The 55,444-nt window shown below is 73.4% G+C and carries 59 protein-coding genes (1 of these 59 cut by a window edge); 47 read left to right on the forward strand and 12 right to left on the reverse strand.

All coding sequences use genetic code 11. The features are described 5' to 3' along the window. Positions 1-494 (forward strand): C40 family peptidase (locus tag GGG17_RS14665; RefSeq protein WP_195849249.1); only part of this gene is annotated, 494 nt, incomplete at its 5' end. Positions 495-625: 131 nt separating this feature from the next. On the opposite strand, the gene GGG17_RS14670 is transcribed toward GGG17_RS14665, so the two are convergent. Beyond that, complete coding sequence (locus tag GGG17_RS14670) at positions 626-1,150, reverse strand: inorganic diphosphatase (protein ID WP_311966725.1); 525 nt, start codon at positions 1,148-1,150, stop codon at positions 626-628. A 116-nt stretch (positions 1,151-1,266) separates the two neighbouring features. Here GGG17_RS14670 and dacB point away from each other — a divergent pair, with 116 nt between their 5' ends. The 9 genes from dacB to GGG17_RS14715 all read left to right on the forward strand — a co-directional run bounded on the left by dacB (position 1,267) and on the right by GGG17_RS14715 (position 10,777). Continuing rightward, on the forward strand, positions 1,267-2,694 hold the full coding sequence (gene dacB / locus GGG17_RS14675; RefSeq protein ID WP_154594453.1) for a D-alanyl-D-alanine carboxypeptidase/D-alanyl-D-alanine endopeptidase: 1,428 nt from the start codon (positions 1,267-1,269) through the stop codon (positions 2,692-2,694). Between the two features lie 197 nt (positions 2,695-2,891). Further along, positions 2,892-3,974, forward strand: a complete 1,083-nt coding sequence (locus GGG17_RS14680; protein WP_154594454.1) for an Rv3626c family coenzyme F420 biosynthesis-associated protein — start codon at positions 2,892-2,894, stop codon at positions 3,972-3,974. 23 nt (positions 3,975-3,997) lie between these two features. Beyond that, the gene (gene tilS, locus GGG17_RS14685; protein ID WP_154594455.1) at positions 3,998-4,993 is read left to right on the forward strand and encodes a tRNA lysidine(34) synthetase TilS; all 996 of its coding nucleotides are present in this window, start codon (positions 3,998-4,000) and stop codon (positions 4,991-4,993) included. 64 nt (positions 4,994-5,057) lie between these two features. Beyond that, positions 5,058-5,609, forward strand: a complete 552-nt coding sequence (hpt, locus tag GGG17_RS14690) for a hypoxanthine phosphoribosyltransferase (RefSeq protein ID WP_311966726.1) — start codon at positions 5,058-5,060, stop codon at positions 5,607-5,609. Between the two features lie 187 nt (positions 5,610-5,796). Continuing rightward, a complete protein-coding gene (gene ftsH, locus GGG17_RS14695) occupies positions 5,797-7,869 on the forward strand; it encodes an ATP-dependent zinc metalloprotease FtsH (RefSeq protein WP_154594456.1) in 2,073 nt (690 codons plus the stop codon). Position 7,870: 1 nt separating this feature from the next. After that, a complete protein-coding gene (gene folE, locus GGG17_RS14700) occupies positions 7,871-8,443 on the forward strand; it encodes a GTP cyclohydrolase I FolE (protein WP_311966727.1) in 573 nt (190 codons plus the stop codon). Beyond that, complete coding sequence (gene folP, locus GGG17_RS14705) at positions 8,440-9,405, forward strand: dihydropteroate synthase (RefSeq protein ID WP_311966728.1); 966 nt, start codon at positions 8,440-8,442, stop codon at positions 9,403-9,405. Before folE ends, folP begins: the two co-directional genes overlap by 4 nt. Further along, positions 9,402-10,307 (forward strand): 2-amino-4-hydroxy-6-hydroxymethyldihydropteridine diphosphokinase, encoded by a 906-nt coding sequence (gene folK, locus GGG17_RS14710; RefSeq protein WP_154594457.1) that lies wholly within the window; start codon positions 9,402-9,404, stop codon positions 10,305-10,307. Before folP ends, folK begins: the two co-directional genes overlap by 4 nt. Further along, the gene (locus GGG17_RS14715) at positions 10,301-10,777 is read left to right on the forward strand and encodes a DUF3180 domain-containing protein (RefSeq protein ID WP_154594458.1); all 477 of its coding nucleotides are present in this window, start codon (positions 10,301-10,303) and stop codon (positions 10,775-10,777) included. Before folK ends, GGG17_RS14715 begins: the two co-directional genes overlap by 7 nt. Positions 10,778-10,846: 69 nt before the next feature. Here the strand turns inward: GGG17_RS14715 and GGG17_RS14720 are convergent, their stop codons facing one another. Next, positions 10,847-11,449: a hypothetical protein gene (locus GGG17_RS14720; protein ID WP_154594459.1), complete on the reverse strand. Its 603-nt coding sequence runs from the start codon at positions 11,447-11,449 to the stop codon at positions 10,847-10,849. Positions 11,450-11,557: 108 nt separating this feature from the next. Between GGG17_RS14720 and lysS the strand changes: the two genes are divergently transcribed. The 7 genes from lysS to GGG17_RS14755 all read left to right on the forward strand — a co-directional run bounded on the left by lysS (position 11,558) and on the right by GGG17_RS14755 (position 18,377). After that, on the forward strand, positions 11,558-13,102 hold the full coding sequence (gene lysS, locus GGG17_RS14725) for a lysine--tRNA ligase (protein ID WP_154594460.1): 1,545 nt from the start codon (positions 11,558-11,560) through the stop codon (positions 13,100-13,102). A 38-nt stretch (positions 13,103-13,140) separates the two neighbouring features. Beyond that, on the forward strand, positions 13,141-13,326 hold the full coding sequence (locus GGG17_RS14730; RefSeq protein ID WP_154594461.1) for a hypothetical protein: 186 nt from the start codon (positions 13,141-13,143) through the stop codon (positions 13,324-13,326). Positions 13,327-13,417: 91 nt separating this feature from the next. Continuing rightward, positions 13,418-13,741, forward strand: coding sequence for a histone-like nucleoid-structuring protein Lsr2 (locus tag GGG17_RS14735; RefSeq protein WP_154594462.1), 324 nt, complete (start codon positions 13,418-13,420; stop codon positions 13,739-13,741). Between the two features lie 37 nt (positions 13,742-13,778). After that, a complete protein-coding gene (locus GGG17_RS17280; RefSeq protein WP_311966729.1) occupies positions 13,779-14,516 on the forward strand; it encodes a (2Fe-2S)-binding protein in 738 nt (245 codons plus the stop codon). 8 nt (positions 14,517-14,524) lie between these two features. Further along, a complete protein-coding gene (locus GGG17_RS14745) occupies positions 14,525-14,911 on the forward strand; it encodes a nuclear transport factor 2 family protein (protein ID WP_154594463.1) in 387 nt (128 codons plus the stop codon). A gap of 242 nt (positions 14,912-15,153) precedes the next feature. Continuing rightward, on the forward strand, positions 15,154-17,706 hold the full coding sequence (locus GGG17_RS14750; protein ID WP_154594464.1) for an ATP-dependent Clp protease ATP-binding subunit: 2,553 nt from the start codon (positions 15,154-15,156) through the stop codon (positions 17,704-17,706). A gap of 146 nt (positions 17,707-17,852) precedes the next feature. After that, the gene (locus tag GGG17_RS14755) at positions 17,853-18,377 is read left to right on the forward strand and encodes an amino-acid N-acetyltransferase (RefSeq protein ID WP_154594465.1); all 525 of its coding nucleotides are present in this window, start codon (positions 17,853-17,855) and stop codon (positions 18,375-18,377) included. Positions 18,378-18,977: 600 nt separating this feature from the next. Here GGG17_RS14755 and GGG17_RS14760 read toward each other — a convergent pair. The 4 genes from GGG17_RS14760 to radA all read right to left on the reverse strand — a co-directional run bounded on the left by GGG17_RS14760 (position 18,978) and on the right by radA (position 23,369). Then, positions 18,978-19,775, reverse strand: a complete 798-nt coding sequence (locus tag GGG17_RS14760; RefSeq protein WP_154594466.1) for an SGNH/GDSL hydrolase family protein — start codon at positions 19,773-19,775, stop codon at positions 18,978-18,980. A gap of 76 nt (positions 19,776-19,851) precedes the next feature. Beyond that, complete coding sequence (locus tag GGG17_RS14765; RefSeq protein WP_154594467.1) at positions 19,852-20,721, reverse strand: iron-sulfur binding domain-containing protein; 870 nt, start codon at positions 20,719-20,721, stop codon at positions 19,852-19,854. 58 nt (positions 20,722-20,779) lie between these two features. Then, complete coding sequence (gene disA, locus GGG17_RS14770) at positions 20,780-21,838, reverse strand: DNA integrity scanning diadenylate cyclase DisA (protein ID WP_154594503.1); 1,059 nt, start codon at positions 21,836-21,838, stop codon at positions 20,780-20,782. Positions 21,839-21,980: 142 nt separating this feature from the next. Then, the gene (gene radA / locus GGG17_RS14775; protein WP_154594468.1) at positions 21,981-23,369 is read right to left on the reverse strand and encodes a DNA repair protein RadA; all 1,389 of its coding nucleotides are present in this window, start codon (positions 23,367-23,369) and stop codon (positions 21,981-21,983) included. Between the two features lie 70 nt (positions 23,370-23,439). On the opposite strand from radA, the gene GGG17_RS14780 reads away from it, so the two are divergent. Continuing rightward, positions 23,440-23,877, forward strand: coding sequence for an NUDIX domain-containing protein (locus GGG17_RS14780; RefSeq protein WP_154594469.1), 438 nt, complete (start codon positions 23,440-23,442; stop codon positions 23,875-23,877). Positions 23,878-23,949: 72 nt separating this feature from the next. On the opposite strand, the gene GGG17_RS14785 is transcribed toward GGG17_RS14780, so the two are convergent. Both GGG17_RS14785 and GGG17_RS14790 read right to left on the reverse strand, forming a co-directional pair. Continuing rightward, a complete protein-coding gene (locus GGG17_RS14785; protein WP_230083059.1) occupies positions 23,950-24,714 on the reverse strand; it encodes a class I SAM-dependent methyltransferase in 765 nt (254 codons plus the stop codon). Positions 24,715-24,720: 6 nt separating this feature from the next. Continuing rightward, the gene (locus tag GGG17_RS14790; protein WP_154594470.1) at positions 24,721-25,569 is read right to left on the reverse strand and encodes a DUF3109 family protein; all 849 of its coding nucleotides are present in this window, start codon (positions 25,567-25,569) and stop codon (positions 24,721-24,723) included. Between the two features lie 43 nt (positions 25,570-25,612). Between GGG17_RS14790 and GGG17_RS14795 the strand changes: the two genes are divergently transcribed. The 13 genes from GGG17_RS14795 (at position 25,613) to GGG17_RS14855 (ending at position 36,359) form a co-directional block, all read left to right on the forward strand. Further along, positions 25,613-26,545: a Ppx/GppA family phosphatase gene (locus tag GGG17_RS14795; protein WP_154594471.1), complete on the forward strand. Its 933-nt coding sequence runs from the start codon at positions 25,613-25,615 to the stop codon at positions 26,543-26,545. 25 nt (positions 26,546-26,570) lie between these two features. Next, positions 26,571-27,404 carry a sugar phosphate isomerase/epimerase family protein gene (locus GGG17_RS14800; RefSeq protein WP_239262175.1) on the forward strand — a complete coding sequence of 278 codons (834 nt, stop codon included), beginning with the start codon at positions 26,571-26,573 and terminating at the stop codon, positions 27,402-27,404. Then, complete coding sequence (locus tag GGG17_RS14805) at positions 27,401-27,988, forward strand: TetR/AcrR family transcriptional regulator (protein ID WP_154594472.1); 588 nt, start codon at positions 27,401-27,403, stop codon at positions 27,986-27,988. The genes GGG17_RS14800 and GGG17_RS14805 overlap by 4 nt, the downstream gene beginning before the upstream one ends. A gap of 97 nt (positions 27,989-28,085) precedes the next feature. After that, positions 28,086-28,970 carry an ABC transporter ATP-binding protein gene (locus GGG17_RS14810; RefSeq protein WP_154594473.1) on the forward strand — a complete coding sequence of 295 codons (885 nt, stop codon included), beginning with the start codon at positions 28,086-28,088 and terminating at the stop codon, positions 28,968-28,970. Further along, complete coding sequence (locus tag GGG17_RS14815) at positions 28,967-29,701, forward strand: ABC transporter permease (protein WP_154594474.1); 735 nt, start codon at positions 28,967-28,969, stop codon at positions 29,699-29,701. Before GGG17_RS14810 ends, GGG17_RS14815 begins: the two co-directional genes overlap by 4 nt. A 47-nt stretch (positions 29,702-29,748) precedes the next feature. Next, the gene (locus tag GGG17_RS14820; protein ID WP_154594475.1) at positions 29,749-30,705 is read left to right on the forward strand and encodes a proline dehydrogenase family protein; all 957 of its coding nucleotides are present in this window, start codon (positions 29,749-29,751) and stop codon (positions 30,703-30,705) included. Between the two features lie 105 nt (positions 30,706-30,810). Beyond that, positions 30,811-31,632: a pyrroline-5-carboxylate reductase gene (gene proC / locus GGG17_RS14825; RefSeq protein WP_154594476.1), complete on the forward strand. Its 822-nt coding sequence runs from the start codon at positions 30,811-30,813 to the stop codon at positions 31,630-31,632. A 109-nt stretch (positions 31,633-31,741) separates the two neighbouring features. Continuing rightward, the gene (locus GGG17_RS14830; protein WP_154594477.1) at positions 31,742-32,293 is read left to right on the forward strand and encodes a GNAT family N-acetyltransferase; all 552 of its coding nucleotides are present in this window, start codon (positions 31,742-31,744) and stop codon (positions 32,291-32,293) included. 55 nt (positions 32,294-32,348) lie between these two features. Continuing rightward, the gene (locus GGG17_RS14835) at positions 32,349-33,545 is read left to right on the forward strand and encodes an acetoin utilization protein AcuC (protein ID WP_154594478.1); all 1,197 of its coding nucleotides are present in this window, start codon (positions 32,349-32,351) and stop codon (positions 33,543-33,545) included. Positions 33,546-33,725: 180 nt separating this feature from the next. After that, on the forward strand, positions 33,726-33,926 hold the full coding sequence (locus GGG17_RS14840; RefSeq protein WP_154594479.1) for a helix-turn-helix domain-containing protein: 201 nt from the start codon (positions 33,726-33,728) through the stop codon (positions 33,924-33,926). A 171-nt stretch (positions 33,927-34,097) separates the two neighbouring features. Further along, a complete protein-coding gene (locus GGG17_RS14845) occupies positions 34,098-34,196 on the forward strand; it encodes a 30S ribosomal protein bS22 (RefSeq protein ID WP_003792170.1) in 99 nt (32 codons plus the stop codon). 124 nt (positions 34,197-34,320) lie between these two features. Continuing rightward, positions 34,321-35,388 (forward strand): NAD-dependent epimerase/dehydratase family protein, encoded by a 1,068-nt coding sequence (locus tag GGG17_RS14850; RefSeq protein ID WP_311966730.1) that lies wholly within the window; start codon positions 34,321-34,323, stop codon positions 35,386-35,388. A gap of 44 nt (positions 35,389-35,432) precedes the next feature. After that, entirely contained in the window at positions 35,433-36,359 is a 927-nt protein-coding gene (locus GGG17_RS14855; RefSeq protein WP_311966731.1) for a lysophospholipid acyltransferase family protein, read from the forward strand. A gap of 230 nt (positions 36,360-36,589) precedes the next feature. On the opposite strand, the gene GGG17_RS14860 is transcribed toward GGG17_RS14855, so the two are convergent. Next, positions 36,590-37,996: a hypothetical protein gene (locus GGG17_RS14860; protein ID WP_154594481.1), complete on the reverse strand. Its 1,407-nt coding sequence runs from the start codon at positions 37,994-37,996 to the stop codon at positions 36,590-36,592. A 108-nt stretch (positions 37,997-38,104) separates the two neighbouring features. Continuing rightward, positions 38,105-38,812, reverse strand: a complete 708-nt coding sequence (locus tag GGG17_RS14865; RefSeq protein ID WP_311966732.1) for a sigma-70 family RNA polymerase sigma factor — start codon at positions 38,810-38,812, stop codon at positions 38,105-38,107. A gap of 178 nt (positions 38,813-38,990) precedes the next feature. Between GGG17_RS14865 and GGG17_RS16710 the strand changes: the two genes are divergently transcribed. The 15 genes from GGG17_RS16710 (at position 38,991) to GGG17_RS14940 (ending at position 53,676) form a co-directional block, all read left to right on the forward strand. After that, positions 38,991-39,242 (forward strand): glutaredoxin family protein, encoded by a 252-nt coding sequence (locus GGG17_RS16710; protein WP_288797574.1) that lies wholly within the window; start codon positions 38,991-38,993, stop codon positions 39,240-39,242. A 100-nt stretch (positions 39,243-39,342) separates the two neighbouring features. After that, the gene (locus GGG17_RS14875) at positions 39,343-40,017 is read left to right on the forward strand and encodes a redox-sensing transcriptional repressor Rex (RefSeq protein WP_311966733.1); all 675 of its coding nucleotides are present in this window, start codon (positions 39,343-39,345) and stop codon (positions 40,015-40,017) included. Then, positions 40,014-41,342, forward strand: coding sequence for a glutamyl-tRNA reductase (locus GGG17_RS14880; protein WP_311966734.1), 1,329 nt, complete (start codon positions 40,014-40,016; stop codon positions 41,340-41,342). The genes GGG17_RS14875 and GGG17_RS14880 overlap by 4 nt, the downstream gene beginning before the upstream one ends. After that, the gene (hemC, locus tag GGG17_RS14885; RefSeq protein WP_154594483.1) at positions 41,335-42,321 is read left to right on the forward strand and encodes a hydroxymethylbilane synthase; all 987 of its coding nucleotides are present in this window, start codon (positions 41,335-41,337) and stop codon (positions 42,319-42,321) included. The genes GGG17_RS14880 and hemC overlap by 8 nt, the downstream gene beginning before the upstream one ends. A gap of 12 nt (positions 42,322-42,333) precedes the next feature. Continuing rightward, complete coding sequence (locus tag GGG17_RS14890) at positions 42,334-44,031, forward strand: bifunctional uroporphyrinogen-III C-methyltransferase/uroporphyrinogen-III synthase (RefSeq protein WP_154594484.1); 1,698 nt, start codon at positions 42,334-42,336, stop codon at positions 44,029-44,031. A gap of 77 nt (positions 44,032-44,108) precedes the next feature. After that, positions 44,109-45,083: a porphobilinogen synthase gene (hemB, locus tag GGG17_RS14895; RefSeq protein WP_154594485.1), complete on the forward strand. Its 975-nt coding sequence runs from the start codon at positions 44,109-44,111 to the stop codon at positions 45,081-45,083. A 60-nt stretch (positions 45,084-45,143) separates the two neighbouring features. Next, positions 45,144-45,641 carry a MarR family winged helix-turn-helix transcriptional regulator gene (locus tag GGG17_RS14900; protein WP_288799315.1) on the forward strand — a complete coding sequence of 166 codons (498 nt, stop codon included), beginning with the start codon at positions 45,144-45,146 and terminating at the stop codon, positions 45,639-45,641. Positions 45,642-45,720: 79 nt separating this feature from the next. Continuing rightward, positions 45,721-47,067 carry a glutamate-1-semialdehyde 2,1-aminomutase gene (hemL, locus tag GGG17_RS14905; protein ID WP_154594487.1) on the forward strand — a complete coding sequence of 449 codons (1,347 nt, stop codon included), beginning with the start codon at positions 45,721-45,723 and terminating at the stop codon, positions 47,065-47,067. After that, complete coding sequence (locus GGG17_RS14910) at positions 47,064-47,723, forward strand: histidine phosphatase family protein (protein ID WP_446471670.1); 660 nt, start codon at positions 47,064-47,066, stop codon at positions 47,721-47,723. The genes hemL and GGG17_RS14910 overlap by 4 nt, the downstream gene beginning before the upstream one ends. Continuing rightward, on the forward strand, positions 47,720-48,325 hold the full coding sequence (locus GGG17_RS14915; RefSeq protein WP_154594488.1) for a TlpA family protein disulfide reductase: 606 nt from the start codon (positions 47,720-47,722) through the stop codon (positions 48,323-48,325). Before GGG17_RS14910 ends, GGG17_RS14915 begins: the two co-directional genes overlap by 4 nt. Then, positions 48,322-49,086, forward strand: a complete 765-nt coding sequence (locus GGG17_RS14920) for a cytochrome c biogenesis CcdA family protein (protein ID WP_311966735.1) — start codon at positions 48,322-48,324, stop codon at positions 49,084-49,086. Before GGG17_RS14915 ends, GGG17_RS14920 begins: the two co-directional genes overlap by 4 nt. Continuing rightward, a complete protein-coding gene (gene resB, locus GGG17_RS14925; protein ID WP_154594489.1) occupies positions 49,086-50,798 on the forward strand; it encodes a cytochrome c biogenesis protein ResB in 1,713 nt (570 codons plus the stop codon). The genes GGG17_RS14920 and resB overlap by 1 nt, the downstream gene beginning before the upstream one ends. After that, positions 50,795-51,820 (forward strand): c-type cytochrome biogenesis protein CcsB, encoded by a 1,026-nt coding sequence (gene ccsB, locus GGG17_RS14930; protein WP_154594490.1) that lies wholly within the window; start codon positions 50,795-50,797, stop codon positions 51,818-51,820. Before resB ends, ccsB begins: the two co-directional genes overlap by 4 nt. 7 nt (positions 51,821-51,827) lie before the next feature. After that, positions 51,828-52,190 (forward strand): DUF4229 domain-containing protein, encoded by a 363-nt coding sequence (locus GGG17_RS14935; protein WP_154594491.1) that lies wholly within the window; start codon positions 51,828-51,830, stop codon positions 52,188-52,190. A gap of 1 nt (position 52,191) precedes the next feature. Further along, complete coding sequence (locus tag GGG17_RS14940; protein ID WP_154594492.1) at positions 52,192-53,676, forward strand: protein adenylyltransferase SelO; 1,485 nt, start codon at positions 52,192-52,194, stop codon at positions 53,674-53,676. A 169-nt stretch (positions 53,677-53,845) separates the two neighbouring features. Here the strand turns inward: GGG17_RS14940 and GGG17_RS14945 are convergent, their stop codons facing one another. Then, positions 53,846-54,721: a 1,4-dihydroxy-2-naphthoate polyprenyltransferase gene (locus GGG17_RS14945; protein ID WP_154594493.1), complete on the reverse strand. Its 876-nt coding sequence runs from the start codon at positions 54,719-54,721 to the stop codon at positions 53,846-53,848. A 33-nt stretch (positions 54,722-54,754) separates the two neighbouring features. Between GGG17_RS14945 and GGG17_RS17000 the strand changes: the two genes are divergently transcribed. Next, on the forward strand, positions 54,755-54,880 hold the full coding sequence (locus GGG17_RS17000; RefSeq protein WP_283809825.1) for a hypothetical protein: 126 nt from the start codon (positions 54,755-54,757) through the stop codon (positions 54,878-54,880). 10 nt (positions 54,881-54,890) lie between these two features. On the opposite strand, the gene menE is transcribed toward GGG17_RS17000, so the two are convergent. Further along, positions 54,891-55,444 carry the final stretch of an o-succinylbenzoate--CoA ligase gene (gene menE, locus GGG17_RS14950; protein ID WP_154594512.1) on the reverse strand. 595 nt of this gene lie beyond the right edge of the window, so the window shows 554 of its 1,149 coding nt (coding positions 596-1,149); its start codon lies beyond the right edge, outside the window; its stop codon occupies positions 54,891-54,893.

Genomic DNA, 55,444 nt, shown 5'->3' on the forward strand with positions numbered 1-55,444 from the left:
AGGCGAGCCGGGCCGGCAGGGCCGCGGACCGGGCGCGCGCCGCCGCCAAGGCCGCGGACCGGTCCGCGACCCGCGCGCTGCGCCGCGTGCCCGGCTACCTCCGGGGCAGCGCCTTCTCCGTCGCAGCCCCCAACCCGCGCGCCAAGAAGGCCATCGACTTCGCGATGGCGCAGGTCGGCGACTGGTACCTCTGGGGAGGGGCCGGCCCCGACCGCTGGGACTGCTCGGGCCTCGTCCAGGGCGCCTGGGGCGCGGCCGGCTCCCGCCTGGACCACTACTCCGGCTCGCAGTGGGCGCAGACCCAGCGGCTCCCGCTGTCGCAGCTCCAGCCGGGCGATCTCGTGTTCTTCGGCAAGGACGCGGCCTCGATCCACCACGTGGGCCTCTACATCGGCGACGGCAAGATGGTCAACGCCCCGCACACCGGGGCGCAGGTGCGCGTCGAGTCGATGTACTGGTCCGACCTTCTGCCCTACGGCGGTCGCGTGCGCTGACGCGAAGGGGCCTCCGCTGCGAGGGGGCCTGCGCCGCTACAGGGGCGGGGTGCAGCGAGAGCGGCGACCCTCCGGGTGGAGGACCGCCGCTCTCGGCATACGGGGTCTGACCGGGCAGGTCGGGCGGCCCGTCAGTGCGACTGGTGCGGAGCGGGCCAGCGCAGGGTCGTGACGTTGTTGTCCTTGGCGCGCTGGAGGGCCTCGAGGACGATCTCCTCGGCCCGCTCGCGACCGGCCCAGAAGGCGCCCTCGACGGACTTGCCGGGCTCGAGGTCCTTGTAGGTCTCGAAGAAGTGCTGGATCTCGAGCCGGTCGAAGTCGCTGATGTGGTCGAGCTCGGTGATGTGCTCCTGGCGCGGGTCGCCGGCCGGGATGCACAGCAGCTTGTCGTCGCCGCCGGCCTCGTCGCGCATGTGGAACAGGCCGATGGGGCGCGCCCGCACGAGGCACCCGGGGAAGGTCGGCTCGTCGAGCAGGACCAGGGCGTCGAGCGGGTCGCCGTCCTCGCCGAGGCTGTCCTCGACGTAGCCGTAGTCGGCGGGGTAGCGGGTGGACGTGAACAGCATGCGGTCCAGGCGGATCCGGCCGGACTCGTGGTCGACCTCGTACTTGTTGCGGTGACCCGACGGGATCTCGATGGTGACGTCCAGCTCCACTGGTGGCCCCTTTGCGTGGCTATCGGCGCAGCCCGGCGCGCTGGCCTAGGCTGCAAGACGGTCGATCAATCGTTGGCCACCAACCTACCCACAGACAAGGGGTGGCCGTGCGCCGGATGACGCTAATCGCGGGCGCCGCCACGCTCGGTGTGGCCGTTGCCACATACGGCGTGCTGGACGCGCACGACAGGGTCCCCGGCATCCTCACGATCGACCGCGACCCCTCGACGCCCGGCGCCACCGCCGCGGCCGGCGCCCCGGTCACCTCGGACGGCGCCCCCGTGCCGCGCGTGACGGTGCCGACCCCCGCCGGCTCCGCGACCTCGACGGCTGCCCCCGCACCGGCGGCGGGAGCCCTGCGCGGCGCCCTCGCCCCGGCCCTCGCGGACCCCCGGCTGGGGCCCTCGGTCGGGCTGACGGTCCGCGACGGTATGACGGGCGCGCACCTGCTGGACGTGGCCGCCGACCAGCCGCGGACCCCCGCCTCGACGACCAAGCTCCTGACGGCCGCCGCTGTCGTGCCCGCGCTCGGCCCGGAGACCCGGCTCGTCACCTCGACCGTCCTCGCCCCCGACGGCCGGGTCGTGCTGCGGGCCGGGGGCGACATGATGCTGGCGCGGGGACCGTCCCGCCCGGGCGAGGTGCAGGGGCACGCCGGGGTGGCGACCCTGGCCGCCCAGACGGCGGCGGCGCTGCGCTCGGCCGGGCGCACCACCGTCACGCTCGGCCTGGACCTGAGCCACGCGGCGGGCCCCGACTACGCCCCGACGTGGGACCGTGCCTACCTGGGCGAGGCGATCGTCGGCAAGGTGGCCATGCTCGGGCTCGCGGACGGCCTGGTGGCCCCCGGGGCCCCGGCGCCCGCCGACCCGGCCGGCGAGGTGGCCGCGGTGCTGCGGACCGAGCTGGGGCGCGCGGGCATCTCGGTGCGGGGCGACCTGGTCCGTTCGGCGGCGCCCGCGGGCAGCCGCGCGCTCGCGTCGGTGTCGTCGGCGCCGGTCGCCGACGTGATGGCGGTGGCGCTGGCCCGCAGCGACAACGCCGTGACCGAGTCGCTGGCCCGCCAGGCGGCGACGCGGGCCGGGGCGAGCGGCGGCTTCGCCGCGGCGGCCCGGTGGGTGCAGGGCGAGCTCGCCCGACGGGGATACGACCTGACGGGTGTCCGCCTCGCCGACACCAGCGGTCTGTCCGCGGGGACGACGGTCCCGGCCCGCCTCGTCGGGGACGTGCTCGTGGCGGGCACCTCCGGCCGTGACCCCGGCATGGCGCGCGTCGTCGAGGACCTGCCGGTGGCGGGCCTGTCCGGCACGCTGGCCGGGCGCTACGTGGCCGGGGCGTCGGCGGCCGGGGCGGGGGTCGTGCGGGCCAAGACCGGCACCCTCACCGGCATCAGCTCGCTGGGCGGCACCGTGGTCGACGCGGACGGCCGGCTGCTCGCCTTCGCCGTGCTGGCCGACGACGTCCCGGCGGCGGGAGGGACGGAGGGCGCCCGCGCGGCCCTGGACGCCCTGGTGACGCGGCTGGCGACGTGCGGGTGCCGGTGACCGGGCGCTCTCCGTCTGGACGGCCCTTCTGCGTCTCGGCCCGCCGCGCCCGTCTCGGGCTGCAGCACGACACCGGTGGCGGGGCACCAGACCGGGGACGCGGCACGAGACCGGCGACGCAGCACGAGACGGGCGGTCCGGCATACCGACACCGCCACCGAGGGAACGGATCACCACCCCGAGAGGTTGACCTCCTCATGAGCCAGGACACCAGGCAGGACCACCGTCCCGACCCGACCATCGAGCTCGTCGACTGGGACTTCGCCGCCGCCACGGGCCGCCGCCTCGTGCCGCGCGGCCCCCAGGTCACCCCGGCCGAGGCCGCCGACGCGGTCCACGCCCTGCGCGACGCCGCCGCGCGCTCCGCCCAGCACGTCGCCGACACCGCCCGGATGCACGCCCCCGCGAGCGCCGAGCCCGCCCGCGTGGTGGACCGTGCCGGCTGGATCGACGCCAACGTCCGCTCCATGCGGGGGATGATCGCGCCGGTGCAGGACAAGCTCCTCGCCTCGCGCGCGACGCCGGTCGGGCCCGCCGCCGCGGCCGTCGGGAGCAAGGTCACGGGCGGGGAGACCGGCGCGCTGATGGCCTTCCTCGCGAGCAAGGTGCTCGGGCAATACGACCTGGCGCCCGGCGGCACGCCCCAGCTGCTCCTGGTCGCCCCCAACGTCGTGGAGGTGGAGCGCGAGCTCGAGCTCGACCCTGCGGACTTCCGGCAGTGGGTGTGCCTGCACGAGGAGACCCACCGCGTGCAGTTCACCGCCGTGCCGTGGCTGCGCGAGCACATGCTCGGGCGCACGCGGGCGCTGAGCGTCGACCTCGTGCCCGATGCCGACCAGCTGGCCGCGCGCCTCGCGATGGTGGTGCGCAACCTGCCCGACGCGGTGCGTGAGGGCGGCAACGGCCTCTCCGACCTGGTCACGACCCCCGAGCAGCGGGAGGAGATCGCCCGCCTGACGGCCATCATGAGCCTGCTCGAGGGCCACGCGGACGTGATCATGGACGACGTGGGACCGGCCGTCATCCCCACCGTGGACACCATCCGCGCGAAGTTCGACGAGCGTCGTGGTGGCCGCTCCTCGCTCGACCGGGTCGTGCGGCGGCTGCTCGGGCTCGAGGCCAAGATGCGGCAGTACTCCGACGGCGCGACCTTCGTCCGGGGCGTCGTCGACGAGGTCGGGATGGACGGCTTCAACGCCGTCTGGGCGTCGCCCGAGACCCTCCCGTCCCCGGCGGAGATCGGCGACCACCGGCTGTGGCTCGCCCGGGTCCACGGCTGAGCGCCCCGCCCCAGCCAGGCCGTATGCCGTCCCCGCCCGCCGCCGTCGCCGCCTGCCGTCTCGCGGCGCGGCGGCTGCTCGGCGAGCTCCCCGAGGGCCTCGTCCTCGTGGGGTGCAGCGGCGGGACCGACTCGCTGGCGCTCGCCAGCGTGGTGGCCTTCGAGGTCGACAAGACCGGCCGCCCGGCGGGGGCCGTCGTGGTGGACCACGGGCTCCAGGACGGGTCCGCCGAGGTGGCCGACCGGGCCGCCGCGCAGTGCCGGGGGCTGGGCCTGGACCCCGTCGTCGTGCGCCGCGTCGAGGTCGCCCGGGAGCACCCCGGCGGGCCTGAGGACGCCGCTCGCGACGCCCGCCACGCCGCCCTCGTCGCCGAGGCCGAGCGGCTGGAGGCGGTCGCCGTGCTGCTGGCCCACACCCGTGACGACCAGGCCGAGCAGGTGCTCCTCGGGCTGGCCCGTGGCTCCGGCGCCCGGTCCCTGGCGGGCATGCCGCCACGCCGCGGCCTGCTCGCCCGCCCCTTCCTCGCGGTGACCCGGGCCGACACGGCGGCCGTGTGCGCGCACGACGGCCTCGACCCCTGGCAGGACCCGCACAACGCCGACCCCGCCTACGCCCGCGTGCGGGCGCGCGGCGCCATGACGGTGCTGGAGGAGGCGCTGGGCCCCGGCATACGGGATGCCCTGGCGCGCTCGGCCGACCGGCTGCGGGCCGACGCGGACGCCCTCGACCAGCTGGCCGCCACCTGGCTGGCGCAGCAGGCAGAGGTGCCGACCAGCCTGCCTGCGCACGCGCTCGCGAGCCAGCCCGAGGCCGTCCGCACCCGCGTGCTGCGCCTCGCCGCGCTGGCCGCCGGTGCTCCGTCGGGGGCGTTGACCGCCGCGCACGTCCTCGCGACCGACCGGCTCCTGACACACTGGCGGGGGCAGGGTCCCGTGTCCCTGCCGGGGCACCTGGTCGCGGCCCGGACGCCTGGACGGGCCGGTCGGATCATGATCGGGCCCGCCGATCGGGTTGAATGAACGCCGGCGGGACCGCCGAGGCCCCACCGAGACCACGCGCAACGAGCCGGACCGAGGAGACGCAGTGCAAGCGAGCGACATGGGTGACGACCTCGCCGAGGTGCTCTACACCGAGCAGCAGATCCAGGAGCGCCTGGCGGAGCTGGCCGGCGAGATCTGGCGGGACTACGAGGGCAAGGACGTCCTGCTCGTGGGCGTGCTCAAGGGCGCCGTCATGGTCATGGCGGACCTCATGCGCCACCTGCCGGGCAGCGTGGAGATGGACTGGATGGCGATCTCGTCCTACGGCTCGGGCACCAAGAGCTCAGGCGTCGTGCGGATCCTCAAGGACCTCGACACCGACATCACCGACCGGCACGTCCTCATCGTGGAGGACATCATCGACTCGGGTCTCACCCTGTCGTGGACCCGCTCCAACCTGGAGTCCCGCAAGCCGGCCTCGCTGGAGATCATGACGCTGCTGCGCAAGCCGGACGTCGTCAAGGTCCAGATCGACGTCCGCTACGTCGGCTTCGACATCCCCGACGAGTTCGTCGTCGGCTACGGACTCGACTACGACCAGCAGTACCGCAACCTGCGCGAGATCGGGCTGCTCGCCCCGCACGTCTACAGCTGACGGGCGCCGGCGCCGACCGTATGCCGCGAGCCGGGCCCACCGCAGGCCCTCGCAGGCGCTCGGACCGGCCGGAACACCTCAGATCGCTCGCTCGTTGTCCCCCTCGGTGCCGGCAACGGTCTCTCAACTCCTCGGCCTCGGCCGAACCGCTTGATCAGGAAGGGACGGGGTCGCACCCCGCACGTACATGAACGCGAAGCGCATCGCACGAAGCCCCTGGATGTGGCTGGTCGTCGTCAGCCTGCTGATCGCCGCCTGGCTGTCCGTCGGGCAGCAGTCGGACTTCCGCGAGGTTGACACGTCGGCCGCGGTCCAGCTGATCCAGCAGGACAAGGTGGAGTCGGCCAAGCTGGTCGACGGCAACCGCATCGACCTGACCCTCAAGGACGGCAGCGAGTACACCGGCGGCAAGGTCAAGGACGCCAAGCACGTCCGGGCGCACTACATCGAGCCGCGCGGTCCCGAGCTGGTCAAGCTCCTCGACGCGCACAAGCCCTCCCAGGGCTACGACGAGCAGCCGCCGACGGACTCGCCCTTCCTCGCGCTGCTCGGCTACCTGCTGCCGCTGCTGCTCTTCGGTGCCTTCGCGTGGTTCATCATGAGCTCGATGCAGGGCGGCGGCTCCAAGGTCATGCAGTTCGGCAAGTCCAAGGCCAAGCTGGCCACCAAGGACATGCCGCAGGTGACCTTCGACGACGTGGCCGGCGCGGACGAGGCGGTCGAGGAGCTGCAGGAGATCAAGGAGTTCCTCGTCGAGCCCGAGAAGTTCGCGGCCGTCGGCGCCAAGATCCCCAAGGGCGTCTTGCTCTACGGCCAGCCCGGAACCGGCAAGACCCTGCTCGCCCGCGCCGTCGCCGGCGAGGCCGGGGTCCCGTTCTTCTCGATCTCCGGGTCGGACTTCGTCGAGATGTTCGTCGGCGTGGGTGCCTCCCGCGTGCGCGACCTGTTCGAGCAGGCGAAGGCCAGCGCCCCGGCCATCATCTTCGTCGACGAGATCGACGCCGTGGGTCGCCACCGCGGCGCGGGGCTCGGCGGCGGCCACGACGAGCGCGAGCAGACGCTCAACCAGCTGCTCGTCGAGATGGACGGCTTCGACGTCAAGACCAATGTCATCCTCATCGCGGCGACCAACCGCCCCGACATCCTGGACCCGGCGCTGCTGCGCCCGGGCCGGTTCGACCGGCAGATCGCGGTCGAGGCCCCCGACATGCTCGGCCGCCACCACATCCTGCAGGTGCACGCCAAGTCCAAGCCGCTCGCCGAGGACGTCGACCTGATGACCGTCGCGCGGCGCACCCCCGGTATGACGGGTGCCGACCTCGCCAACGTGCTCAACGAGGCCGCGCTGCTCACCGCCCGGTCCAACCAGCTGCAGATCACCAATGCCATCGTCGACGAGGCGATCGACCGCGTGATCGCCGGACCGCAGAAGCGCACGCGCATCATGTCGGCCAAGGAGAAGAAGATCACGGCCTACCACGAGGGCGGGCACGCGCTCGTGGCGGCGTCGATGCGTCACACGGACCCGGTCAGCAAGATCACGATCCTGCCCCGCGGCCGTGCCCTCGGCTACACGATGGTCCTGCCCAACGACGACAAGTACTCCACGACCCGCAACGAGATCCTCGACCAGCTGGCCTACGCCCTGGGCGGTCGGGTCGCGGAGGAGATGATCTTCCACGACCCCACCACGGGTGCCTCCAACGACATCGAGAAGGCCACGAGCATGGCCCGCAAGATGGTCACGCAGTTCGGGATGTCCGAGCGGGTGGGTGCGATCAAGCTGGGCCAGGAGCAGGGCGAGGTCTTCCTCGGTCGCGACTACGGCCACCAGCGCGACTACTCCGAGAAGGTCGCGGGCATCGTCGACGAGGAGGTCCGCCGCCTCATCGAGTACGCCCACGACGAGGCCTGGCACGCGCTGCGCGAGAACCGCGACGTGCTCGACCGCCTCGTGCTCGAGCTGCTCGAGAAGGAGACGCTCGGTCGCGAGGAGCTGGCCGTGATCTTTGCGGACGTCGTCAAGCGCCCCGAGCGCCCGGTGTGGCTGTCCAGCGAGGACCGGCAGGTCAGCAACCGTCCCCCGGTGCTGACCCCGGCGGAGGAGATGGCGCTGCAGTCCGGCGAGCGCGCGACCGTCGAGGCCGTCGAGGCCCGGGTCGAGCAGCAGGTGGGCGACAACCCGGACCCGGAGCGCGAGCACCCTCCCACCCAGGTGATCGAGCTCCCCGGGGACGACCGGGTCGACCCGGGTCAGTGACGTGACGGTCGACCGCGCGCGGGCCGAGGCGGCCGTGCGGGAGCTGCTGCTCTCGATCGGCGAGGACCCGGACCGGGACGGCCTGCGCGACACACCGGCGCGGGTGGCGCGTGCCTACGACGAGATGTTCTCGGGGATCGGGCAGGACCCCGGCTCGGTGCTCGACGCCGTCTTCGAGATCGGGCACAGCGAGCTGATCCTGGTCCGGGACATCGAGGTCTACTCCACCTGTGAGCACCATCTCGTGCCCTTCCACGGCGTCGCGCACGTCGGCTACATCCCCGGCAAGGACGGGCGCGTCACGGGCCTGTCCAAGCTGGCGCGGCTCGTCGACGTCTATGCACGCCGGCCGCAGGTGCAGGAGCGTCTGACCACGCAGGTCGCGGACGCGCTGGTGCAGCACCTCCATCCCGGTGGCGCGATCGTCGTGCTCGAGTGCGAGCACCTGTGCATGTCCATGAGGGGCGTACGCAAGCCCGGCTCCCGGACCATCACCTCGGCGGTGCGCGGCCAGCTGCACGACCCCGCCACCCGGGCCGAGGCGATGCAGCTCGCGCTCGGGGGCCGCGCGTGATCGACCTGCGCCGCGACCGGGGGCGGCCCGTGCTGGTGGGCGTCCTCAACGTCACCCCCGACTCGTTCAGCGACGGGGGCCGGTGGTCCGATGCCCGGCGGGCGGTGGAGCACGGGCTCGAGCTCGCCCGCCACGGCGCCGACGTCGTCGACGTGGGCGGGGAGTCCACGCGGCCCGGCGCGACGCGGCCCCTCGTGTCCGAGGAGATCGACCGGGTCGTGCCGGTCGTGCGCGACCTGGTGGCTGCGGGGGTCACGGTGTCCGTCGACACGATGCGCGCGGAGGTCGCCGCGGCGGCGGTCGACGTGGGCGCCGCCGTCGTCAACGACGTCAGCGGCGGCCTCGGCGACCCCGCCATCCGTGAGGTGGTCGCCCGCACGGGAGCCACCATGGTGGTGCAGCACTGGCGGGCCCACGGCGCCGACATGCAGCAGCAGGACCACCTGACCTACGACGACGTCGTCACCGACGTCCGCGACGAGCTGGCGCAGCGGCTGGCCGAGCTGCGGGAGGCCGGCGTCCGCGACGAGCAGGTCGTCCTCGACCCCGGCATCGGCTTCTCCAAGACCGCGGCCCACAACTGGGAGCTCCTGCGTCGGCTGGACGAGCTCGCCGCCCTGGGACGCCCGCTCCTCGTCGGCACCTCCCGCAAGGCCTTTCTCGGGTCGCTGCTCGCGGACCCGCCGACCGAGGGCTCCGCCACGGCCGACGGTGCCCCGTCCGGGCAGCCCGTCCCGCGGCCTCCGCTCGAGCGCGACACCGCGACGGCGGCCACCACCCTGCTCTGCGCCCAGGCCGGTGTCTGGGGAGTGCGGGTCCACGACGTGCGAGGGAGCGCCGATGCCCTGCGGGTGCTCGCCGCCTGGCAGGCCGGTATGCCGCCCGCCGCCGCGTTGCCCGTCGCCGCCTCGTCCGCTGCAGGGCCGAGGCGCGGCGTCCCGGGCGCCGGAGGTGCCCGATGACCGACCGGATCACGCTCACCGGCGTGCGCGCCCGCGGCAGGCACGGCGTCCTGCCCGAGGAGCGCGTGCTCGGGCAGGAGTTCGTCGTCGACCTGGTCCTGCACCTCGACCTCGGACGTGCCGCCGCCACCGACGACCTCGCGGCCACCGTGAGCTATGCCGCGGTCGCCGAGACCGTCCACGAGCTCGTGACGGGGGAGCCGCACGACCTCGTCGAGGCCCTGGCGGGGAGCATCGGCACCCGGCTGCTCGAGGACCACCTGCTCCTGGAGTCCGTCGACGTGACGGTGCACAAGCCGTCCGCTCCCATCGCCGTCGCGTTCGGCGACGTCGCGGTGACGGTGACCTCCCGCCGGGACGTCGAGGTCGTCATCGCCCTCGGCGCCAACCTCGACGAGCCCTTGGCGACGCTGGCCTCGGCCGTCGACCGGCTCACCCGCACCCGGGGTCTGCGCGTCACCGGGCGGTCGGCGGTCGTCGAGACGGACCCGGTGGGCGGACCCGAGCAGCCCGCCTATCTCAACGCCGTCGTCCTCGGCCGCACCCGCCTGTCCGCCCGCGCCCTGCTCCACCGGCTGCACCGCATCGAGGCCGACCACGGCCGCACCCGTGAGGTCCGCTGGGGCGCCCGCACCCTCGACCTCGACCTCATCGCCTACGGCGAGGCCCGCAGCGACGACCCCCGGCTCACGCTGCCCCACCCCCGCGCCCACGAGCGCGGGTTCGTGCTGGTGCCGTGGGCCGAGGTCGACCCCGACGCCGAGCTGACCCTCCCAGGCGGCGACCGCCGCCTCGTGCGGGAGCTCGCGGACGAGCGGCGGGCGGACGGCATACGGCCGGGGCCCGCGTGGCCCCTCGGTCCCCGCCACCGTCTCCGCGGCGACCAGGTGGCGTCGTGCTGAGGGGTGGCCGCGGGCTCAGCGTCGGTCTGTGCGCCCTCCTCGCGGTGCTGGTGCTCGCCGTCGGCTACGCCGTGCTGTCGTGGTGGAGCGAGGGCGGGCGGTCGCTGCCGCCGGTCGGCTACCTCGCCACGCTGCCGCTCGTGCTCGTGGCCGCACTCGTCCTGGCCGGCGCCTGGTCGGTCCGCCGTACCGTGCGTGGTCGCCGGGCCTCGGGGCCGCACGACGGGCTGCGGGGCTTCCGGGTGCTGGTGCTCTGCCAGGCCGCCGCGCTGACCGGCGCCGTGGTGGCCGGGTGGAGCCTGGCCCACGCCCTCGTCGCACGGGCCGGCCTCGCGCTGCAGGGCCTCGGTTCCGACGCCGCGGCGGCCCTCGCCGTGACCGCGGCCGGCGTCCTGCTCGTCGTCGCCGGTCTCGTGGGCCAGTCCTGGTGCCGGCTCGACGAGGACCGCACCGCGCCGCCCGCGCCCTAGCGCCTGTCTCCCGAGGTCGGGTGAGGACGCCTGCTCGTGGGTGTCACGTGGCGGACGGCCCGACCCGCGTCAGCCGCAGACGGGGTCGCTCTCGACCTTGGTGGCCCAGCCCTGGTCGTCGAGGGTGAGCTTGACGATCGCCTGGTCCCCGGGCAGCTCGGCCAGGGCCTGGACGGTGCTCGGCGAGGTCTGCGGGGGGGCGCCCTCGCTCGTGCAGGTCTGACGCACGACCGTCGCACCCGGGTCGACCGGGATCCGGAACGAGATGGTGTTGCGGTTGCTGAACAGCGAGCCCGCGTGCGGTGCGAGGTCCACACCCTGGCGGCCGACCGAGCCGTCCGAGCGGCCCCGCACCGTCCACCGGTCGAAGGTCAGCACCGGCGTCTGGTCCTTCATCTCCACCGCCGTGATCTTGCCGAGGTCGTAGGCCCGGCCGCGGACCTGGCTGGTCACGCCGACGGCGCGCGTCGCCGTGGGGGTCGGCGTGGGTGTCGCCGAGGGCTTGGGGGCCGCGGCCGCGCCGGTCACCGTCACCGTCGGGGTCACCGTCACGGTGACCGGCGGCGCGTAGCCGCTGGACAGCGCGGTGCAGCCGGACAGCAGGGCGCCGGCGCCCACGGTCAGGGGCAGGAGCACGACGGCGGCGCGCAGGGTGGCGGGGCGAGACGGCATGGGGGGTCCTTTCGTCCCGGACAGTGTCCCCGGTGACGGCCTTCCGGCCCAAGGCGGCGCGCAGGACGACCGGCGGGGAGTCGCGGTGCGCGCGACTACGCTGGGGGCATGAGTTCCGCGCCCGAGCAGCAGCCCCACCAGCCCGACGTCGCCGCCTCCGACGGCGACGTGCCCGAGCAGATGCGGGTCCGCCGCGACAAGCGCGAGCGGCTGCTGGAGCGGGGTATGGCGCCCTACGCCGTCACCGTCCCGCGCACCCACTCCCTGGCCCAGGCCGCCGCGCTCGGTGAGCCGCTGGAGGCCGGTGACGAGCCCGAGGGCGAGGAGTTCGTCGTCTCGGTGACGGGACGCATCGTCTACCAACGCAACACCGGCAAGCTCTGCTTCGCCACCCTCCAGGAGGGGCCGGGCACGCGACTGCAGGTCATGCTCAGCCTCGCCGAGGTCGGTCAGGACCAGCTCGACGCGTGGAAGGCCGACGTCGACCTCGGCGACCACGTCAGCGTCACCGGGCACGTGGTGCGCAGTCGCCGCGGCGAGGTGTCCGTCATGGCGACGACCTGGGTCATGGCCTCCAAGGCCTTGCGCCCCCTCCCGACGCTGCACAAGGACCTGTCCGAGGAGACGCGGGTGCGGCAGCGGTATGCCGACCTGATCGTGCGTCAGGAGGCGCGCGACATGGTGCGGCTGCGGGCGACGGTGCTGCGCTCCATCCGCAGCACCCTGGACGGGCTCGGATTCGTCGAGGTGGAGACGCCGATCCTCAACCTCAGCCACGGGGGAGCGGCCACCCCGTTCACCACCCACCTCAATGCCTTCGACATCGACATGAGTCTGCGCGCCTACACCGAGCTGTGGCTCAAGCGCGCCGTCGTCGGAGGGGTCGACCGCGTCTACGAGATCGGCAAGGTCTTTCGCAACGAGGGGGTGGACTCCACGCACTCCCCGGAGTTCACCGAGCTCGAGTTCTACGAAGCCTACGGCGACCAGTTCACGGCGGCCGACCGCACCCGGCAGATCATTCTCGACGCCGCGGAGGCGACCGGCCGCGGCACGTCTCTGGTCGACTATCGCGGCCGGGAGATCGACCTGTCCGGCGAGTGGCGCTGGCTGCCGATCTGCGAGGGGGTCGGCCAGGCGCTCGGCGAGGAGGTCCTGCCTGACGAGACGCCGGACAACGTCGAGCGGCTGCGCCGTCTGGCTGCGGCTCACGAGATCTCCCTCAAGCCCTCCTGGGGTGCCGGCGAGATCGTCCTCGAGCTGTTCGAGCAGCTCGTCGAGCACACCCTGCTGCAGCCGACCTTCGTCTGCGACTACCCCGAGTCCGTGCGGCCGCTGGCCCGCGCCCACCGCACCACGCCCGGCCTGGTCGAGGCCTGGGACCTCATCGTCGGTGGGGTCGAGCTCGCCCCCTCCTACTCCGAGCTGGTCGACCCGGTGGTGCAGCGCGAGCGGCTCACCGCGCAGGCGGCGCTGGCCGCCGGCGGGGACGACGAGGCGATGGAGCTCGACGAGGACTTCCTGCGGGCGCTGGAGTATAGCGCGCCCCCGATGGGCGGGACCGGCATGGGCGTCGACCGGCTCATCATGCTGCTCACCGGCACGGGGATCCGCGAGACCATCCTGTTTCCCCATCTCAAGCCGCAGGCCTGAGGGACACCGCGAAATCCTGATCGACGAGAGGTTTTGCCATGGACATGCTCTGGAAGGTCTTCATCGCTCTGGCACCCACCGTGGGCGTTCTCTTCATCTTCTGGCACGTGATGAAGAACATCCTCGAGGGCGATCGGCGCGAACGAATTGCGCACGCCCAGTGGGAAAGGGAGCAGGAGATGTCGGCCCGCAATTCCACCGGCGGGCAGGACGGGCACGTTTAGTCGACACCGATGCTTTGACCGGCGCGGGTGAAATCCCCTATGTTGATGGGCGGACCTATTCTTTTCCCGGCCACTGACGAGGAGATTCGAAATGGCACAGCGCATCCAGGTCATCATCGAGGACGACATCGACGGGGGTGCCGCGGCCGAGACCGTGACGTTCGCGCTCGACGGCGTGACCTACGAGATCGACCTGTCCGAGGACAACGCCCGCAAGCTGCGCGACGACTTCGCGGCCTGGGTCGGCCACGCTCGTCGCTCGGGCGGTCGCAGGACCACCGGACGCAAGCCCTCCGGCGGCGGCCGCAGCAACCTCAACGACGTCCGCGAGTGGGGTCGGCAGAACGGCTTCCAGGTCTCCGAGCGCGGCCGCGTCTCGTCCGAGCTGCAGAGGGCCTACGACGCCGCCCACTGATCGCGGCGTCCGGCTCACCGCGACGGCGCTGACGTCCGTGGGTCATCCCCTGACCGGCGGTGAGCTGGAGCTCGCCTGCGACCTCGTCTCGTCCCGCATCGCCTGGCTCGACCTCCTCGTCGGGCCGGGCGATGCCGCGTCCGGCCCCACGGTCGACACCGCCGAGGTCGGCTCTGGCTCGCCGGCCGGGCTGCAGGCCCTGGCCGACTGGCGCTCGCGGGTGGAGGCGGGCTGGGCGCGGCTCTACGGCCGTCGCCAGCCACCCCACGTCGCGGCCACCTTCGTCCTCGGGTGGTACCTCGACGCCCTGGCCCACCCCGCGGCCTTCGCCGCCGCGATCGGGCCCTGGGCCCTCGACCTGTCGCCGGGCTCGGTGGTGATCGAGCCGCACCCCACCCAGGGCTACCCCGCGCGGGTCCACGTGTCCGCGAGCGCCGCTCACCAGGTCCTCGCCTCCGAACCGGTGCGCCTGCGCCGGGCCGAGGAGTCCTACCGGCACCACGCCGAGCAGGTGGCCAGGTCGTATGCCGCGCCCGGCGTCAAGATGTCCAGCCGCCAGCGGCTGGGGATGGTCGACGACCTGTGGCGCATCGCGGTGGAGCGGGCCGCAGCGGCGGCGGGCAGCCCCCTGCTCGTCCGGCCGGACGACGACTCCCGAGGTCGGCTGCGGGCATCCTGCTGCTTCATCTACGCTCTCCCGGGAGCCACGACCTGCTCCACCTGCCCTCGTCGCGCCCGCGCGACCCCCTCGACCCGGCGCTCGCCTGCGCCGTGAGGAGCGCCATGTCCGTCCCGACCCAGCCCGACGGCCGAGCCGACGGCCAGACCGTCGACCTGGAGCAGGTGGTCGAGCTCGAGATGAAGCTCCTCGACCCCAACATGCGCGGCGACGTGGAGGGCGTGCAGCCGCTCCTGCACGACTACTACGCGGAGTATGCCGCCAGCGGTCAGGTCTACGACCGGCGCACGGCCCTCCAGGCCCCCGTCGAGGACTCGACGAGCTCGTTGACCGTCGACCGCCTCGAGGCGGAGCTGCTTGCGCCCGGCGTGGTCCTCGTGACCTACCGGGCGCACCGGTCGTCCCGCACCTCCTGGCGGTCCTCGGTCTGGTTGCTCACCGAGCACGGGTGGCAGCTGCGCCACCAGCAGGCCACCCCGATCCGCGACTGAGGCCGGTCGGCCGTGACGGCGGGCGTCCGGCATACGACCGCCTCCCGCACGGCGCCGATCCCGTCCGCTGAGGGCGAACACCGCGGACGCGCAGCACGGAACACCACGCACGCCGGTGGCGTTGACATCGTCAAGTCCCGCGCCGTACGGCGGGGCGTGCCCGGCGGTGCGTCCCAGCGCGCACGGTCCGTCGGGAGGCGTAGATAGCATCGAGGCATCTCGATAGCGAGGAGACAACCCAGATGTTCGAACGGTTCACCGACCGGGCCCGACGAGTCGTGGTGCTTGCGCAGGAGGAAGCGCGCATGCTCAACCACAACTACATCGGGACGGAGCACATCCTGCTCGGCCTCATCCACGAGGGTGAGGGCGTGGCCGCCAAGGCCCTCGAGAGCCTCGGCATCTCCCTGGAGGCCGTGCGCGAGCAGGTCCAGGACATCATCGGCCAGGGTCAGCAGGCCCCCACCGGCCACATCCCCTTCACCCCGCGCGCCAAGAAGGTCCTCGAGCTGTCCCTGCGCGAGGCGCTGCAGCTCGGCCACTCCTACATCGGCACCGAGCACATCCTGCTCGGCCTGATCCGCGAGGGCGAGGGCGTGGCGGCGCAGGTGCTGGTCAAGCTCGGCGCCGACCTCAACCGCGTGCGCCAGACCGTCATCCAGCTGCTCTCGGGCTACCAGGGCAAGGAGAGCGCGGGCGCCGGCGTCGGCGGCTCGAGCACGGGCCCCCAGGAGGGCACCCCGGCCGGGTCGCTGGTCCTCGACCAGTTCGGCCGCAACCTCACCCAGGCCGCCCGCGACGGCAAGCTCGACCCCGTCATCGGCCGCGCCAAGGAGATCGAGCGGGTCATGCAGGTGCTGTCCCGCCGCACCAAGAACAACCCCGTCCTCATCGGCGAGCCCGGCGTCGGCAAGACCGCCGTGGTCGAGGGCCTGGCCCAGGACATCGTGCGCGGCGACGTGCCCGAGACCCTCAAGGACAAGCAGGTCTACACCCTCGACCTCGGTGCGCTGGTCGCCGGCTCGCGCTACCGCGGAGACTTCGAGGAGCGCCTCAAGAAGGTCCTCAAGGAGATCCGCACGCGCGGCGACATCGTGCTGTTCATCGACGAGATCCACACCCTCGTCGGTGCCGGCGCGGCCGAGGGTGCCATCGACGCCGCGAGCATCCTCAAGCCGATGCTGGCCCGCGGCGAGCTGCAGGTCATCGGCGCGACCACCCTGGACGAGTACCGCAAGCACATCGAGAAGGACGCGGCTCTCGAGCGGCGCTTCCAGCCGATCCAGGTGGCCGAGCCCACCCTCGCGCACACCATCGAGATCCTCAAGGGTCTGCGCGACCGCTACGAGGCGCACCACCGCGTGTCCATCACGGACTCCGCGCTGGCCGCCTCGGCCAACCTCGCCGACCGCTACATCAACGACCGGTTCCTGCCCGACAAGGCGATCGACCTGATCGACGAGGCGGGCGCGCGACTGCGCATCAAGCGCATGACCGCCCCGCCGGAGCTGCGCGAGTTCGACGACAAGATCGCCGACGTGCGCCGCGAGAAGGAAGCCGCCATCGACGGTCAGGACTTCGAGAAGGCCGCCGCCCTGCGCGACGACGAGCGCAAGCTCGTCGAGGCCAAGGCCGAGCGCGAGCAGCAGTGGAAGTCCGGGGACATGGACGTCGTCGCCGAGGTGACCGACGACCTGATCGCCGAGGTCCTCGCGGCCTCGACCGGCATCCCGGTCTTCAAGCTCACCGAGGAGGAGTCCTCGCGGCTGCTCCACATGGAGGACGAGCTGCACAAGCGCATCGTCGGCATGGACGACGCCATCAAGGCGCTGTCCCAGGCGATCCGTCGCACCCGCGCCGGGCTCAAGGACCCCCGTCGTCCTGGCGGGTCGTTCATCTTCGCCGGCCCCACGGGCGTCGGCAAGACCGAGCTCGCCAAGGCGCTGGCGGAGTTCCTCTTCGGCGACGAGGACAGCCTCATCCAGCTCGACATGTCCGAGTTCGGCGAGAAGCACACGGCCTCGCGGCTGTTCGGCTCGCCCCCCGGCTACGTCGGCTACGAGGAGGGTGGTCAGCTCACCGAGAAGGTCCGCCGCAAGCCGTTCTCGGTCGTGCTGTTCGACGAGGTCGAGAAGGCCCACCCGGACATCTTCAACTCGCTGCTGCAGATCCTGGAGGACGGCCGCCTGACCGACTCCCAGGGCCGGGTCGTGGACTTCAAGAACACCGTCATCATCATGACGACCAACCTCGGCACCCGGGACATCTCCAAGGGCGTCTCGCTCGGCTTCACCGCCGGCACCGACACCTCGACGAGCTACGACCGGATGAAGTCCAAGGTCTCCGAGGAGCTCAAGCAGCACTTCCGCCCGGAGTTCCTCAACCGCGTGGACGACGTCATCGTCTTCCCGCAGCTCACCAAGGACGAGATCGTCCAGATCGTCGACCTGTTCATCGCTCGCCTCGACACGCGGCTCAAGGACCGGGACATGGGCATCGAGCTCACGCCCGCGGCCAAGGACCTGCTCGCCAAGCAGGGCTACGACCCGGTCATGGGTGCCCGACCGCTGCGCCGCACCATCCAGCGCAACATCGAGGACGTCCTCTCCGAGAAGATCCTCTACGGCGAGATCGGGCCCGGCGAGATCATCCTGGTCGACACCGACGGGGCCGACAAGGACCCGGAGTTCACCTTCACGGGCACCAAGGGCTCCGACGTCCCGGACCTGCCGCCGCTCGACGTGGCGCTCGAGGGCGGCCACGACCGCGGCGAGGGCACCGGCACCCAGGGCTGAGACCGGCCGGCGCCGGTGCCCCGACGGGCGCCGTGCTCCCGCCACGCGGCCTAGCGGCCCCGCCCACCAGCTGGTGGACGGGGCCGCAGCCGTGCGGTCGGGCGCCGCTAGGTTAGGGGGTCTCAGCAGGCGCGGACGGAGACGGCATGGGCGAGCAGCAGCAGGAGACGGTGGAGCGGCTGCGGGTCCGCCCGGCCCGCACGAGCGACGTGCTGGCGATCCGTGCGCTGGTCAAGCCCTACGCGCAGCGGCGCATCCTGCTGGCCAAGGACGCGGTGGCCTACTTCGAGTCGGTGCAGCAGTTCCGGGTCGCCGAGCTGGACGGCGAGATCGTGGGCTGCGGTGCTCTGCACGTCTTCTGGGAGGACGTGGCCGAGGTGCGCACGCTCGCGGTCTCGCCGCGCGCGCTGGGCCACGGCGTGGGCGGCCGGATCGTGGACGCCCTGCTCGACGACGCCCGCCGGCTCGGGGTGTCCCGCGTCTTCTGCCTGACCTTCGAGGTGGACTTCTTCGCGCGGCACGGCTTCCGGCCGATCGAGGGCACCCCGGTCACCCACGAGGTCTTCGCCGAGCTGGTCCGGTCGTACGACGAGGGCACGGCGGAGTTCCTCGACCTGGACCGGGTCAAGCCCAACACCCTGGGCAACACCCGGATGCTCGTCGACCTCTGACCGCGCCGCGTCGTCCGGATCGTGACGGGACGTGGGCCGGCGCTGCTGGTCTGGCGGGCAGACGGTGCGAGGTCAGGCGGCAGGAGGTCAGGAAGTGGGGGCAGGCGAGCGGCTCCACAGGGTGTGCAGCGGCCCCACGACCTCGAGGTTCCCGGCGGCGTGGGGGATGACCACCGTGCTGCCCCGCCCGACGTGGACGGGACCGCTGCCTGCGCGCAGCTCGCTCCCCCTCGGTCACCACCAGCACGCCGAAGCCGGCCTCGAGGCTGTCGCCCGGGCCGACCCGGTCCAGCCGGAAGAATGGCGCCGCCTCGGGCGGCAGCTGCGCTCCCTGCGGGCCGCCGGCGACGAGACGCTGCACGTCACCGCGGGTGTAAGCCGTCCGGTCGGCGGCGCGAAGGGCGTATGGGAAGCCAAGCCCGAGATGACCGTCGCGAGGCCCGTCGATGGCGAAGCTCTCCCACTCCAGCAGGATCGACATGTCCTCGGGCTCCTGCACCCCGTGCCAACCACTTTGCGGCCCAGATGGTTCGGGGGGGCCGGGGCGCCGGACTCCTACCCGGACCGGCGGCCGCGCACCGCGTCCTGCGGCACCAGCGTCTAGTCCACAGGCCAGCCCCCAGCCCACCGGGCCGGTCGGCGCTGGTCCAGCGGCGGTATGGCGGCCGCCAGCTGCTCGGCCCACAGCACGCAGCCTGCGGGCCCGGGGTGGAAGCCGTCGGCGGCCAGGTGCTCCGCCTTCAGTGGCACGTCGCGGACCGGCACGTACGCCATCCGGTGCCGCTCGGCCGTGGCGGCCACCCGCTCGTCGAGGGTGGCGGCTCGGCGGGCCAGCAGCGCCGCGACCGGCGCGGGCAGCAGCGGCATCGTGGTGGGGTCGGGCAGGCCGCTGAGCACCACCACCGCGCCCGGCTGCAGCCCCCGCACCCGCGTGACCAGGGCCTCCACGTCGCGGGCGAAGACCGCCGGCCGGCGTCCGCGGATCAGGTCGTTGACGCCGAGCGCGACGGCGACCACGTCGACCGGGTCCCCGGCGAGCCGGTCCACCAGGTGGGTGGTGCAGTGGTCGGCGGTGGCCCCGTCGGCCGCCGCGGTGCGCCAGCTCACCGGACGGCCCTCGCGGTCGGCCAGCCGCTGCGCCAGCCGGGCGGCGAGGATCTCCTCCGGCCGGTCGCAGCCGATGCCGAGGGCGGTGGACTCCCCGAGCACGACCAGCGTCAGCGGGCGGGTGCCGTCCACCGTCCCGGTGGTGGGGCGGGCCACGCCGGTCTCGGCGCCGGCGGGGGCGTGCAGCCTGGGCGTCGACGCGGCCAGCCGTTCGTGGAGGGTCTGCCGCACGTCCAGGGCGCGGCGCACGCCGGCGACATCGATCTTGCGGGGCGCGATGCGAGGAGCCATGCCCCCATCCTCGCGCGAGGACTCGGCCGGCGGGAGGACCCCGGCCCGCGGATCGGACGCGACCGGGGTCACGGGCTCAGGCCGGCAGGCGGTAGCGGCCGAGGGCCACCGGCTCGACCAGCCCGTCCGAGACCAACCCGTCCAGGCAGCGCATCCGCCGCAGCTCGTCGTCCGGGCAGGCGGGCGCGAGGTCGGCGAGGGTGACCGCCCCGTCCGCGGCCCGCAGCACCGCCATCATCGCGCCGCGCACCTGTCGGTCGGTCCCCTCCCAGCCCTGGCTCCGGCGCGGCGGGCCGTCGTAGGGCGGGCGGCCGGCGCGGCGCCATACGCACAGGTCGGCGACCGGGCAGTCGGTGCACCGGGGTGAGCGGGCGGTGCAGACGAGCGCGCCGAGCTCCATCACGGCGACGTTCCAGACGCGGGCGGTCGCCGGGTCGGCCGGGACGAGCTCCGCGGCGAGGTCGGTCTCGGCGCGGCTCAGCGACGGCGCGGGCAGCGCCACCCCGGAGACGGTGCGGGCCTGGACCCGGCGCACGTTGGTGTCCACCACCACGGTGCGCTCGCCGTGCGCGAAGCACGCCACCGCCGCGGCCGTGTAGGCGCCCACCCCGGGCAGGGTCAGCAGCGTCGCCTCGGTGGTCGGCACCTGCCCGTCGTGGTGCTCGACGATCGCGGTGGCGCACTGGTGCAGCCGCAGCGCCCGCCGCGGGTAGCCGAGCCGCCCCCAGGCCCGGACCGCGTCCCCGGCCGGCGCGAGCGCGAGGTCGCCCGGCGTCGGCCAGCGTTCCATCCACTCCAGCCACACGGGCAGCACCCGGGCGACCGGGGTCTGCTGCAGCATCACCTCGGAGACCAGCACGCCCCAGGGTGAGCAGTCGTCGTGGCGCCAGGGCAGGTCGCGCCGGTGGTCGGCATACCACTGCAGGATCGGCTGGTGGAGGTCCATGTCGTATGACGCGCCCTTGGCGTGGCCCGTGGTCGCGGTCCGCGGGCGGTGACCGGGCTCAGACGTAGCGCTCGAGGATGCTCGACTCGGCCAGCCGCGACAGACCCTCGCGGACCGCGCGGGCCCGGGACTCGCCGACGCCCTCGACGTCCATGAGGTCCTCCAGGCTGGCGGCGAGCAGGCGCTGCAGCGAGCCGAAGTGCCCGACCAGCCGGTCGACGATGGTCGCCGGCAGCCGAGGGATCTTGGACAGCAGCCGGAAGCCGATCGGGCTGACCGCCTGGTCGAGCACGTCCAGGCTGGTCGGGAAGCCGAGGGCGCGGGCGACCAGCTGCAGGTCGATCAGCTCGGAGGTGCTCAGCGCCGCCAGGTCGACCAGGCTCTCCTTGACCGTGGACTCCTCCGGCGTGGTCACCTCGTGCAGGTAGTCGCGGATCACCAGCTCGCGGTCGTTGCCGTGGCCCTGCATCAGCTCTTCGAGCTGCAGCGTCAGGAGCCGACCGTCGGTGCCGAGCTCGACGACGTAGCCCTCGATCTCCTCGCTGATCCGGCGCACCATCTCCAGGCGCTGCAGCACGGCCATGACGTCGCGGACGGTGACCAGGTCCTCGATCTCCAGCGCGGACAGCGTGCCGGTGACCTCGTCCAGGCGCGCCTTGTAGCGGCCCAGGGTGGCCAGCGCCTGGTTGGCGTGGGACAGGATGGCCGAGGAGTTCTCGATGACCCGGCGCTGACCGTTGACGTAGAGCGCGATGATCTGCATCGACTGGCTCACCGACACCACCGGGTAGCCGGTCTGCTTGGCCACCCGCTCGGCGGTGCGGTGCCGGGTGCCGGACTCGCTGGTCTCGATCGAGGCGTCGGGCAGCAGCTGGGTGGCGGCCTTCACGATGCGGGAGATGTCGCGGGTGACCACTATGGCGCCGTCCATCTTGGCGAGCTCGCGCAGCCGGGTGGCCGAGAACTCGATGTCGATCGGGAAGCCGCCGGTGGAGATCTGGTCGACCAGCTTGTCGCTGCCGAGCACGATCAGCGCGCCGGTGCGTCCGCGCAGGATGCGCTCGAGGCCGTCGCGCAGCTCGGTGCCGGGGGCTACGGCCGCGAGCGCCTGCAGCATCCGGTCGTCGTCCACGCGGTCCACTGGCACTCCTTGTCGTCCGGAGCATCGCCCCCGAGGTGATCATGCAGCCGATGCCCACCCCCGACGGCGTGCACCACTCCGGCGTCATCCTAACGGCCGTCCGACGTCGTGCCGTGGATCAGCCGGGCCCGAGGCGGGCCGCGATCGCGATGGCCCGGGCCACGTCGGTGACCTCCAGGACCTGGATCCCGTCGGGCAGGCGGCCCTGGGCGGCGGCCCCGGCCGGGACGATCGCGCGCCGGAAGCCCAGCCGGGCGGCCTCCATCAGCCGGCGCTGCAGCCCGGTGCACGCCCGGACCTCGCCGGCCAGCCCGACCTCGCCGAAGGCCACCGTCCCGGACGGCACCGGCGTGCCCGCCAACGAGGAGGCGATGGCGATGGCCACGGCCAGGTCGGCGGCAGGCTCGGACAGCCGCACCCCGCCCACCGTGGCCAGGTAGGCGTCGGCCTCCTGCACCGGCAGCCTGGCGTGCTTGCCCAGCACCGCGAGCACCATGGCTGCCCGGTTGTGGTCGACACCGTTGGTGGTGCGGCGCGGGTTGCTGGCGCTGGTCTTGTCCAGCAGGGCCTGGACCTCGGTGACCAGGGGGCGGCGGCCCTCCAGGGTCACCGTGACGCAGGTCCCGGGCACCTCGGTGTCGCGGCTCGTGAGGAAGAGCCCGCTGGGGTCGGCGAGCCCCACGATCCCGACGTCGGACAGGTCGAAGCAGCCGACCTCGTCGGTGGGGCCGTACCTGTTCTTGACGGCGCGCACCAGCCGCAGCCGGCTGTGTCGCTCACCCTCGAACTGCACCACCACGTCGACCAGGTGCTCCAGGACGCGCGGCCCGGCGATCGAGCCGTCCTTGGTGACGTGGCCGACCAGCAGGGTGGCCATGTCCTGGCGCTTGGCGGCCGCGATGACCGTGGCCGCGACCTCGCGCACCTGGGAGACGTTGCCGGCCGAGCCGTCCACCTCGGACGAGCTGATCGTCTGCACCGAGTCGACCACCAGCAGGTCAGGTCCGATCGCCTCGACCTGGGCCAGCAGGGTCGCCAGGTCCGTCTCGGAGGCCAGGTAGAGCCGGTCGGCCAGGGCCCCGATCCGCTCGGCCCGCACCCGGACCTGGGCGGCGGACTCCTCGCCGCTGACGTAGAGCACCGTCCCACCCGCCTGGGCGACCTGGGCGGCCACGTCCAGCAGCAGGGTCGACTTGCCGATGCCCGGCTCACCGGCGACCAGCACGACCGCCCCCGCGACCAACCCGCCACCGAGCACCCGGTCGAACTCGCCCACCCCGGTGGACCGGGCCTCGGCGCGGCGCCCGTCCACGTCGCCGATCGGGACCGCGGGGCGCTCGACGTACGTCGCGGGCTGGGTGCGGATGGCGACGGCACCGACCTCGCTGACCGAGCCCCAGGTCTGGCACTCACCGCACCGGCCGACCCACTTGGCCGTCGTCCAGCCGCACTCCGAGCAGCGGTAGGTCGCTCGGGCAGCGGGGGTCTTGGTCTTCGAGGACGCCATGGCCTCAACCTAGGCGCGAGGTGTGACAGACCCTGGTCGACCCGGCCGGGGCGGGCGATAGCGTGACGGCATGCACTTCACCGAGTTCGACACCCGGGTCGCGGCCTACGCGGTCATCGTCGACGGCGACCGCGTGCTGCTGACCTGGTACAACGGCCTTGGTGGGCGCACCCCCTGCTGGACCCTGCCCGGTGGCGGCGTGGAGCTGGACGAGCAGTGCGAGGAGGCCGTGATCCGCGAGGTGCCCGAGGAGACCGGCTACACGATCCGGCTCGGCCGCCCGATCACCACCTCCAGCGTGGTGCGTCGGGAGGCGGGTCGGCAGCGCCCGTTCAAGGCGGTGCGGGTGGTCTACGCGGCCGAGATCACCGGTGGCGAGCTGGGCACGACCGAGGTCGACGGCTCCACCGACCGCGCGGAGTGGGTGCCGATCCGGGAGGTCGGCGGCCGCAGCCCGCGCGCCGACGTGATCGACCACGCGCTGGCCGCGCTCGGCGTGGAGCTCTGAGCGTCGACCAGCAGCTCGTGCCGCCGGACGCGCGATGGGTGGCACGAGCTGCTGGTGCCGGGCGCGCGGAGGTCAGTAGCGGCGCCACCACAGGTTCACGGCGTAGTCGACCTCGGTCCCGGTGTGCTCGGCCAGGATCCGGTCCGACATCTGCGGGGTGAACTCCAGCCGCACCACCCGCTCCAGGTCGGCGCGGGTGCGGTGCGCCCAGCGGATGTCGACGCGTTCGCGCGACCACCCCTGACGCCGCCAGAAGCGCTCCACCGCCAGGGCGTCATAGCTCGGCCAGGCCCGCACGAACCAGCCCCCGAAGGTGGACCGCGTCGCGTCGTTGTCGATCACGAAAGCCGTTGCCCCAGGCCGCAGCACGCGCTCCAGCTCGGCCAGCCCTGGCTCGCAGCCGGCGCCGAAGAAGTAGGCCCAGCGCGCGTGCGCCAGGTCGATCGAGCGGTCCGGCAGGGGCAGCGACTGGGCGCCGGCCTCGACGACGGCCGCGTTGTCGATCCCGTGTCGTGCCAGGCGATCTCGAGCCCGTATGGCGAGCGGCTCGTGCGGCTCCACCCCCACCACCTGCGCCGCGGTCGCCGCGAACCAGGGCAGGTGGTAGCCCGTCCCACAACCCACGTCGAGCACCTGCATCCCGGTGAATCCGTCTGCAGGGCAACGGCCGAGGACCCTCAGCATGGCGGTCTCGAGGGCGCCGTCGGGGTCCACGCCGACGTTCTCCAGCTCGTAGCCGTCCGGGTCGTCCCAGATGTTGGGGGACGGGATCGTCTGGGACGCAAGCCGGTCCGCGCTCGGCTCGACCCACCCCTCTCGAGATCGCTGGTCCTTCAAGGGTGCTCACCGCCGCTTGCGGGTGACGGCGCCTTCGCCCTGCGCATCCAGGGTGGCCGGGTGGACCATCAGCGGGAGCAGCTTGCGGGCGCCCTGGGCGCGGGCCGCCTTGACCGAGGCCAGGTGCGCCTCGCACCGGATCACCAGCTCGTCGTAGGCGAGATCGCCCATCAGCTCACGCAGCTCGCCCTCGTTGGAGCGATAGACGGGCTCGCGCCCGACGTGCGCCTCGGGGTTGCCGGAGCAGTACCAGTCGAGGTCGTGGCCGCCGGGTCCCCAGCCGCGGCGGTCGAACTCTCCGATGGAGATCTCGAGATAGCTGGTCTCGTCGGCCAGCTCGACCGTGCGGTAGGACCGACGGGTCGGCAGCTGCCAGCACACGTCGGGCTTGACCGTGTGCGGGGCCTCGCCCTGCTCGACGGCCCACTGGTGCAGCGAGCAGCCATGGTCACCGGGGAAACCCGGGCGGTTCAGGAAGACGCAGGCGCCGTCGACGACGCGGGTCTTGAGCTCGCCGTCCTCCCGGTCGAGCCAGCCCTCGAGCGGCCCCTCGCCCTTGCGGGCGCGGCCCACCTCGGTGGACAGCCCGGTCGAGCGGTGCTGCCACCGCTCGGGCGGCATCCGCCGGGCCACGCGCCGCACCCGGGCCACGTCGTCCGCGTCGGTGAAGTGGGCGCCCAGGGTGCAGCAGCCGTCGTCGGGGCGCTCGGCATACACCCCGGCGCAGCCGTTGCCGTAGATGCAGGTCCACCGCGAGGTCAGCCAGGTCAGGTCGCACCGGAAGCGCTGCTCCGCGTCGGCCGGGTCGGTGAACTCGATCCAGACGCGAGGGATGTCGAGGGGGACTTCGGCCATCCCTCAACCCTAGCGGCCGGGCCGTCGCACTAGGCTCGCCACCATGCGCCTCGGAGTCATCGACATCGGTTCCAACACGGTCCACATGCTCGTCGTCGACGCTCACTGGGGGGCCCGGCCGCTGCCCACCGTGAGCCACAAGATGGAGCTGCGGCTGTCGGAGCACACCGACCACCAGGGTCACATCGACGAGCAGGGCGTGCGGTCCCTCGAGCGCTTCGCGGGGGAGTGCCTGCGCATCGCCGAGGACCAGGGTGTCGAGCGCGTGATGGGCTTCGTGACCAGCGCGATCCGGGAGGCGGGCAACGGCGACGGGGTCCTGTCGATGGTGCGGAGCAGCACCGGCGCCGACCTGCAGATCCTGTCGGGCGAGGACGAGGCCCGGCTGACCTTCCTGGCGGTGCGGCGGTGGTTCGGCTGGTCCAGCGGCAAGCTCTTGATGGTCGACATCGGCGGCGGCTCCCTCGAGATCGCCTCCGGCATCGACGAGGACCCGGACGTCGCCATGTCCTTCGAGCTGGGGGCGGGTCGCGTGACCCGCACGATGCTGCAGGGCGACCCGCCGTCGGCCGAGCAGGTGCGAGAGGCCCGCAAGCAGGTCCGCGCGACGATCGCCCGTGGGATGCGTGAGCTCACCAAGGCCGGTGAGCCCGACCTCGCCGTCGGCACCTCCAAGACCATGCGGACCCTGGCCCGGGTGCTCGGTGCGGCCCCCGCCAGCGACGGCCTGCACGCCAAGCGGCACCTCGAGCGGGCGGCCTTGAGCGACCTGGTCCCGCGCCTGGCCGGTATGCCGGCCGCCCGGCGCGCGACGCTGCCGGGCGTCTCCGCGAGCCGCTCCCACCAGCTCCTGGCCGGGGCGATGGTCGCCGAGGCCGCCATGGACCTGCTCAGGGTCGACCGCCTCGAGATCTGCCCCTGGGCGCTGCGCGAGGGCGTGATCCTCAACGAGCTGGACCTCATGCGCATGGAGTAGGGCGTCCGGGGCTAGGCTCGGCCGCGTGACCGCACACCAGCCGCCAGGCCCACCCGTGCCGTCCCCCCGCGTGGCCCTGTCGACCTCCTCGGTCTATCCCGAGCGCGTGCGCGACGCCTTCCGGGTCGCGTCGGACCTGGGCTACGACGCCGTCGAGGTCATGGTCTACACCGACCCCGTCTCGCAGGACGCCGCCGCGATCAACGACCTCGTCCAGCAGCATCAGCTGCCCGTGGTCTCGATCCATGCCCCCACCCTGCTGCTGACCCAGCGCGTGATGCACTCCGCACCCTGGCCCAAGATCGACATGTCCCTCGACCTGGCCCGAGCCGTGGGCTGCGACACGGTCGTCGTGCACCCGCCCTTTCGCTGGCAGCGCGTCTACGCCCGCGAGTTCGTGGACGGCGTCGCCACCCGCGAGCACGACTCCGGCATCACCATCGCGGTGGAGAACATGTACCCCTGGCGCGCCGGCGAGCGTCTCGTGCAGGCCTACCTTCCCCACTGGGACCCGGTTGGGCAGCCCTACGACAACGTCACGCTGGACCTGTCGCACGCCGCCACCGCCCGCGAGGACTCGCTCGAGATGGCGCGGGCCCTCGGCAGCCGGCTGCACCACGTGCACCTCACCGACGGCCTGGGCTCGGCCCTCGACGAGCACCTCGTCCCCGGCCGAGGCTCCCAGCCGGTCGCTCCGCTGCTGCAGCACCTCGCAGGCACGGGGTTCGCCGGGTCGGTGGTGGTCGAGGTCAGCACCCGCAAGGTCAGCGCGCACCAACGGCGCGAGGACCTCGCCGAGTCGCTGGCCTTCGCCCGCCGCCACCTGGCGCCCGCCGCGGTCCTCGACGGCGGCGCATGAGCCCACGGGGTCGGCGTCCCGCGGGGGAGGACGCTCGCGCGCAGATCGTCGAGGCGGCCCGCACCGAGCTGGCCGCCAAGGGCTACGACGGGACCTCGCTGCGCGGCGTGGCGCGTGCGGCCGGCGTCGACCCCGCCCTGGTCCACCACTACTTCGCCGGCAAGACGGCGCTGTTCGCGGCGGCCATGGAGGTCCCCTTCGACCCCCGCCAGGTGATCGACGGCGTCCTCGAGGCCCCCGTCGACCGGCTCGGGGAGTCCCTGGTGCGCGCCTTCCTGGGGGTGTGGGACACCCCCGAGGGGCGCGTGCGGATCGCGGCGCTGCTGCGCTCCGCGGCGACGCACCCCGACGCGATGACCCTGCTCGAGCAGTTCCTCGTGCGCGAGATCTTCGGCCGCGTCGCCGGGCGGGCGGGGCCTCGGGGCCTGGAGCGGCGGGCGGGCCTCGTGGCCACCCAGATGATCGGGCTCGGGTTCGCGCGCTACGTCGCCGAGCTGCCGGGTGTCGCCGACGCCGAGGCGGAGGAACTCGTGGCGGCGGTCGCTCCCGTCATACAGCGCTATCTCGACCTCCCAGGATCGTGAGCGTTCGACCCGACCGTCGTGGACAGAACCCTCAGGATCCTGCAAAGGGGGCAGAGGGGGGTTGCGCAGCGGTGGGCGTGTGCCTAGATTTCATCACATGATGAAAAATCGTCGTGGGCGCCACGAGCGAGGCGCCCCCCACGCCGACGACGCCGTCGCGATCGCCGTGCGCGGCCTGGTCGTCCGGCGGGGACCCCGCGAGGTCCTGCACGGTATCGACCTGGTCGTCCCGACCGGGCAGGTCGTCGGGCTGCTCGGTCCGTCCGGTGGCGGCAAGTCCACCCTCATGCGCTCGATCGTCGGGGTGCAGGTCACCCACGGCGGCGAGGTCCTGGTGCTCGGCCGGCCCGCCGGGTCGCCGGAGCTGCGTCGCGAGGTCGGCTACACGACCCAGTCCCCGAGCGTCTACGACGACCTGTCCGTGCAGGACAACGTCGCCTACATCGCCCGGCTCGTGCTCCCGCGCGGCGCGGACGTGGACGCCGAGGTGGCCCGGGTCCTGGACCTCGTGGACCTCACCAGCCACGCCCGCGACCACGCCCGCAACCTGTCAGGCGGGCAGCGCGGCCGCGCCTCGCTGGCCTGCTCCCTCGTCGGCAGCCCCCGGCTGCTCGTCCTCGACGAGCCCACCGTCGGCCTGGACCCGGTGCTGCGCCGCAGCCTGTGGGACCTCTTCCACCGCCTCGCCGCCGACGGGACCACCCTGCTCGTGTCGAGCCACGTCATGGACGAGGCGGCGCGCTGCGACCGACTGGTCCTGGTGCGCGACGGCGGGATCCTCGCGGACTCGACCTATGCCGACCTGCTGCGCGACACCGGCGCCACCGACGCCGAGCAGGCCTTCCTCGCCCTCATCGACCGGGTCGACGGTGCGGCCCCCGCGCCCGACGGCGCAATCGCTCACCCGGGGGACCCGGGTGACCCGGGACCCGCCCCTACCCCGAGTGGCGGCGGCGACGGCATACGGCAGGAGACCTCATGAACCCCCGGCTCACCCTCGTGACCGCCCGCCGGATCCTCACGCAGATCCGCTCCGACCACCGCACCGTCGCCCTGCTGCTCGTGGTGCCGTGCGTCCTGCTGGGCCTGCTCGCCTGGGTGTATGACGGGACCCCCGTCTTCGACCGGGTGGGTCCTGCTCTGCTCGGTGTCTTCCCCTTCGTGGTGATGTTCATCGTCACCAGCGTCACGACCCTGCGGGAGCGCTCGTCCGGCACTCTCGAGCGACTCTTCACCACGCCGCTCGGCAAGGGCGACCTGCTGGGCGGCTATGCCCTGGCGTTCGGGGTGTTCGCGTTGCTGCAGGCGCTGGTGGCGACCGCGTGGGCGGTCTGGGTGTGCGGGTTGGACGTGCAGGGGTCCCTCGGGCTGCTCGTGCTGGTCGCCGTGGTCGACGCGGTCCTCGGGTGCACGCTGGGGCTGTTCGTGAGCGCGTTCGCGACCACGGAGTTCCAGGCCGTGCAGTTCATGCCGGCGCTGGTGCTGCCGCAGTTCCTGCTGTGCGGCCTGCTCACGCCGCGCGACGCCATGCCGGGGGTGCTGAGCGCCCTCAGCGACGTGCTGCCCCTCAGCTATGCCGTCGACGCGATGACCGCCGTGTCCACGCGGTCCGACGCCGCCGCCGACGTGTGGCGCGACGTCGCCGTGATGGCGGCCTTCGTGCTCGCGGCGATCGCGCTGGGCGCCGCGACGCTGCGTCGCCGGACGCCGTGACGGTCTAGCCTGGGCGGACCACCTGCTCCCGCGCGGAAGGCGCCACCATGATCCTGGACCTGGGTGACGCCCTGCGCGCCTCCTCCCTGCGGCTCGCCCGCATCGGTCGCGTGCAGTCCGTGATCGAGGAGTCGCCCGGCACGCGCGACATCCTGGCCCGCTACATCGCGGGGGACACCACGCAGTCGGCGCTCGGTGCGGCCCGGGACCTCATGGAGACCGGCCGCGCGGTGACGGTCTCCTACCTCGGCCCGGACGCCGACTCGCGGGCCAGCAGCGACGCCACCGTCGAGGAGTACCGACGGCTCGTCGCCGAGGCCGTCTCCCGCGGACTGGTCGGTGACCACTGCCTCGAGCTCAGCGTCCGCCCGGCCGCGTTCGGTCGTCTGGACCAGGCCACCGGACGGTCCCTCGCGCTCGCCCAGCTGCAGCGCGTGTGCCGCACCGCCCACAACGCCGGCCTCGACGTCACCCTCGACATGGAGGGCTTCGAGACCGTGGAGCCGACCCTGCGGCTCCTGGAGGAGCTGCGCCAGGACTTCCCGCGGGTGGGGGTCGCCCTGCAGGCGGCGCTGCTGCGCACGGAGCAGGACTGTCGCGAGCTGGCGGCCGAGGGGGTCCGCGTCCGGCTCGTCAAGGGCGCCCACAAGCTCGACGAGCGGGGCTCCTTCGACGCGGTGGAGGACGTCGACCGGTCCTACGTCCGCTGCCTGCGCATCCTGATGGAGGGCGTCGGCTACCCGATGGTCGCGACCCACGACCCGCGCATGACCTCCATCGCCGCCGCCCTCGCCCGGTCCTGCGGCAAGGGCCCCGAGGACTTCGAGTACCAGATGTACCTCGGCATCCGCCCCCTCGAGCAGACCGCCATCGCCGACCGCGGCGACCGCATGCGCGTCTACGTCGCCTACGGCCCCGCCTGGTACTCCTACCTCGTGCGGCGGGTGGCTGAGCGCCCCACCAACGTCACGTTCTTCGTGCGGTCCCTGCTGTCCCGCCGCTGACCTGCGCCGCTGCCCGCGCCAGAGCGGTGATGGGTCTGTCGGTGGGCTTCGGCATACTGGCGGACGCACCGTCGCACCACCCGACCCACGCCCCGAGGGAGACCCATGCCTGACCTCGCGTCCTGCACGATCGCGTTCTACGGCGTCGGCGCCATGGGATCGGCGATCCTCGCCGCCCTGGTCCGGGGCGGGCACCCGGCCGACCAGGTCCTCGCCGTCGACACCAGCAGCGAGCGGCTCCGCGAGCTCGCCGAGGCGTATGCCGTGCGCACGACCTCCGACGTGGCCGAGGCCGCCGGCGCGGCCGACGTGCACGTGGTGGCGGTCAAGCCCGGGGACGTCCCGGCCCTGCTCGACGCCATGGCCGGCGGGCTGGGCGCGGGCGACCTCGTGGTCAGCGTCGCCGCCGGCGTCATGTCCGCGGCCATCGAGGAGCACCTGCCCGACGCCGTGGCCGTCGCGCGGGTCATGCCCAACACGCCCGCCCTCGTGGGGCAGGGCATGGCCGTGGTCAGCCCCGGCAGCCGCTGCGGAGACGAGGCCCTCGCCCTCGCACGGTCCGTGCTCGAGCCGTCGGGCGCCGTGCTGTCCCTGCCGGAGAAGCACCTGGACGCCGTGACCGGGGTCAGCGGCTCGGGGCCGGCCTACGCCTTCTACCTCGCCGAGGCGATGACGGAGGGGGGCGTCCTGATGGGCCTGCCCCGCGACGTCGCGACGACGCTGACCGTGCAGACCCTGCTCGGGGCTGCCACCATGCTGGCGGAGGGGGAGGACTCGGCGACGATCCTGCGTGAGCGGGTCAGCTCGCCGGGGGGCACGACCACGGCCGGCCTGGCCGTCCTCGACGAGCGCGCCACCCGGGCCGCCGTCGTGGCGGCGGTGCGGGCCGCGACCGAGCGCTCGGCCGAGCTGGGCCGAGCCCGCTGAGGCCTCCGACCGGCCCGCGGCGCTGAGCCTGACCGGTCACTGACGGGCCCTGACCGGGGTGACTGACCGGTGTGGCAGGGGCCGACGACACCATGAAAGGATGCGGGACATGACCGAGCTGACCGTGCGCGTGCTGACCGATGACGACTGGGAGCTCTACCGGACCATCCGGCTCGCGGCCCTCAAGGAGTCTCCGGATGCCTTCGCGGCCACCTACGACGAGGAGCGCGACTTCTCCGACGACCTGTGGCACGAGCGCATGGCGCGGGCCACGCGCCTCGTCGCCGAGGGCGCCGACGGGCCCCTGGCCGTGGCCAGCGTGCGGGCCCAGGCCCCGCGCGACGGCACCGACGACGCCATGGCCGAGCTGTTCGGCATCTGGGTCCGGCCGGAGCACCGCGGCCAGCACGTGGCCGTGGAGCTGGTGCGCGCCGCCTCGGGCATCGCGCGCTCGATGGACTGCCGTCACCTGTCCTACTGGGTGGGCACCGACAACGGCCCGGCGGTGGCGTTCGCCAGCTCCTACGGGTTCCGGGTGACCGACACGCGTCGTCCCATGGTGGCCCGCGGCCACCAGCCGACCGAGGAGGACGACGACGAGATGATGATGATCCTGCCGCTGGCGGACGATCCCGGCTCGGTGGCCAGCACCAGCGTCTGACCGGCTAGCGAGCCTCGTGGTGCCGGACGAGCCCGGCACGGGTACGGTCGGCTCCATGTCGATGCCGACGAGGGTGGTCTGGGACGAGGTCTTCACGCGCTACGACTTCGGGCCCGACCACCCGATGAGCCCCGTCCGCCTGGACCTGACCGCGCGCCTCTGTCGCGAGCTGGGGCTGTTCGACCACGACGACGTCGAGCTCGTGTCCCCGCCGGTCGCCACCGACGACGAGCTCGCGTGGATCCACGACCGTCGTTACATCGAGGCCGTGCGCGCGGCCGGGGAGGACCCGGCCCGGGCCGACCAGGCCTTCGGCATCGGCACCGAGGACGATCCCGCCTTCGTCGGCATGCACGAGGCCAGCGCTCGGATCGCCGGCGGCACCCTCGCGGTCGCTCGCGACGTGTGGGAGGGGCGGGCGCTGCACGGCGTCAACTTCTGCGGCGGCATGCACCACGCGATGCCCGACCGCGCGGCCGGGTTCTGCATCTACAACGACGCGGCCGTGGCGATCCACTGGCTCCTCGAGCACGGGGCGCAGCGGGTGGCCTACGTCGACATCGACGTCCACCACGGCGACGGCGTCGAGCGCTGCTTCTGGGACGACCCGCGCGTGATGACGCTGTCCGTGCACGAGACGGGCCGGGTCCTGTTCCCCGGCACCGGCTTCCCCCGCGACCTGGGCGGCCCGTCGGCGGACGGCACCGCGATCAACGTCGCGCTCCCGCCCGGCACCGGGGACGCCGCCTGGCTGCGGGCCGTCAACGCCACGGTCAACCCGCTGGTGGGCGCCTTCGCCCCCGACGTGCTCGTCACCCAGCAGGGGTGCGATTCGCACTACCAGGACCCGCTCGCGCACCTCGCCATCTCGGTCGACGCCCAGCGCCAGGCCTTCGAGGGGCTCCACCGGCTGGCCCACGAGGTGAGCGGCGGGCGCTGGATCGCTCTGGGCGGCGGGGGCTACGAGGTCGTCGACGTCGTCCCCCGCGCCTGGACCCACCTGACGGGCATCGCCACGCACCACCCCATCCGCCTCGATGCTGCGGTCCCGCAGGCCTGGCGTGACCACGTGCAGGCCCGGCACGGCCGCCCCGGGCCCGAGTCGATGAGCGACGGCGTGGCCGAGGGCGGCATCGTCTGGTGGCGAGGGTGGGAGTCCGGCTACGACCCCGAGGACCCGGTCGACCGCGCGGTGATGGCCACGCGGGAGGCGGCCTTCCCCCTCCACGGGCTGGACGTCTGGTTCGACTAGATGTCACGACCTCACCGTCGATTGGACGTCTCACGGCGTGTCGACTGGACAGCACGGGTGAATCTCGTGCCAGAACGCTTACGGGTGGTGACGGTGTGCCTAGAGTGCCAACCAGCACGCGCGTGAAGACTCGACGGGGAAGCCGACGACACCTCGTGCCCGGAGAGTGAGCCATCCCCTATGTCGTCCCAACGTCCTTTCGACGGTGTCCGCTTCTGCACGGTCGCCGAGGTCGCGGCCCGCATGCGGGTCAGCAAGATGACCGTCTACCGCCTCGTCCACAACGGTGAGCTGCCAGCCGTCCGGGTGGGACGGTCCTTCCGCGTCCCGGAGCACGTCGTCGAGGAGTACCTCTCGCGCGCCTACACCGAGACGGCCTGAGGCCGGCGCGAGCGGCATACGGCCGCCGTCGATTGGGTGACGAGTGCCCCGGGGCGCTAGGCTTGCACGGATTCCCTCGTCGGCGGTGAGCGCTCACGCGCACGTGACCACGTCGTGCACCGGCACGAGGCTCACGACCGACACGCAGATCAGCTCGACGAAGGACACGCTATGGGTTCCGTGATCAAGAAGCGCCGCAAGCGCATGGCCAAGAAGAAGCACCGCAAGCTGCTTCGCAAGACGCGCCACCAGCGTCGCAACAAGAAGTGACCAGCAGAGCCCCTCGACCACGGTCGGGGGGCTCTGGTCGTCCCCGGGCGCCGAGGTCGTCGCCGCTGGCCTAGGCTCGAGGCAGGTTCCCCGCCAGTAGCCATGCGTCAGCAAGGAGGTCGCCGTGCCCGACGTGGTGCTCGTCACCGGCGTCTCCCGCCTGCTGGGTGGGCTCGCCGCGACCGCGCTCGCGGCCCGCGACGACGTCGGTCGGGTCGTCGGCATCGACGTGGTCCCGCCGCGACGCCCGCTGGTCGGCGTCGAGTTCGTGCGGGTCGACCTGCGCAACCCGGTGATCACCCGGCTCGTCGAGCAGTACTCCGTGGACACCGTCGTCCACATGGGCGTCCTCGCGACCCCAACCGCCGCCGGCGGTCGGGCGTCGCAGAAGGAGATCAACGTCATCGGGACGATGCAGCTGCTCGCGGCCTGCCAGAAGGCCACCTCGCTGCGGCGGCTCGTGGTGAAGTCGACGGCAGCGGTGTATGGCGCCTCCCCGCACGACCCCGCGGTGTTCACCGAGTCGGCGGCGCTGGGGGTGCGCACCGCCAACGGGTTCGGACGCGACTCCTCCGAGGTGGAGTCCTACGTCGCCGGGTTCGCGCGGCGCCGTCCCGACGTCGAGGTGTCCGTCCTGAGGTTCGCCAACGTCATCGGGCCCAGCATCGCCACCGCGCTCTCGGACTTCTTCAGCCTCCCGGTCGTGCCCATCCCCGCGGGGTTCGACGGGCGCCTCCAGTTCGTCCACGAGGACGACTGCGTGCGAGCGACGGTGCTCGCGTCGACCGCCTCCGCGGATCGGGTCACCGGCGTCACCAACGTGGCCGGCGACGGGGTGCTCACCGTGGTCCAGTGCGCCCGGATGATGCGCCGCCCGATCGTCCAGGCGCCGCTCCAGACCGAGGGTCTGCTGCGGCGAGGCTACCGCTGGTCCCGGATGGCGACCTTCCCCGAGGGACAGTTCCGTCAGCTGGCCTACGGCCGCGTCGTCGACACCACCCGTATGCGGGAGCGACTCGGTTTCGAGCCGACGCGCACGACCCGCGAGGCCTTCGCATCCTTCGCCGAGACGGCGAGCCTCACCGTGCCGGGCGTCGATCTCGCCCGCACCGGCCTCGGCCACGCGCAGGTCGTGCTCGCGACCATGGGTTGGCTGCCCGACCCGTCCTCGACCCCCGGAGCCCGCTCGTGACCGACGATCCTCGCCACGGACAGCCGGCCGACCCGACGCGAGCCGTGCCCCCTCTCGACGTGGAGGCGGTCGTCGATGCGCTGGTGCAGGTCCTGCGCAGCGGCGCCTCCCTCGCCAAGATCCCGCCGGACGAGGCGGAGCGACAGATCGCCGAGCTGCTCGCGTTCGTCCGCCGCCGGCTGACGGCGGACTACGACGTCGACCCGTTCGGCTTCGACGAGGACTTCACGCTGCACGCCTACCTGCCGATCCTGCGCCCCCTCTACCGCTCGTGGTTCCGGGTCGAGGTGCGAGGCGCCGAGCACGTCCCCGCCGAGGGGGGCGCCCTCGTCGTGGCCAACCACTCGGGCACCATCGCCCTCGATGCGCTCATGACCCAGGTGGCCCTGTATGACGACCACCCGGCCCACCGGCACCTGCGGATGCTCGGTGCCGACCTCGTCTTCGCGACGCCCGTCGTCGGTGACCTGGCCCGCAAGTCCGGCTGCACCCTGGCGACGAGCGAGGACGCCGAGCGTCTGCTCCGGGCCGGCGAGCTGGTCGGGGTGTGGCCCGAGGGGTTCAAGGGCGTGGGCAAGCCCTTCAGCGAGCGCTACAAGCTGCAGCGGTTCGGTCGTGGGGGCTTCGTCGCCGCTGCCCTGCGGGCCGGGGTGCCGATCGTGCCCTGCTCGATCGTCGGCGCCGAGGAGACCTACCCCATGCTGGGCAACGCCGCGAGCCTGGCCAAGCTCCTCGGGATGCCCTACTTCCCCCTCACGCCGACCTTTCCCTGGCTGGGCCTGCTGGGGATGGTGCCGCTGCCCAGCAAGTGGATCATCGAGTTCGGCGAGCCGGTGCGGACCGACGAGCTGGGTGCCGGCGCGGGGGAGGACCCCATGACGGTGTTCGCGCTCACCGACGAGATCCGCCAGACGATCCAGGAGAGCCTCTACCGCATCCTGGCGACCCGCGACTCCGCCTTCTTCGGCTGACCCGGATGCCCCTACCCCCGGTAGTCACATTCGCCGGGCTTCGTTCGCCAGGCTGATGCCCTTACCCCCGGCGGGATCATCGGCCTGGCGAACGAGCCCCGGCTGATGCCCTTACCCCCGGCGGGATCATCGGCCTGGCGAACGAGCCCCGGCTGGTGCCCTTACCCCCGGCGGGATCATCGGCCTGGCGAACGAGCCCCGGCTGATGCCCTTACCCCCGGTAGGTCTGCTCAGGGGCGGCCGCACACGCCGGGGTAGACCTTGGTCCACCGGTGGGTCGCGCCCGCAGCGATCGCGTAGCCCGGCTCGGGGTTCGCCTCCACGACGACCGTGGTCCTGGCCAGCTCGACGAGCCGCACCCAGGCGTAGCGCACCCCGGTCGTGCGCGGCAGGTGCACGACGCCCTTGCCCGGCACGCAGTGGTCCGCGAACCGCGGGGCCTTGGGCGTGACGAGGATCCCCTTCGTAGTCGTGCTGCTGGGGATGGGGGCCGGTGTCGTGCTGCTCGGCGCCGGGGACGTCGAGGTCGAGCGGGTGGGTGTGGGCTCCGTGTCCGTGGTCTTCGGGCGGGGCTTGGTGGTCGTCGGGCGGGTCGGGCGCGGACGGGTCGGGCGGTCCGAGGTGGGCCGCGGCTGAGGCTCGGCGGTCGTGGTGACGCGTCCGGGTCGGGTGGTGCGCACGGGCGGGTCGGTGACGGCCGGTGGGGGGACCGTGACGGTCGCGCCGGGCGAGGTGAGCAGGGGCGGGATCGTCGTGGGGGAGGACGGGCTCGGCACCGAGGGGGTCGCCGAGGGCGCGGTGGCGGTCGAGGACGGCGACGTGGTGCCGCTCGGAGCCGGGGCGGGGACGACGATCTGCGAGCACGCGTCGCCGCACGAGACCAGCTTGGCCCGCAGCTCGACGGTGCCCTTGTCGACGGTGCTCTGCAAGGTGGCGAGCTCGTCGATCGCCTCGGGCGGGAGCTTGGTCCGCAGAGCCTGCAGCTGCGGCTGCACCCAGCTGGTGAACTCCTGCACCACCTGCAGGCGCTCCGGGTCCCGGGTGGCGTCGAAGGCGGTGAAGAGCTCGGTCTGCCCGGAGGCGACCGACGCCGCGGCGTCGCGCAGGGACGTGCGTATGTCGTCGGCGACCTGCGGCGTCCGGCCCGCCAGCGTGACGGTGTCGGCGACGTGCTCGCGGGCGTGCGCCAGCAGGACCTGGCCCTGGGCGCCGTCGGACCCCGCGAGGCGGACCTCAAGGCCGTCGACGACCCCACGGACGGCATACAGGGCGTCTCCGGGGAGGGCCCCCTGGGAGGCGACACCGAGACCGGTCCCGGCCACGACGACCCCGGCCGCCGCACCGGCGAGGACCTTGGGCCAGGTGCCGTGGATCCTGAGGACGGACGGCGGGGGCGCGGAGACGGGGGCGGCCGACGCGGGGGCCGAGGAGACACCCGCCGCTGCCTCGGCGCGCAGGGTGGCGCCCAGGCCGGCGACGAAGGACGGGTCGGGGCCGGGGACGGGCACGGAAGCGACCTGCTGGGCCAGGCTCAGCAGGTCGGTCATCGCGGGGGAGGGGGGTGTGGTGCCCTGGAGCATGGCTTCGAACGCGTCGGCGTCAGCGCGCGACACGAAGTCGTCGATGAAGCTCACCATGGCACCCCTCCTCCCCGTGGCGTCGTCGGTCGCGGCGTGGTGCCGAGCCGATGGGTGTGGTGGTCCTCCATGCTCAACGAGCGACGGACCCGAAGGTTATGGGAACCGTCACAGCTCCTCGCCCTCCAGCGCTCGCTGCAGGGCCCGCACGGCCCGCAGCTGCAGCTGCTTGACGGCATTGTCCTTCTTGCCCATGACCTCGGCGGTCTCCGCGAGTGACATCCCCTGGATGAAGCGCAGCGTCACGCACTCCGCCTGCTCCGGGCGCAGCTGGGCGACGGCCTTGAGCAGGCGCTCGTCGCGCATGCGCTCCAGCACCTCGCCCTCGGGCGCCTCGACCTCGGTGTCGGCGTCGCGCATGTCCTCGGTGGTCACCTCGAGGCGGAAGCGCGAGGACTTGGTGTGGTCGTTGACCACGTTGCGGGCGATCGTGACGAACCACGCCGCGATGTCCTTGCCCTGCCAGGTGAAGCCCGAGAGGTTGCGCAGCGCCTTGATGAAGGTCTCGCTCGTCAGGTCCTGCGCGGTGTGGACGGACCCGACCCGCACGTAGATGTAGCGGTAGACCACCTCGACGTAGCGCTGGTAGAGCTGCCCGAAGGCGTCCTGGTCCCCGCCCTGCGCCAGGGCGACGAGGGCGCGCACCCGCTCCAGCTCGTCGGGGTCCGGCGTGCTCGACCGGCCGGGGGAGGACCCGGCACCGGGAGGGCCGGACAGCGCCATCCACAACAGGCTCAGGTCGACGGTGACGGACGTGCACATGGCGCCCCCCGCGAGCGGGTGGGCGCCGAGGAACGAGAGGCGCCGCGTGGTCACTCGGAGAGTGTCACGTGGCCGCGTCGTCGCGATGGTCTTGATAGGTCCTCCTGGGCGCGAGCGACTCCCATTGCAGCACAAGGCCACTGCCCTGGACGAGCCCGGCAGGCCGGAACGTGCCAAGGTTCACGCGCCGGCGACGTCGTGCGGCGGGCCCGCTCGCCGTACAGTCGGCAGGGTGCACACCGACCTGACCAGTGCCCGCGTCGTCCTGCTCGGGCGTCCCGGGTGCCACCTGTGCGACCTCGCCCGCGCCACGATCCAGGGGGTCGCCGGCGAGCTGGGGGCGAGCGTCGCGGAGTACTCCATCGACGACGACCCCGAGCTGCGGGAGCGCTACGCCGAGCAGATCCCCGTCGTCTTCGTCGACGGACGCCAGCACGACTACTGGAGGGTCGACCCGACGCGTCTGCGGCGGGCGCTCGGGTGACGGCCGCACCGTCCTTTTGGGTGCCCGCCAGGCCGGGGCATACCCTGGAGCGTGGTGCCTACCCGCCGGACGGGGCGGGCAGAAGGGAGCCCCAGGGGCTGTGAAGGTCGAGGTCGCCGAGCGTCGTGAGCTGTCCGACGCCACCGTGCTGCGGCTGCCCCTCTATCTCGAGGCGGTGGCCGCGCTCGCTGCCCGGGGGGTGGCCAGCGTGTCCTCCGAGGAGCTCGCCGCCTCTGCCCACGTCAGCTCGGCCATGCTGCGCAAGGACCTGTCCCAGATCGGCTCGCTCGGCGTGCGGGGCGTGGGCTACGACACGGCGGTCCTGACCGACCAGCTGGTGAGCGTCCTCGGGCGTCACGAGGTGCGACCCGTCGTCATCGTGGGCATGGGCCGGCTCGGCCAGGCGCTGGCCTCGCACGGAGGGTTCGACGGGGACGGCTTCGAGGTGGTGGGCCTGTTCGACCACGACCCGCAGGTGGTGGGCAGCTCGGTGCTCGGCCTGCCCGTCCAGGACGTGGCGTCCCTGACCGAGGCGGTCTGCGAGCACGGCTCGCGGGTCATCGGCGTGGTGGCGACCCCGGCCTCGGCGGCCCAGCAGGTGGCGGAGCTGCTCGTGGCCGCGGACGTGCGCGCCATCCTCAACTTCGCCCCCACGACCCTGCAGGTCCCGCCGACCACCGACGTGCGGGCCGTCGACCTGTCGTCCGAGCTCCGCCTGCTCGCCTACCGTTCGCGGATCTCCCCCGCGTCGGCCCTCGGAGGTGCCCCCGCGTGACCCTGCTCGTCATCGGCCTGTCCCACCGCAGCGCCCCCATCGACCTGCTCGAGCGCACGACGCTCGGCGAGGACCGGGCCCGGACCCTGCGCTCCGTCCTCGCGACCAGCCAGCAGCTGCGCGAGGTGCTCGTCGTGACGACCTGCAACCGCACCGAGGTCTACGCCGACGTGGTCACCTTCCACGGTGGTGTGGGGGAGATCAGCCAGGCGCTGGCCGACGTGACCGAGGTCGACGCGCCGGTGCTGCGCGACCACCTCTACGTCCACCACGAGGACCGGGCCGTGTCGCACGCGTTCTCGGTGGCCTGCGGGCTGGACTCCATGGCGATCGGCGAGAGCCAGATCCTCGGGCAGCTGCGCTCGTCCCTGCGCACCGCCCAGTCGTGCGACGAGGTCGGCCCGGAGCTCAACGCGTTGTTCCAGCGCGCCCTGCGGGTCGGCAAGCGCGCCCACACCGAGACCGAGCTCGACGACGTGTCGCTGTCCCTCGTGAGCGCCGGCCTGGAGGAGGCCGAGCGGCACGTGGGGCCGCTCACCGAGCGCTCCGTCCTCGTCATCGGCGCCGGGGCCATGAGCGCCCTGTCCGTCGCCACGCTCACCCGGTCCGGGGCCGCCGAGGTGATCATCGCCAACCGCACCCAGGCCAAGGCCGAGCACCTGGCCCGCGCGTATGCCGCGCGCACCGTCGCGTGGGAGGAGCGTGTCGCGGCGCTCGTCTCCGCGGACGTCGTCGTCACCTGCACCGGTGCGTCCGGCCGCATCGTCGGGCGGGACCTCGCCGAGCAGGTCGCCGCCGCGCGCCACCACCGCCCCCAGGCCTATGTCGACCTGGCCCTGCCCCTCGACGTGGACCCGTCTGTGGGTGAGGTCGAGGGCGTGCAGGTGGTGGGGCTGTCGCGGCTCGGCGAGATCATGGCCCGGGACGGGATGGTCCCCGCGCAGGTCCAGCAGGTGCGTGACCTGGTGGTCGAGGAGGTCGCGGCGTACCTGGCGGCGCGTCGCGTCCAGGCGGTGGCACCGACGCTGACCGCCCTGCGCTCCCGTGCCCGGGCGGTCGTCGACGCCGAGCTGGAGCGCCTCGACACCCGCACGCCCGAGATGGACGAGGCGACGCGCAAGCAGGTCGCGCTGACCGTGCACCGCGTGGTCGAAAAGATCCTGCACACGCCGACGGTCAGGGTGAAGGAGATGGCCGACAAGGACGTCACCGGCAGCTACGCCGAGGCGTTGCACCGGCTCTTCGACCTGGACCCGCACACCGTGGCCGCCGTGTCGGCCGCCAACGTCGAGCCCCCCGTGGAGATCGGTCACCAGGATGCCTGAGCAGCACGTAGTCCGCCTCGGCACCCGCCGCAGCGCCCTTGCCACCACGCAGTCTGGCTGGGTGGCCGAGCGCCTGCGCGAGCTGGGGCTGCAGGTCGAGCTCGTCGAGATCACGACGCAGGGCGACGTGAGCGCGGCGCCGCTGACCATGATCGGCGGCACGGGCGTGTTCGCCTCCGCGATCCGCGAGGCGTTGCTGGACGGCCGGGTCGACTGCGCGGTTCACTCGCTGAAGGACCTGCCCTCCGCCCCCGAGCCGGGCCTGGTTATCGCGGCCGTGCCGCGCCGGGAGGACCCGCGCGACGCCCTGTGCGCCCGCGACGGTCTGACGCTCGGCGAGCTGCCGGCCGGTGCGGTCGTGGGCACGGGGTCGCCTCGTCGCGCCGCGCAGATCGCCGCCCTCGGGCTCGGCGTCGAGCTGGTGCCGATCCGCGGCAACGTCGATACCCGGTTGCAGCACGTGCGCGACGGGCGCTGCGACGCCGTGGTCCTCGCGATGGCGGGCCTGTCCCGGCTCGGGCTGCGCGACGTGGTGACCGAGGCGCTCGACCCCGTCCAGGTGCTCCCGGCGGCGGGGCAGGGGGCGCTGGCACTCGAGTGCCGCGAGGACCACCCGCTGCGGGAGGTCTTCGCCCGGGTCGAGGACGCCGAGACGCGGGCCTGCGTCGAGGCCGAGCGGGGCCTGCTCGCCCGACTGGAGGCGGGGTGCACGGCGCCGGTCGGTGCCCTCGCGGAGGTGGTCGAGTCCGAGGACGGGCTGGAGCTGTCCCTGCGCGCGTTCGTCGGCAGCGCCGACGGGTCCGACGGTCTGCGACGGTCGCTGACCGGCTCGTGGACCGATCCCCGTGACCTGGGTCACCGGCTGGCCGACCTGTTGCTCGAGGACGGCGCCGCCGAGCTCGCCGGGGTGGGCAGCGGACTTGGCAGCCCGGGCGGGGTGGGCCAGACTGCCCACCAGAGCACCGACCACCCGGCGTAGGAGCACCCGACGATGCGCAAGGCCCCCAGCACCGGCAGGACCAGCGGACGGCACAGCACCGTGCCCGCGCCGCGGGCAGCGGCGGGACGAGGTGCACGCGTCGCCTTCGTGGGGGCGGGACCCGGAGATCCGGGCCTGCTGACCCTGCGCGCGGCCGAGCTGCTGGCCCAGGCCCGCATCGTCCTGATGGACCGGCCCGACGGCGCCGAGGTGGTGCGCCGCCACTGCCGCGAGGACGTGGAGGTGGTGCCCCTCGTGCCTGCCGGTCCCGTCGCCCCGGTGGGTCAGGCGGCCCAGCTGCCGGACGTGCTGCCGTCCCCCGACGCCAAGGGCTCGTTGCCGTTGCAGCGACTGCTCGACGCCGTCCACCGTCTGGGCGGCACGGGCCTCGTGGTGCGGCTCATGAGCGGCGACCCGGGGGTCTTCACCGGGCTGGAGGCCGAGTGCCGCGCCCTGGCCGAGGCCGACGTCCCCTACGAGGTCGTGCCGGGCGTCTCCAGCCTCCTGGCCGTCCCGCTGTATGCCGGGATACCCCTCACCTCCCCGGACTCGCCGCGGCTGCACCTGTGCGACGCCGCACTGCAGCTCGACCTCGAGGCGTCCGCGGCGGACGACGTCACCGTCGTCATGGCTGCGACCCCCGGGCGGCTGGTCGAGCAGCTGAGCAACCTCCTGGACGCCGGGCGGGACCCCGAGACGCCCGTCGCGCTCACCGACCACGGCACGACGGCGCACCAGCACACGAGCGCGACCACGCTGGGCGACGCGGCCCACATCCTGGACCACGCCGACGAGGACCAGGAGCTGCTGGCCGTCGTCGGGCGCACCGTGGAGCTGCGCGCCGCGATCAGCTGGTTCGAGACGCGCCCGCTGATCGGGTGGAACGTCCTTGTCCCCCGCACCAAGGAGCAGGCGACCGGCGTCGTCGACCGGCTCGCCGGCTACGGCGCGACGGCCACCGTGGTCCCTACCATCGGCATCGAGCCGCCCCGCACGCCGCAGCAGATGGACAAGGCGATCACCGGCCTCGTGACCGGGCGCTACGAGTGGATCGGCTTCACCTCGGTCAACGCGGTGCGCGCCGTGCGCGAGAAGTTCACGGAGTACGGCCTGGACACCCGATCCTTCGCGGGGCTGCGCATCGCGGCCGTCGGCGGCACCACGGCGGCGGCGCTGCGCGACTGGGGCCTCGTGCCGGACCTCGTGCCCAGCGGCGAGCAGTCGGCCGCGGGGCTGCTCGAGGAGTGGCCCCCCTACGACGCGCTCCTCGACCCGATCAACCGCGTCTTCCTGCCGCGGGCCGACATCGCCACCGACACCCTGGTCGCCGGGCTGCAGGAGATGGGCTGGGAGGTCGAGGACGTCACGGCCTACCGCACCGTGCGGGCCTCCCCGCCGCCGGCCGAGGTCCGCGAGGCCATCAAGACCGGCCAGTTCGACGCCGTGCTGTTCACCTCGAGCTCGACCGTCCGCAACCTCGTGGGCATCGCCGGCAAGCCCCACCGGGCCACCGTCGTGGCCTGCATCGGCCCCGCGACCGCCCGCACCGCCGAGGAGCACGGCCTGCGGGTCGACGTCCTCGCGCCCGAGGCCAGCGCCGACGCCCTCGTCGACGCCCTGGCGGAGCACGGCCACGCCCTCGCCCGGGCGTCCTACGACGCCGGCGACCCCGTCGTGCTGCCCAGCCGGCGCCGCCGCCGCCGCAGCTAGCCCGCCACCCGGGCGCTCGGCATACCGCTGGACCCGCCCCCCGACCCGTCTCTCGACCCGCCTGTCCCGGAGGACCCTTGAGCTACCCGCTGCACCGCCCCCGCCGCCTGCGCCAGAGCCCCGCCGTCCGTCGGCTCGTGGCCCAGACCCGCCTTCACCCGGCGCAGCTGATCCTGCCGGTCTTCGTCAAGGAGGAGGCGAGCGAGCCCACCCCGATCGGCAGCATGCCCGGCGTGGTGCAGCACTCGCTCGACTCCCTCGAGCAGGCCGCCCGCGAGGCCGTCGCGGCCGGGGTCGGCGGGATCATGGTCTTCGGCGTTCCCACCAGCAAGGACGCCGTGGGCAGCGGCGCGACCGACACGGACGGCATCCTCAACGTCGCCCTGCGGCGCTTGGCCGACACGGTGGGGGACGAGCTGGTGGTCATGGGTGACCTGTGCCTCGACGAGTTCACCGACCACGGTCACTGCGGGGTCCTGGACGCCCGCGGCGGCGTGGACAACGACGCCACCCTGGAGCGCTACGCCGAGATGGCCCTGGCCCAGGCCGAGGCCGGCGCCACCGTCCTCGGGCTCTCGGGGATGATGGACGGCCAGGTGGGCCACGTCCGCCGCGCGCTGGACCAGGCCGGACACCTCGACACGATCGTCCTCGCCTACGCCGCCAAGTACGCCTCCGGGTTCTACGGCCCCTTCCGCGAGGCCGTGTCCAGCTCCCTGCAGGGGGACCGCGCCACCTACCAGCAGGACCCGGCCAACTTCACGGAGTCGCTGCGCGAGCTGCGCCTCGACCTGGACGAGGGCGCCGACATCGTCATGGTCAAGCCTGCCCTGCCCTACCTCGACGTCCTGGCCGCGGTCGCGGCCGAGGCCACGGTGCCGGTCTCGGCCTACCAGGTGTCGGGGGAGTACGCCCAGATCGAGGCCGCCGCGGCGCACGGGTGGATCGACCGCGACCGGGTCGCGCTCGAGGCCCTCACGAGCATCCACCGGGCCGGGGCCGAGCAGATCCTGACCTACTACGCGGCCGCGGCGGCACGCTGGTTGTCCTAGTCGTTACCCTGGTTGCTTCGCGGTGCCCCGAATGCCGGCACCCAGGGGAGCGAGGGTCTCGTGACGGACGACGTGCGGTGGTTGAGCCCGACGGAGCAGGTGTCGTGGCGTGCCTACCTGCGTGGGCAGCGCCTGCTGGAGGTCGCCCTCGACCGTGACCTGCAGGCCCACGGCGTCTCCCTCCCGGAGTACGAGATCCTCTCCATGCTCTCCGAGCAGCCCGGCCGCCGGGAGCGGATGTCCGAGCTGGCCGCCCTCGTGGTCCAGTCCCGGTCGCGGCTCACCCACACCGCCAACCGCCTGGAGCGCCGCGGCTGGGTGCAGCGGCACCCCGTCCCCGGCGACGGGCGCGGCGTCGAGCTCGTCCTCACCGAGGCCGGTCTCGAGGCCGTCGTCGAGATGGCCCCCGTGCACGTGGAGAGCGTGCGTCGGCACTGGCTGGACGCCCTGTCGCCCGAGCTCGTCCAGGCCCTGGGCGATGCCATGACCCGGGTCCGGGACGACAACGGCACCTCGCAGCAGCAGCGGGCCGAGGTCGCCCGGGTCTGCGCCGACTGACGCCGACCGATGCCCGACCGGCGCCGACCGACCAGCACGGGTTCGCCCTGCGGCGGGCCGGGCTGAGAGACTGAGCCCCATGACCAGCCAGCCCCCGTCATACCCGTATGCCGCCCCCGCCTCCGAGGCGTGGTTCGAGCGGGCGAGCGCCGTGATCCCCGGCGGGGTCAACTCCCCGGTGCGGGCCTTCCGCTCCGTCGGGGGGACGCCGCGGTTCATGGCCAGCGCGACCGGTCCCTACCTGACCGACGTCGACGGCCGGGAGTATGTCGACCTGGTGTGCTCGTGGGGACCGATGATCCTCGGCCACCAGCACCCCACCGTCCTGGAGGCCGTGCACGAGGCCTCGCGGCGGGGCTTCAGCTATGGCACGCCCAGCGAGAACGAGGTGCTGCTCGCCGAGGCGATCGTCAACCGCGTCGAGCCGGTCGAGCAGGTGCGGCTCGTGTCGAGCGGCACCGAGGCGACGATGAGCGCGCTGCGGCTGGCACGCGGCTTCACGGGCCGCTCGGTCGTCGTGAAGTTCGCGGGGTGCTACCACGGGCACGTCGACGCGCTCCTGGCCCACGCGGGCAGCGGCGTCGCGACCTTCGCCCTGCCCGACTCCGCCGGCGTCCCGGCCAGCTCGGCGGGCGAGACGATCGTGCTGCCCTACAACGACGTCCGGGCCCTGGAGGAGACCTTCGCCCGTCGCGGAGACGAGGTCGCCGCCGTCATCACCGAGGCCGCCCCCGGCAACATGGGCATGGTCCCGCCCGCGCCCGGCTTCACCGCCGCGCTGCGCCGGACCACCCGCGAGCACGGCGCGCTGCTGATCAGCGACGAGGTCATGACCGGCTTCCGCGCCTCCGCGGCCGGGTGGTACGGCCTGGAGGGCCCGACCGTCCACGGCTCGCCCGACCTGTTCACCTTCGGCAAGGTCATGGGCGGGGGATTCCCGGCGGCGGCCTTCGGCGGTCGCCGTGACGTGATGGCGCACCTCGCGCCCAGCGGCCCCGTCTACCAGGCAGGCACGCTCTCGGGCAACCCGGTGGCGACCGCTGCGGGTCTGGCCACGCTGCGGGGGTGCACGCCCGCGGTCTACGAGCGCCTCGAGCAGGCCGCCCACGCCATTGCCGACGGCGTGACGGCCGAGCTGTCGGCGGTCGGCGTCGCGCACACGATCCAGTGGGCCGGGTCGATGTTCTCCGTCTTCTTCCGCGAGGGTCCCGTCCTGTCCTACGCCGACGCGCAGGGCCAGGACACGGCCGCGTTCGGACGCTTCTTCCACAGCATGCTCAGCCAGGGGGTCCACCTGCCGCCCAGCGCCTACGAGTGCTGGTTCGTCAGCGCCGCCCACGACGACGCGGCCGTCGACCGGGTCCTCGCGGCGCTGCCGGCCGCTGCCAGGGCGGCCTCAGCCGAGGATGCCAGGATCGGAGCGTGACGACCAGCATGACCGCGACCCCCCGCACGATCGTCCACCTCATGCGTCACGGCGAGGTCCACAACCCCGCCAAGATCCTCTACGGACGCCTGCCCGACTATCACCTGTCCGACCTCGGCCGGCAGATGGCCGACCGGGTGGCCGAGTCGCTCGAGGGCCACGACGTCGCCCTCGTCGTCGCCTCCCCGCTCGAGCGGGCGCAGGAGACGGCCCGGCCGGTCGCCGAGCACTTCCGCACGCCGATCCTCACGGACAGTCGGCTGATCGAGGCCGGCAACCACTTCGAGGGCCGGCGCTTCGGCCACGGTGCCGGCTCCCTGCGCCGACCCGCCAACTGGTGGCTCGTCCGCAACCCCCTCACCCCGTCCTGGGGCGAGCCCTACCGCGCCATCGCCCGCCGCATGGAGGCCGCCGTCGACGCCGCCCGGCAGCACGCGCCCGGTCGCGAGGTCGTGCTCGTCTCCCACCAGCTGCCCGTGTGGACGCTGCGCCGCCACCTCGAGGGCCGTCCGCTGTGGCACGACCCCCGCCGCCGCCAGTGCAGCTTGGCCAGCCTGACGAGCCTGCACTACGACGGCGACCGGCTCACCTCGATCGTCTACAGCGAGCCGGCGGGCGCGCTGCTGCAGGTCGCCGAGCCCACGGTGGGGGCATGACGCAGGTCCGACGCATGCTCTGCGCCGCGCTCGCGGCGGCCGCGGTCGGCATACCGCTCGCCGGCTGCTCCGACGACGCAGGCTCCATCAACGCCCAGGCCCGCTCCGGCGACCAGAAGGGCTATCTGTCCGGCGACGGCACCATCGAGCGACTGACGGCGGCCCAGCGCAAGGAGCCGGTGACGCTGCGGGGCACGACGCTCGACGGGAAGCCCTGGTCCGCGGAGCAGCAGCGCGGCCACGTGGTCGTGCTCAACCTGTGGGCCTCCTGGTGCCCGCCGTGCGTCGAGGAGCAGCCGCGGCTGAACGCCCTGTACGCCGCCGTCCGCAAGGCGCACCCGGACGCGGTCTTCATGGGGGTGCACGCGGGCCGGGAGTCCTCCGACAACGCGCGCGACTTCGCGCGCGGGCGCCAGGTGCCCTACCCCACGCTGGCCTTCGACGGGCAGACCGTGCTGGCGCTGCAGGGCAAGGCGCCGTCGCCGCCGACCACGCTCGTGCTCGACAAGCAGGGGCGCATCGCGGCGCGGGTGCTGGGGGCCATCACCTCCGAGCGCACCGTCCAGGACCTCGTCGACGACGTCGCCAAGGAAGCCGGGTGATCGCCGGCCTGACCGACGTGATCGCCGAGGGCACCCTCCCGCTCGCGGCGTGCGTCGCCGTGCTCGCCGGCGCCGTGTCCTTCCTGTCGCCCTGCGTGCTCCCGCTCGTGCCGGGCTTCCTCGGCTATGTCACCGGGCTCGGCGACACCCGCCTCGAGGACCGGCGCACCGGGCGGATGCTCGCCGGGACGCTGCTGTTCGTGCTCGGCTTCACGGCGGTCTTCGTGCCCCTCGTGGTCCTGGTCGTCACCTCCGTGTCCACGCTGCTGCGCGAGCACCGGGACGTGCTCGAGCGGGTCGGTGGCGTCGTGGTGGTCCTGCTCGCCCTCGTCTTCGCCGGGATGGGGACCCAGCGCCAGGTCAAGGTCGGCTGGCGACCGGCGGCCGGTATGGCGGGAGCCCCGCTCCTCGGTGCGGCCTTCGCGCTCGGCTGGACCCCGTGCATCGGGCCCACCCTCGGAGCCGTCATGGCGCTGGGCAGCCCCCTCGACGACTCCGCCACGGGGCCCCTCGCGCGCGGCGCCGTGCTCGGGGTCGCCTACTGTCTCGGCCTCGGCCTGCCCTTCCTGATGCTGGCGGGCGGCTACGGCCGTCTGTCCGGCACCTGGACCGCGCTGCGCCGCCACCAGCGGGCGCTGCAGCTCGGCGGCGCGGGGCTGCTCCTCGTCCTCGGTCTGCTCATGGTCCTCGGGCTGTGGCAGCCGCTCGTGTCCGGCGTGCAGACCCGGCTCACCGAGCTCGTCGGGACCCCGGTGCTGTGATGCCGAGCAGCCCCTCCCGCTCCCGCGACGCCGGCGCCCGAAGCGGCGCAGGCGTCGGCGCAGGCGCCGGCACCGGTGACGGCTCGGGCCACGGAGCCCACGTCATCCAGCCCCGGCTCGGCCCGCTCGGCTGGCTGCGCTGGGCCTGGCGCCAGCTCACCAGCATGCGCACCGCCCTGCTGCTGCTGCTCCTGCTCGCTCTCGCCGCCGTGCCGGGCTCGGTCTTTCCCCAGCGCGACATCGACCCGGTCAAGACCCGCGGCTACCTCGAGCGGCACAAGACCCTCGGGCCCTGGATGGACCGCGTCGGGCTGTTCGACGTGTACGCCTCGCCGTGGTTCGCCGCGATCTACCTGCTGCTGTTCATCTCCCTCGTCGGCTGCGTCGTGCCCCGCCTGCGGATCCTGTGGCGCGAGCTGCGGGCCGCCCCACCAAGGGCGCCGAGCCGACTGGCCCGGATGCCGGAGCACCGGGTCGTGGAGCTCGGCGACGTGGAGCCGGCGCGAGCCCTGGAGGCGGCCCGCGAGGTGCTGCGGTCCCGGCGCTACCGGGTCCGCGCCGCTGAGGCGGCGGCCCCGGGTGCGGCGGGGCGGGCGGCATACGGCTCGGTCTCGGGAGAGCGCGGCTATCTGCGCGAGGTGGGCAACCTGGTGTTCCACGTCGCGCTGCTCGTGGTCATCGTCGGCGTGGCCCTCGGCCACCTGCTCGGCTGGCGCGTCGACGCGATCGTGCCCGAGGGGGAGACCTTCGCCAACACGACCAGCCAGCACGACACCTTCACCAAGGGTCCGTGGGTGGACGAGGAGTCGCTGCCGCCGTTCACGGTCCGCGTCGACCAGGTGCGGGTGGCCTTCGAGACCACGCTCAAGGGCAAGCAGTTCGGGCAGCCGCGGTCGTTCGAGGCCGACGTGACCACCCGCGACGCCCCCGGCGCCCCCGAGCGCCGGCAGCGGCTCGAGGTCAACGAGCCGCTCGGCTTCGGCCAGTCCTCGGTCTACCTGCTCGGCAACGGCTACGCCCCGGTGATCACCGTCAAGGACGCGCAGGGGCGCCAGGTCTACAAGCAGGCCACCGTCTTTCGTCCGCAGGACAACAACTACACGTCCACCGGCGCGGTCAAGGTCGCGGCCCTGCCCGCCGGCAAGCAGCTCGGCTTCCTCGGGCTGTTCGCGCCGACCATCTCCGACGAGGCCCTGCGCGCCATGCCGCAGTCGGACTTCCCCGCGCCCGTGGCGCCCGGCCTGCTGCTGGAGCTGTGGGAGGGCGACCTGTTCCCCGGCGGGCGCCCGCAGTCGGTCTACACCCTCGACACCTCGGCGATGAAGCAGCCGACGACCGAGAGTGGCCTGCCCGTCCGCATCGCGCTGCGCCCCGGCGAGACCCGTGCCCTGCCCGGTGGGCGTGGGTCGGTCACCTTTGAGGGCGTGCAGCGGTTCGCGGGGCTGTCGGTGCGCTACGACCCGGGCAAGCCCGTCGCGCTGCTCGGCGCGGTGCTGGTGCTCGTGGGGCTGGTGCTCTCGCTCGTCGTGCGACGTCGTCGCGCCTTCGTGCGGGTCGGGGAGCGGGATGGACGTACCCTGCTGGAGGTGGCCGGTCTCGCCAAGAACGACGACCCCCGCCTGGGCGAGGCCGTCGACGACCTCACCGAGCAGCTGTGCGAGCGGCTCGGGCTGACCCCGCCCGCCCGGCCCACGAAGGAGAACGCACGATGACCAACGAAGCCCTCGCGGGCTACTCCAACCTCGCGGTCTACTCCGCGCTCGTCGTGCTGGGCCTTGCGTTCCTGGCCTTCGCCGTCGACCTGGCGGGCACCCGCGGCCGCGCGCTCGCCGGCCGGTCCAGCGCCTCCGGCGAGGCCCCTGCGACGGCCGCCTCCGGCGAGGCCCGTATGACGGCCGCCTCCGGCGGCACGGGCACCCTGGTCCGCCACGACGCCCCCACCGCGGCGGGGGTCGACGAGGCGCCCGTGCCCCGTCCGGCCGCCGGGATCGGGCTGGCCCTGACGCGGCTCGCGTCCCTGCTCCTCGTGGCGGCCGTCGTCATGCGGGCGCTGTCCGTCATGCGCGCCCCCTGGGGCAACCTCTACGAGTACCTCCTGACGGCGGCGGCGGCCGTCAGCGTCGTCTACGTCGTGATGTCCCTGCGCCGGGACGTGCGGTGGCTCGGGGTCTTCGTCACCGCCCTGCTGATGCTGATCCTCGGGCCGGCGCTCAGCGTCTACACCGAGGCGGGGCAGCTGATGCCCTCGCTGCGGTCCTACTGGCTGGTCGTGCACGTCTCGATCGCGATCATCGCCACGGCGATCTTCGCGATCGGCGCGGCGCTCTCCGCGCTCTACCTCGTGCAGGAGTCGAGCGAGCGCCGCCAGGCGGCCGAGTCGCGGCTCGCGGGGTGGCGCCAGACGCTGCTCGCGGCGCTGCCGTCCTCGCGGGCGCTGGACCGTATGGCCTATGGCCTGCACGTCGTGGCGTTCCCGCTGTGGACCTTCACGGTGATCGCCGGCGCCGTGTGGGCCGAGAAGGCCTGGGGTCGCTACTGGGGCTGGGACCCCAAGGAGGTCTGGTCCTTCATCATCTGGGTGGTCTACGCGGCCTACCTGCACGCCCGCGCCACGACGGGGATGCGGGTCCGCACCGCCACCTGGATCGCGATCGCCGGGTTCCTCTGCATCGTCATGAACTCCTTCGTGGTCAACAAGTTCATGTCCGGCATGCACTCCTACTCGGGGATGTGATCTGGCGATGAGCTCGCCCGGCCTGCGCTACTCCCTGCTGCGCATCATGCTCTTCCTCGGCTGCCTGATCGTCCTGTGGCTCGTGGGGCTGCGGGGCCTGACCCTGGTCGTCCTCGCGGGCCTGCTGTCCATGGTGGCCTCGCTGTTCGTCCTGCGCGGGCCCCGCGAGGAGTTCAGCGCGCGCATCGCCTCCCGGGTGGACGAGCGAGCCGCCCGCGCCGAGGCGGCGGGCTCCCACCGGATCACCGACGAGGAGGTCGAGGACGCCGAGATCGGCCGGCACACCGAGGCCGGGTCGGACGGCCGCCCGCCGCAGACCGATCGCCGGGACGACCGGCACGACCGGGGCGACCGGCGGGACGGGCGCTGACATGTCCGCCGACACCCCGCGGCGCCCGTCCTTCCTCCCCTTCCGGCTCGAGGACACCTACGCCCGCGCGGTGCCGGCCCTGTCGCTCGCCTGGTCGGCCGCCCCCGTGCCCGCGCCACGCCTGCTCGCCCTCGACGAGGGGCTCGCCGGCGAGCTGGGCCTCGACCCGGCCTGGCTGCGCTCGCCGGACGGGGTGGCGCTGCTCGCCGGGCAGGTCCCGGACGGCGTGACCACCGTCGCCCAGGCCTACGCCGGCCATCAGTTCGGCGGCTACTCGCCACGGCTCGGCGACGGGCGGGCCCTGCTGCTGGGCGAGCTCGTCGACGCCTCCGGCACGCGCCGCGACCTGCACCTCAAGGGCTCGGGCCGCACGCCCTTCGCCCGGGGCGGTGACGGCAAGGCCGCGGTCGGACCCATGCTGCGCGAGCACCTCGTCAGCGTCGCCATGCACGCGCTCGGCATCCCCACGACGCGCGCTCTCGCGGTGGTGGCGACGGGGGAGACGGTGCTGCGGGAGACGCCGCTGCCGGGCGCGATCCTCGCCCGCGTCGCCGCCAGCCACCTGAGGGTCGGCACCTTCCAGTACGCCGCCGCCAGCGGCGACCCGGCTCTGCTGCGGTCCCTGGCGGACTACGCCATCGCCCGGCACCACCCGGCGGCGGCCGAGGCGGACGAGCCCTACCTCGAGCTGTTCCGCCGGGTGGCCCTCGCCCAGGCCGAGCTCGTCGCACAGTGGTCCCTCGTCGGGTTCGTCCACGGCGTCATGAACACCGACAACATGACCATCTCCGGCGAGACCATCGACTACGGTCCGTGCGCCTTCCTCGACGCCTACGACCCGGCGACGGTCTACAGCTCGATCGACTCGGGCGGGCGCTATGCCTTCGGCAACCAGCCGGCAGCGGCTCAGTGGAACCTCGCGCGCCTCGGCGAGACCCTGATCCCGCTGATCGGTGACGGCGCCGACGGGGCGGTGGAGTCCGCGACGGCGGTGCTGCACGAGTTCGCCGAGCGCTACGACCAGGCGTTCGTCGAGGGCATGGCGGACAAGCTCGGCCTTGACGAGTCGGCCCTGGGCGACGGCGTCGACGAGACCGTGCGGGAGCTCGTCCGCGACCTCCTGGCGCTGCTGCAGACGAACGGCGTCGACTGGACCTCCTTCTTCCGGGCCCTGTCGGCGCGCACGGCAGACGGGCACTTCCTCGACGCCACCGACTTCCACGCGTGGGTCGCGCGACGCGACGCGCTGCTGCCGCAGGACCGGGCGGCCGTCGCGGCGCGCATGGACGCGGTCAACCCGGTCTACGTGCCGCGCAACCATCGGGTCGAGGAGGCCCTGGCCCGCGCGACCGCCGGTGACCTGGGGCCGTTCGAGCGGCTGCTCGGCGCCGTGTCGAGCCCGTATGCCGACCGGCCCGGCCTCGAGGACCTGCGCGGTCCGGCGCCGGCGGGGGCGCCACGCCACATCACCTACTGCGGCACCTGACCTACCCCCGGTAGGGGCATCGACCGGCCTTCGTTCGCCAGGTCGATGATCCCGCCCCCGGTAGGGGCATCAGCCGGGCTTCGTTCGCCAGGTCGATGATCCCGCCCCCGGTAAGGGCATCAGCCGGGCTTCGTTCGCCAGGTCGATGATCCTGCCCCCGGTAGGTCTGTCAGCTGATCCAGAGGCCGGCGGCCAGCAGCACGCCGTACGTCAGGGTCACGAGGCCCGTCGCCGACAGCACCCGGACCAGCGCCGCGCCTGTCGCCCCCCGCAGCACGTCGCGACAGGGCATGGCCGCAGGCAGCAGCCCGACGAGCCCGAGCAGTGCCCACCGGTGACCGGCCCAGGCGGCGAGGCCCGCGCACACCGCCGGGGCGACCATGAGCACGACATACAGGATGCGCGTGCCGCGGTCCCCCAGCCGCACCGCCAGGGTGCGCTTGCCCGCCAGCTCGTCGCCGCCGAGGTCGCGCAGGTTGTTGGCGACCAGGACGGCGGTGATGATCGAGCCGATGCCGACCGCCCCGGCCCAGGTGCCGGCGTCGACCCGCTCGGCCTGGGTGTAGGTCGTGCACACCACCGCCACCAGGCCGAAGAACACGAACACGAAGACCTCGCCCAGTCCCGCGTAGCCATAGGGGCGCGAGCCCCCGGTGTAGAACCAGGCCGCGAGGACCGCCGCGATCCCGATCAGGAGCAGCCAGGTGTCGCCGGACAGCCCCATGAGGGCCAGCCCGGCGAGGCACGCGAGGCCGAAGCACGTGAAGGCGGCGTACTTGACCAGCAGCGGCGTGGCCAGCCCGCCCCCGACGAGCCGCACGGGCCCGACCCGGTCGGCGTCGGTGCCGCGGATGCCGTCGCTGTAGTCGTTGGCGTAGTTGACGCCGACCTGCAGGAAGAGCGCGACGAGCAGCGCGAGCAGGGCCAGCGCCGCGTCCCAGTGCCCGAGCCCGGCTGCCGATCCGGTGCCGACGGCGACGGGTGCGAGGGCGGCGGGCAGGGTCCGCGGGCGAGCGCCCTGGATCCACTGGGAGATGGTGGCCATGGGCACATTGTCTCGTGATCGAGAGATCGCGCTGTGCACGGCACGCGCGCGATCGACATCACGATCGCCGGCAAGGAGGGCAACACGGTGTATGTCCTGCCGCCCAACCAGTCCGCGCTCATCCAGCTCCCGGCCCCGCAGGCGACGTCCAAGCCGTGACCCGCTGACCTCACCCCGCCGGTGAACGCGCGCGTCCGTGACCCTCGAGCAGGTGGCGTGCGGCTGCGCGATCCGGCTTGCCCGGGCCCCGCAGCGGTATGCCGTCCGCGCCGGTCGCCACGCGGGGCAGGGCATGAGGCGCGAGGTGGGGGCGCAGCGTCTCCCGCAGACGCTCCACGTCGGGCACGGCGTCGCCGACCAGCAGCGCCCCGACGACCTGCCCCCACTCGGTGTCGGGGACCCCGACGACGACGCACTCACGAAGGGCCGGCAGGTGCGTCAGGATCGCGTCCTCCACGACGCGCGGCGCGACCTTGAGGCCACCGGTGACGATCACGTCGTCGGCACGCCCGAGGACGGTGAGCGTGCCATCGTCGGCGAGCTCGCCGAGGTCGTCCGTGCGGAACCACCGCGTGCGGTCCGCGACCGTGAAGTGCTGGCCGGTGAGCACCGGCTCGCCGAGATAGCCATCGGCAACCATCTCGCCGCCCAGCACGATGCGTCCCTGGTCGAGCCGCACGCGGGCGCAGGACAGCGGCCGTCCGTCATACACGCAGCCGCCCG

Origin of the sequence: Arsenicicoccus cauae (genome assembly GCF_009707125.1) — a bacterium.
Lineage (GTDB): Bacteria > Actinomycetota > Actinomycetes > Actinomycetales > Dermatophilaceae > Arsenicicoccus > Arsenicicoccus cauae.

Bases quoted from the DNA above. Each gene is read 5' to 3' on its own strand.
- dacB (WP_154594453.1), top strand. From the start codon at position 1,267: ATGACGCTAATCGCGGGCGCCGCCACGCTCGGTGTGGCCGTTGCCACA.
- GGG17_RS14680 (WP_154594454.1), top strand. From the start codon at position 2,892: ATGAGCCAGGACACCAGGCAGGACCACCGTCCCGACCCGACCATCGAG.
- tilS (WP_154594455.1), top strand. From the start codon at position 3,998: ATGCCGTCCCCGCCCGCCGCCGTCGCCGCCTGCCGTCTCGCGGCGCGG.
- ftsH (WP_154594456.1), top strand. From the start codon at position 5,797: ATGAACGCGAAGCGCATCGCACGAAGCCCCTGGATGTGGCTGGTCGTC.
- folK (WP_154594457.1), top strand. From the start codon at position 9,402: ATGACCGACCGGATCACGCTCACCGGCGTGCGCGCCCGCGGCAGGCAC.
- GGG17_RS14720 (WP_154594459.1), bottom strand. From the start codon at position 11,449: ATGCCGTCTCGCCCCGCCACCCTGCGCGCCGCCGTCGTGCTCCTGCCC.
- lysS (WP_154594460.1), top strand. From the start codon at position 11,558: ATGAGTTCCGCGCCCGAGCAGCAGCCCCACCAGCCCGACGTCGCCGCC.
- GGG17_RS14730 (WP_154594461.1), top strand. From the start codon at position 13,141: ATGGACATGCTCTGGAAGGTCTTCATCGCTCTGGCACCCACCGTGGGC.
- GGG17_RS14735 (WP_154594462.1), top strand. From the start codon at position 13,418: ATGGCACAGCGCATCCAGGTCATCATCGAGGACGACATCGACGGGGGT.
- GGG17_RS14745 (WP_154594463.1), top strand. From the start codon at position 14,525: ATGTCCGTCCCGACCCAGCCCGACGGCCGAGCCGACGGCCAGACCGTC.
- GGG17_RS14750 (WP_154594464.1), top strand. From the start codon at position 15,154: ATGTTCGAACGGTTCACCGACCGGGCCCGACGAGTCGTGGTGCTTGCG.
- GGG17_RS14755 (WP_154594465.1), top strand. From the start codon at position 17,853: ATGGGCGAGCAGCAGCAGGAGACGGTGGAGCGGCTGCGGGTCCGCCCG.
- GGG17_RS14760 (WP_154594466.1), bottom strand. From the start codon at position 19,775: ATGGCTCCTCGCATCGCGCCCCGCAAGATCGATGTCGCCGGCGTGCGC.
- GGG17_RS14765 (WP_154594467.1), bottom strand. From the start codon at position 20,721: ATGGACCTCCACCAGCCGATCCTGCAGTGGTATGCCGACCACCGGCGC.
- disA (WP_154594503.1), bottom strand. From the start codon at position 21,838: ATGCTGCAGGCGCTCGCGGCCGTAGCCCCCGGCACCGAGCTGCGCGAC.
- radA (WP_154594468.1), bottom strand. From the start codon at position 23,369: ATGGCGTCCTCGAAGACCAAGACCCCCGCTGCCCGAGCGACCTACCGC.
- GGG17_RS14780 (WP_154594469.1), top strand. From the start codon at position 23,440: ATGCACTTCACCGAGTTCGACACCCGGGTCGCGGCCTACGCGGTCATC.
- GGG17_RS14790 (WP_154594470.1), bottom strand. From the start codon at position 25,569: ATGGCCGAAGTCCCCCTCGACATCCCTCGCGTCTGGATCGAGTTCACC.
- GGG17_RS14795 (WP_154594471.1), top strand. From the start codon at position 25,613: ATGCGCCTCGGAGTCATCGACATCGGTTCCAACACGGTCCACATGCTC.
- GGG17_RS14805 (WP_154594472.1), top strand. From the start codon at position 27,401: ATGAGCCCACGGGGTCGGCGTCCCGCGGGGGAGGACGCTCGCGCGCAG.
- GGG17_RS14810 (WP_154594473.1), top strand. From the start codon at position 28,086: ATGATGAAAAATCGTCGTGGGCGCCACGAGCGAGGCGCCCCCCACGCC.
- GGG17_RS14815 (WP_154594474.1), top strand. From the start codon at position 28,967: ATGAACCCCCGGCTCACCCTCGTGACCGCCCGCCGGATCCTCACGCAG.
- GGG17_RS14820 (WP_154594475.1), top strand. From the start codon at position 29,749: ATGATCCTGGACCTGGGTGACGCCCTGCGCGCCTCCTCCCTGCGGCTC.
- proC (WP_154594476.1), top strand. From the start codon at position 30,811: ATGCCTGACCTCGCGTCCTGCACGATCGCGTTCTACGGCGTCGGCGCC.
- GGG17_RS14830 (WP_154594477.1), top strand. From the start codon at position 31,742: ATGACCGAGCTGACCGTGCGCGTGCTGACCGATGACGACTGGGAGCTC.
- GGG17_RS14835 (WP_154594478.1), top strand. From the start codon at position 32,349: ATGTCGATGCCGACGAGGGTGGTCTGGGACGAGGTCTTCACGCGCTAC.
- GGG17_RS14840 (WP_154594479.1), top strand. From the start codon at position 33,726: ATGTCGTCCCAACGTCCTTTCGACGGTGTCCGCTTCTGCACGGTCGCC.
- GGG17_RS14845 (WP_003792170.1), top strand. From the start codon at position 34,098: ATGGGTTCCGTGATCAAGAAGCGCCGCAAGCGCATGGCCAAGAAGAAG.
- GGG17_RS14860 (WP_154594481.1), bottom strand. From the start codon at position 37,996: ATGGTGAGCTTCATCGACGACTTCGTGTCGCGCGCTGACGCCGACGCG.
- hemC (WP_154594483.1), top strand. From the start codon at position 41,335: ATGCCTGAGCAGCACGTAGTCCGCCTCGGCACCCGCCGCAGCGCCCTT.
- GGG17_RS14890 (WP_154594484.1), top strand. From the start codon at position 42,334: ATGCGCAAGGCCCCCAGCACCGGCAGGACCAGCGGACGGCACAGCACC.
- hemL (WP_154594487.1), top strand. From the start codon at position 45,721: ATGACCAGCCAGCCCCCGTCATACCCGTATGCCGCCCCCGCCTCCGAG.
- GGG17_RS14915 (WP_154594488.1), top strand. From the start codon at position 47,720: ATGACGCAGGTCCGACGCATGCTCTGCGCCGCGCTCGCGGCGGCCGCG.
- resB (WP_154594489.1), top strand. From the start codon at position 49,086: ATGCCGAGCAGCCCCTCCCGCTCCCGCGACGCCGGCGCCCGAAGCGGC.
- ccsB (WP_154594490.1), top strand. From the start codon at position 50,795: ATGACCAACGAAGCCCTCGCGGGCTACTCCAACCTCGCGGTCTACTCC.
- GGG17_RS14935 (WP_154594491.1), top strand. From the start codon at position 51,828: ATGAGCTCGCCCGGCCTGCGCTACTCCCTGCTGCGCATCATGCTCTTC.
- GGG17_RS14940 (WP_154594492.1), top strand. From the start codon at position 52,192: ATGTCCGCCGACACCCCGCGGCGCCCGTCCTTCCTCCCCTTCCGGCTC.
- GGG17_RS14945 (WP_154594493.1), bottom strand. From the start codon at position 54,721: ATGGCCACCATCTCCCAGTGGATCCAGGGCGCTCGCCCGCGGACCCTG.